Source organism: Photobacterium sp. DA100 (assembly GCF_029223585.1).
Lineage (GTDB): Bacteria > Pseudomonadota > Gammaproteobacteria > Enterobacterales > Vibrionaceae > Photobacterium.
In genome coordinates this window covers 3,512,228-3,569,898 of the sequence record NZ_CP119423.1, presented here as the reverse complement: position 1 = coordinate 3,569,898, position 57,671 = coordinate 3,512,228, and the positions used below count along the sequence as shown (strand labels likewise).

Here is a 57,671-nt window from a genome sequence, read left to right as displayed (position 1 = left end):
CAAGACTTCGGTCTTGCCTTTTTTATTGGGTATAATCGGGCTACCAAAGCGAGGAGACGACAATGAGTAAGGCAGTATGGATGGCATTGGGGCTAGTGCTTGTCTTTGAAGGACTTGGCCCCTTGCTGGCCCCGAGAGGCTGGCGCGAGATGGTGAGCCAGTTGAGCCAGCAGGATGACAATGCCCTGCGCCGTATCGGTGGGTGCTTGGTGGTTGCTGGCAGTGTCATCGCTTATATGATGTACACTAGTATGTAAATTCCGCTAGCACGTTTGCGTGACAGGCTTCCTGCCGTTTTGCTGCTTATGGTCAAAAAATGACTGCAAGCCAACGTTGAAGGTGCTAGAATCCCTTTTTAACTACTGATAGACGAAGAAAGATGGCAAATAATGTAGTCGTTCTTGGCACCCAATGGGGTGACGAAGGTAAAGGTAAGATCGTTGATCTATTGACCGAAGATGCAAAATACGTAGTGCGCTACCAAGGTGGCCACAACGCTGGTCACACCCTAGTCATTGACGGTGAAAAAACTGTCCTTCACCTGATCCCATCAGGTATCCTACGTGACAACGTTAAATGTATCATCGGTAACGGTGTTGTACTTTCTCCAGACGCACTGATGAAAGAAATGGGTCCACTTGAAGAGCGTGGTATCCCTGTTCGTGAACGTCTGTTCCTGTCAGAAGCTTGTCCGCTAATCCTTCCTTACCACATTGCCCTTGACCAAGCGCGTGAAATCGCTCGCGGTAAGAAGGCAATCGGTACAACTGGCCGTGGTATCGGCCCAGCTTACGAAGACAAAGTTGCTCGCCGTGGTCTGCGTGTCGGCGACCTGTTCGACAAAGAAGCATTTGCCGAGAAGCTTAAAGAAGTTATGGCTTACCACAACTTCCAGCTTGAGCATTACTACAATGCTGAGCCGGTAAGCTACGAAGAAGTACTTGAAAACATCATGGCGCAGGCCGATATCCTGACGTCAATGGTTATCGACGTAACTAAAGAGCTTGATGATGCACGTCTACGCGGCGACAAGATCATGTTCGAAGGTGCGCAGGGTACCCTACTTGATATCGACCACGGTACATACCCGTACGTAACCTCTTCTAACACCACCGCTGGTGGTGTGGCGGCAGGTTCTGGCTTCGGCCCACGCCACCTTGGCTACATCCTAGGTATCGCGAAAGCATACTGTACCCGTGTTGGTGCAGGTCCGTTCCCGACCGAGCTATATGACGGTCAAGACAAGCAAGACCCAGTGGGTAAGCATCTTGGTACCGTCGGCAACGAGTTCGGCGCTACAACAGGCCGTCTACGCCGCACTGGTTGGTTCGATGCCGTTGCTATGCGTCGCGCTATTCAGATCAATTCAATCTCAGGCTTCTGCCTAACCAAGCTTGACGTATTGGACGGCCTGGAAGAGATCAAGATCTGTACTGGCTACAAGACCAAAGATGGCGAAATCCTAGAAGTCTCTCCAATGGCGGCTGACGCTTACGAGAACATCGAGCCAATCTACGAAACGGTACCTGGCTGGTCTGAAACAACATTCGGTGCCAAGTCTCTGGATGCACTTCCACAGGCGGCTCTAGATTACATCGCACGTATTGAAGAGCTAACGGGTGTGCCAATCGACATCATCTCTACCGGTCCTGACCGTAACGAGACAATCATCAAGGTTCACCCGTACGGTGAGTAATTGCTGATGCAGTGATTGATGCAAAAGCCAGCCCTTGTCGGGCTGGCTTTTTTTATGGCTGTCCGGCGGTGGTACCAAAGCGGGGGTTGGTTCCAAATTAGGGGGCGGAAGGTTGCGTCAAAAACTTAATTGGATTAAGTCATTGGGGCGACGGAAAATTGCCGCTTAGGTGGTTTTTTCCCTAAAGTCTCTCGGCTTGCCGCCGATAACGTTAGCACGTCTGGAAAGAGATCTATCCATGAGCCTACGCCCGTTAATGTTTGCTATCGCCCTGTGCTGCGCAATTCCCGCTTCCGCTCTGGAAGAGGTTGGGGATGCTGTGCCGGTGTATAGCGAAAACGAGCTCAACCGGATGTTTGTGTCCAACAGCCACTTACAGCAGGTTCAGGCCGACGATTGTCAGCTGGTGCAGGATATTGAGGCCTGGGCAATCAGGGTCGAGTCCCCTTCTTACCAGTTCCTGTATGGCGATATGCTGGCCTGGGGCGTGTGTGTCGAGCGAGATGTCGAACTGGGTATCCACTACATGCAGTCGGCTGCCCAGCAAGGGTCTCCGGCAGCATTGGAGCAGCTCGGGCGCTATTACGCCCGCGGTACCTTGGTTCAGCAAGACCGCGAGCGGGCGATCCCCTATCTGCGCGAAGCCGCCGCGATGGGGAATGTTGATGCCCGGATTCAGCTGGCTGAGTTGCTGTTGAGTAATTACGGCAGTCCGCTCGACTTTGAGGATGCCTACCGATGGCTGTACAACACGGTGACAGCGAGCCAAAGCACCCACAACAAGATCGCCAGTCTGCGCCGCGGTCTGGAAAGCCGGATGCCGGACAATGTGATTGCCAGAGCCAAGCGACGGGATAGTTTCTGGTAAGCAAAGCAAGCTGAAAGTTGGGGCTGGCTAGCGCCCAGTCCAGAAGATAGATAAAGAAAGAGAGGCCGGGGCCTCTCTTTTTTATTGCGATTAAATCACCTTGTGTGGGCCGAAGCATTCGTAGTGAAGCTGCTCTTCGGCAACGCCCATCGCAAGTAGCTGCTTGGCGATATGCTGCATGAAACCGACCGGGCCGCAGAAGTAGTAATGCATACCCGGTGTCGTCACCAGATCTTTGACCTTGCCAAGATCCATCATACCGTCAAACTGGAAGTCTTCGGCCTGGCTGTCAGAGGACAGCGGCTCACGGTACCAGGTATGGCTGGTGAAATGGTCGTATTTGGCAACCATGCGTGCGACGGTGTGCTTGAAAGCGTGGTGGTTGCCGTTTTCGGCGGCGTGTAGCCAGTGCACGTTGGCCTGGTGGTCGGTTAAGGCTTCTAGCATCGAAAGGGTTGGCGTCAGTCCGACACCGGCAGAAATCAGTGCTACCGGAGTCGTTGCTTCAGCATCCAGGAAGAAGTCGCCGGCTGGCGGGGCAAGTTGCACCTTGTCACTTACTTGCAGGGTATCGTGCAAGTAGCTTGATACCTTGCCCCCCTCTTCGCGCTTGATCGAAATACGGTATTGATCGGCTTGTGGCGCAGAAGACAGGCTGTATTGGCGGATTTCCCGGAATTCGAAGCCTTCTGGCTGGAGGTAGATCCCCAGATATTGGCCTGGCTGGTAGTCTGCGACAGGGCCTCCGTCGGTGGGCTTGAAGACAAAGCTGGTGATCACCTCGCTCTCTTGGGTTTTCTCGGTCAAGATAAACTCACGGGTACCGCGCCAGCCCCCCGACTTGCCTTCGTTCTCTTGGTAGATTTCCTCTTCACGTTTGATAAAGATGTCAGCGAGTAGGCCGTAGGCTTCAGCCCACGCATCCAAGACGTCTTGGCCTGGCGAGAGAAGATCGTCAATGGTGCCCAGCAGGTGGCCGCCGACAATGGCGTATTGTTCGGCGGTGATCATAAAACTGGTATGTTTGTGGGCAATTTTCTCAACCGCAGGCAGCAGGGCCGGCAGGTTTTCGATATTGTTGGCATAGGCGCAGATAGCATTGAACAGCGCTTCGCGTTGGTCACCGTTACGCTGGTTGCTCATGTTGAAAATATCTTTCAGTTCAGGATTGTGGCTGAACATACGCTCGTAGAAATGAGCGGTTAGGGCCGGACCGGTTTGGGCAATAATCGGAGCGGTTGCTTTCACGATCTCGATAGTTTTGGTGTTGAGCATGACGTTACCTTTAATGGTGTATTTATAATATATGTTTTAAGTTCTATCGTATCTGTATCTTTTAGTCAATAACCAGATTAAAATGTCGTCAGGAGGAGTTATTGTGCAACTGACGAGTTTTACCGATTACGGCCTGCGTGCCCTAATATACCTAGCAACCCTGCCGCAGGGTGAGCTGGCGAGCATAACCAAAGTGACCGAGGTCTACGGCGTGTCGCGTAACCACATGGTGAAAATCATCAATAAGCTGGGTCAGCTGGGTTATGTCGAAACAGTGCGCGGTAAAAATGGCGGGATCCGCTTAGGCATGCCTGCCGATAAAATCGTGCTTGGCGACGTCGTGCGGGCGATCGAGCCTTTGCAAATCGTTAATTGCAGTGAGGACTTTTGCCATATTACTCCAGCCTGCCGGCTGAAAGGCATTCTATTCAGTGCGCGCCAGGCTTTCCTGGATGAGCTGGACAATCATACCTTGTCAGAAATGATCGAGGACAACCCGCCTCTGCGTGTCCTGTTGGATCAGCCTGCTCAGTGACAGCAAATCAATAACTTCAAAATCTCTCTGGGGAGCTAATTTTTCGACTTGGCTCCCGTCTGTTCACCTAGGGCGCAGATATACTTGAAGTATCTCTTCGCCAACTTGGATCTAATTATGTCAAAAGGTACTACCGATATACCGGTCGATCCTTTTCGCGATCGCGAAGCTTCAAACTACGAAAACCCTATTCCCAGCCGTGAAATGCTGCTGGATGTAATTCGCAGTTACTCGACGCCCGTCAGCCGCGATCAGCTGTTTGAAGAGCTGAAACTTGAGGGCGATGAACAATACGAGGGCCTGCGTCGACGCTTGCGCGCCATGGAGCGTGACGGTCAGCTGATCTTCACTCGCCGTCAGTGCTATGCCCTGCCGGAGCGTCTCGATTTGATCAAGGGACATGTGATCGGTCATCGGGACGGGTTTGGCTTCCTGCGCCCGGAAGGCACACATAGCAAGGAAGAAGACTTGCTGCTTCCCCATCATCAGATGCGTGGGGTGATCCACGGTGATTACATCCTGGCCCAGGTTGCCGGCACGGATAAGCGCGGCCGTCGCGAAGGGCGCGTGGTGCGTGTACTGCAGCAATACGAAGGTCAGATTGTCGGCCGCTTCTTTATCGAAGACGGTATGGGCTATGTGGTGCCGGATGATTCCCGTATTGCCCAAGATATCGTGATCCCGAACGACCAGCGGATGGGCGCGCGAATGGGCAACGTGGTGGTGGTCGAGATCAGCCAGCGCGCGACTCGCCAGTACAATGCCGTCGGCAAGGTGGTCGAGGTCCTGGGCGAGAACATGGCACCGGGGATGGAAATCGAAATCGCCCTGCGAACCCATGATATTCCGCACGAGTGGCCACCGGAAGTCGAGAAGCAAATTCAGGGACTGGGCGAAGAAGTACCTGAAGAGGCCAAGCAGGGTCGTGTCGATCTGCGCGAGCTGCCGTTGGTGACCATTGATGGTGAAGATGCCCGCGACTTCGATGATGCGGTGTACTGCGAGCGCAAGAAATCGGGAGGGTGGCGCCTGTGGGTGGCTATTGCCGATGTGTCCTATTACGTTCGCCCGGATTCGGCACTGGACAAAGAAGCGGTTCGCCGCGGTAACTCGGTGTATTTCCCGTCTCAGGTTATCCCGATGCTGCCGGAAGTGCTGTCGAACGGCCTGTGTTCGCTTAACCCGCAGGTGGACCGCCTGTGTATGGTGTGTGAGATGACCATCTCGGCATCAGGCAAGCTGTCTGGCTACAAGCACTACGAAGCGGTGATGAACTCGCATGCGCGCTTGACCTACACCAAAGTCAGCAAGATGCTTGAGGGGGATGAAGAGCTGCGCGAGCGCTATGCACCGCTGGTGCCTCACCTCGAAGAGCTGTACAGCATGTACAAGGTCCTCAAGACGGCGCGTGAAGAACGCGGGGCGATTGAGTTTGAAACGGTTGAAACCCAGTTTATCTTCAATGCCGATCGTAAGATTGACCGCATTGTGCCGGCAGAGCGTAACGATGCCCACAAAATCATTGAAGAATGTATGATTATGGCCAATATTGCGTCGGCTTCCTTGGTGGAAAAAGCCAAAGAGCCAGCGCTTTACCGGGTGCACGATACCCCAGGCGAAGAGCGCCTGACAGGCTTCAGGGATTTCCTTGGCGAGTTGGGGCTGCAGTTGTCTGGCGGCTTGGAGCCGGCACCGAAGGATTACGCGGCACTGGCCGCGATGATCCAGAGCCGTCCGGATCATGAACTGATCCAGACTATGCTGCTGCGCTCGATGAAGCAGGCGGTTTACCAGGCGGACAATATCGGCCACTTTGGCCTGGCTCTGAACCGTTATGCCCACTTCACATCGCCGATCCGCCGTTATCCTGACCTGACGCTGCACCGTGCGATCAAGTACCTGGTGGCCAAGCAGGAAGGGACTAACAAAGATCGCTGGACGCCGACCGGGGGGTACCATTATTCGTTTGATGATATGGATACCCTGGGTGAGCAGTGCTCGATGACCGAGCGCCGTGCCGACGATGCGACCCGTGACGTGGCCGACTGGCTGAAATGTGAATACATGCAAGACCATGTGGGCGATGAGTTTGACGGGGTGATTGCCAATGTCACCGGTTTCGGTTTCTTTGTCCGTCTCAACGAGCTTAATATCGATGGCCTTGTGCATATTTCCAACCTGGCCAATGATTACTACCAGTACGATCCGATCGGCCAGCGCTTGATTGGCGACAGTTCGGGACAGGTTTATCGCCTTGGCGATACGGTCAAGGTCAAAGTGGCCTCGATCAACCTCAACGACCGCCAGATTGACTTCGATATCGTCGGTAGCACCCGCAAGCCGCGCGGGGCTGGTAAAACGGCCAAGAACCGTGATAAAAAGCAGCGCATGCGTAAGGCTGAGGGCATGCAGCGCCAGAGCCTGAAGGTTTACCGGGTCGCGGATGGCGAAGCCCAGCAGGAGCAGCGCTCGAAGTCGAAGAAAGAGCGCAGCTCGGTGCGCCAGAAGCTAAAAGCCGGTGCTATCCCCAAGCTCGAGGAAGACAAGGTGCCGGAAGGGAAAGCCGGGAAGAAGGACGGCAAGGGTAAGCCGACCGCGAAGAAGAAATCGACCAAGGCCCGTAAGAAGAAACAGCGTGCCGGTAAGAAAGAACGAGCAGCAAAGAAGATTTAATCCATGAGTAATGACATGATTTTCGGCATTCATGCCGTGAAAGCCGTTTTGGCATCAGATCCTTCCCGTTTCATCGAGGTCTTTGTCCTTAAAGGCCGTGAGGATGACCGCTTGCTGCCGCTGCTCAATGAGTTGCAGATGCTTGGGATCACTATCCAGCAGGCTGGTCGCAAGGCGCTGGATGATAAAGCCAAAGGGGCATCACACCAGGGCATTATTGCCCGCGTGCGCCCGGGCAAGCAGTACAACGAAAACGATCTTGACGAGATTCTGGCTGGCAAAGACAACCCGCTGCTGTTGGTGTTGGATGGTGTAACCGATCCGCACAACCTGGGGGCGTGCCTGCGTAATGCCGATGCTGCCGGTGCGGTGGCGGTGGTTGTACCGAAAGATCGCTCTGCCCAGCTGAATGCGACCGCCAGCAAGGTGGCTTGTGGCGCGGCGGAAGTGGTGCCGTTGGTACGTGTGACTAACTTGGCCCGCACCCTGCGAGCCCTGCAGGAAAAAGGCGTATGGGTCGTGGGCACTGCCGGTGAGGCAACCCATGATATCTACCAGAGCAAGTTGACCGGCCCGCTGGCGATTGTGATGGGCGCGGAAGGCGAGGGCATGCGTCGCCTGACTCGCGAGACCTGCGATGATTTGATCAAAATCCCGATGGCCGGCTCGGTATCGAGTCTGAACGTTTCTGTTGCAACCGGCATCTGCCTGTTCGAAGCGGTACGCCAAAGGCAGTAAGCTAAACGTTCCTGTGGTGCTATGGTACTGTGGGGCTATGGTAAAGGAGCGGGGAGGTCTTTGCCCGCTTCCTTAACACTAAACCCTGTGATTTAGTGAGTAAGTGAAGGTGCTTGCTTGTCTAGCTCATGGGGTTTGTTATTTTTCTAACCACAGAACCACAGAACCACAGAACCACAGAACCACAGAACCACCTTTCATCACAAATTTCTCTTGCGTCGATTGCCCATTCTCTGTACTATTCTGCCTCCAAATTCTCGGTTATTTACTTTAGTTCCTTGCTTCTCTTGGTTAACCGAGCCAATCCGAGAAGCTGATTAATCCGTAAGGAGCAACCCATGCGTCATTACGAAATCGTATTCATGGTGCACCCAGATCAGAGCGAGCAGGTTGCTGGCATGATCGAGCGTTACACTGGTGCAATCAAAGATTCTGGTGGTCAGATTCACCGTCTAGAAGATTGGGGCCGTCGTCAACTGGCTTACCCAATCAACAAACTGCACAAAGCACACTACGTTCTAATGAACGTTGAAGCTGAGCAGTCTGTAATCGACGAGCTAGAGTCTAACTTCCGCTTCAACGACGCTGTGATCCGTAACATGATCATGCGCACTAAAGGCGCTATCACTGAGCCATCTCCAATGATGAAGGCTAAAGAAGAGCGTGCCCCACGTCGTGAAGAGCGTGCAGAACCTGCACAATCTGAAGGCGAAGCTGCAGCTGAGTAATTGTTCAATGACCATCGTCTGGATCCACTAGGCCTCGGCCTGGTCCTTTAGACGAAGCCGGTCGCCAGCGGGTGTTTCATCTACTGGCAATACGCTGAGCTACCACGGCAAATGTCTCGTTACAGCGGCGTGGTAGTGAGCAGGCAAGGTCAACAAGTTCTCACTCAAGATTTAGCTATCGGCAACGCCATCAAGGTAGGGGATTCCTTACCGTACCGGACCGAATAGTCTTGGTAAGTTGATGTTGTATGCTGATCACATTGAAAAAATTTAGTTCAGGAGATAAGCCCATGGCACGTTTCTTCCGTCGTCGTAAGTTCTGCCGTTTCACTGCAGAAGGCGTACAAGAGATTGACTACAAAGACGTAGCAACTCTTAAAAACTACATCACTGAAGCTGGTAAAATCGTACCAAGCCGTATCACTGGTACTCGCGCTAAATACCAGCGTCAGCTAGCTCGCGCTATCAAGCGTTCTCGTTACCTAGCACTTCTACCATACACTGACAAGCATCAGTAATCGGTAGCGGTTTAATTAAGTTTAAGAGGACAAGATAATGCAAGTTATTCTACTTGATAAAATCGGTAACCTAGGTGGCCTTGGCGATCAGGTTAACGTTAAAGCGGGTTTTGCTCGTAACTTCCTTATCCCACAGGGCAAGGCAGTAATGGCTACTAAAGCTAACGTTGAAATGTTCGAAGCTCGTCGTGCTGAGCTAGAAGCTAAAGTTGCTGAGCAACTTACTGCTGCTGAAGCACGCGCTGAGAAAGTTAACGCGCTTGAAGCTGTAGTTATCGCATCTAAAGCTGGTGACGAAGGTAAACTATTCGGTTCTATCGGTACTCGTGACATCGCTGAAGCAATCACTGCTGCTGGCGTTGAAGTAGCGAAGAGCGAAGTTCGCCTACCTGAAGGTGCACTACGTACGACTGGCGAATTCGAGATCAGCATCCAGCTGCACTCTGACGTATTCGCAACTGTTAACCTAAACGTTGTTGCTGAAGACTAATAGCGTTTTGTGTTGATAGCTTAAAACCAGCCTCCGGGCTGGTTTTTTTATGCCTGAAAAACAGTGGAGTAAGTGTTGGAGAGGCGAAAGTCGTTAGCTTGGGCGGGGTTTACATCTTGAACAGCAGGTTAATCGTCATGGCTGAGTCGCGCTTCTTTAAGCCATCGGGTACCCAGCTGTTGAGCTTTTGGTTGTTGCTGATTTTGATGGCGACAAAGTCACTGATGTCTGTCGTCAGGTTGAATTCAGCTTCCATGGTGCTGTTACTGTTGCCGGCGATACCAGTCAGGCGGACACCGAGTTCGACCGTTTTTGATGGTTTCCAGGTCATTTTGGCATTGCCACGAAGGATCAGCTCATCCACCGTCTCTGGCAGGATGATGTCGTCGTCATCGATCTCATCGAGGTTGGGCTCTTGATGGCGGTAACCTGGACCAGCTTCCACCTCCATCTGGAAGGTTTCCCTACGGACTAACTGGTAACCCAGACCGGTTGCCAGGGTGAAATCGGTAAAATAGGGCCCGTAGCGGTCATCGACGTAGTTGATGTTGCCCAGCACATAGGTCCTTTCATTGACTTTCATGTCGCTCTGCAGCTCGACCTGGCCTTTGCGCTTGTCTTCCTTCCCGTCTTTTTCGGCCAGCAGGAACCGGAATTCACCGGTATGACGGTACTGGTTCTTGACGTACGTCCCCCCGAGGCGGGTGTTGAGGGTTTGCGAGTCCGAGTTACCCCCGAGAGATTGATAACCGAGTTCCAGTTCGGTACTCAATGGCGGCGGGATCCGGGTTGGACGCTCATCACTGGTGGCGGCATTGGCTTGGGTGCTGGCAAGCAGTAATAAAGCTAACAGGGTTCTTGCCAAGCGGCCTCCTCGTTGGTTGAAACAGTCAATTACCAAACCCCGCAGTGTAACCGATTTATGTCATATTTGGGTCAGGAATTGCGAACAGAATGTACCGAATTGCTCGTAAGACACTAATATGGCATTTCAGAAGGGAAAATCGTTATCGGCGCTATATTGATAGATGGACTCCTTCCGAATTAAGGTATAATGCACGGCTTAGTTTCCGGCAATCATTTCAATTTCTATGGCAGAGAATAGCAAACCGAACCAACCTAAAGACTCCAAGATGGACGCGATTAAGATGGCGCCGCACTCGATAGAGGCTGAGCAGTCGGTTCTCGGCGGCTTGATGCTGGATAACGAAAAATGGGATGTTGTTGCCGAGAAAGTGGTAGCCAAAGACTTCTACAGTCGGCCCCACCGGATTATATTCGAAGGGGCGGCCGCGTTGCTGGAAGGCGGTGACCCGCTGGATTTGATCACCTTGTCCGAGCACCTTGAAAACGCTGACCAACTTGAGGATGTCGGTGGTTTTGCCTACTTGGCGGAGTTGGCGAAGAATACCCCGTCAGCGGCGAATATCCTGGCTTATGCCGAGATTGTCCGTGAGCGGGCGCTGATCCGTGACATGATCAGCGTGGCCAATGAAATTGCCGATGCCGGCTATGATCCCCAGGGGCGGGACAGCGAAGAGCTGCTGGATATGGCGGAAAGCAAGGTGTTTGCCATTGCCGAGCAGCGTACCTCGGAAAATGAAGGCCCGCAGAATGTAGAGGGCATTCTCGAGAAGACCCTAGAGCGTATCGAGATCCTCTATCAGACCCCGCAGGACGGGGTGACCGGGGTGACGACTGGGTTTACCGATCTGAACAAGAAGACCGCCGGCCTGCAGGGTTCGGATTTGATTATCGTCGCCGCCCGTCCGTCGATGGGTAAGACCACCTTTGCCATGAACCTGTGTGAGAACGCGGCGATGGCCGAGGAAAAGCCGGTGTTGATTTTCTCGCTGGAGATGCCATCGGAGCAGATCATGATGCGTATGCTGGCCTCGTTGGCGCGGGTGGACCAGACCAAGATTCGTACCGGCCAGCTCGATGATGAGGATTGGGCGCGTGTTTCTTCTGCCATGGGCAAAATGATGGAAAAGAAGAACATGTATATCGACGATAGCTCGGGCCTAACGCCAACGGAAGTACGCTCGCGGGCCCGGCGTATTGCCCGTGACCACGGCGGCCTGAGCATGATCATGATCGACTACCTTCAGTTGATGCGGGTACCGAGCCTGCAGGACAACCGTACTCTGGAAATCGCGGAGATCTCCCGCTCGCTCAAGGCGCTGGCCAAAGAGCTCAATGTGCCAGTGGTGGCGCTGTCGCAGCTGAACCGCTCGTTGGAACAACGGGCCGATAAACGCCCGGTGAACTCGGACTTGCGTGAATCGGGTGCCATCGAGCAGGATGCCGACTTGATCATGTTTATCTACCGTGATGAGGTATACCACGAAGACAGTGCGCTCAAAGGCATTGCTGAAATCATTATCGGTAAGCAGCGTAATGGTCCGATCGGCACAGTGCGATTGACATTCCAAGGTCAGTTCTCCCGGTTTGATAATTACGCCGGCCCGGCCTTTGATGATGAATAAGGCTGATATAGCCATAGATGTAGTACCGGTTTGCCGGGGCAGTAATAAGTAGGAACAGAGATGAAAGCGGCAACAGCGTATATCAATACCGAGGCATTGACTCACAACCTGCAGCAAATCCGCGGCCAGGCGCCGAACAGCAAGATCCTGGCGGTGGTGAAGGCCAATGGCTACGGCCATGGGCTGGAGCATGTGGCCAAGAGCCTGCCCGATGTCGATGGCTTCGGGGTTGCCCGGATCGAGGAAGCACTGACCTTGCGGGCTGGCGGTGTCGTCAAGCCAGTGCTGTTGCTGGAAGGTTTCTATGCGCCATCAGATTTGCCGGTGCTGGTAACCAACAATATTCACACTGTCGTTCATTCCATCGAGCAGCTTGAGGCCCTGGAGCAGGCCGAGCTGGACGCTCCGGTGGTCGTGTGGCTGAAAATTGATACCGGTATGCATCGCCTCGGGGTCCGCCCTGAACAATACACCGAGTTTGTCGATCGTCTCCATGCTTGCTCGAATGTCGCCAAGCCGCTGCGTTATATGAGCCATTTTGGCTGTGCCGATGAGCTGTCCAGCGATGTCACGCCACGCCAGATAGAATCCTTCATGGCCCTGACCGACGGCTGCAGCGGCGAGCGCTCGCTGGCCGCTTCTGCCGGGATCTTGGCCTGGCCCGATAGCCACCTCGAGTGGATCCGTCCCGGCATTATTATGTACGGCGTGTCGCCGTTTGCTGAGATTGAGCGGGCGGCGGAGTCATACAATATGAAGCCAGTCATGACGTTGACCTCTAGCCTGATCGCGGTGCGTGAGGTGAAAAAGGGCGAGTCGGTGGGTTACGGTGGGATTTGGACCAGCGAGCGTGATACTAAGGTGGGCGTGATTGCGATTGGCTACGGTGATGGCTATCCGCGTACCGCACCAAACGGTACCCCGGTGTTGGTCAACGGGCGCGTGGTGCCGATGGCCGGCAGGGTATCGATGGACATGCTGACGGTCGATCTCGGACCGGACTCGATCGACAAGGTCGGCGATGAGGCCATCTTGTGGGGCGATGGCTTGCCAGCCGAGATTGTTGCAGCCCATATCGGAACTATTGCCTATGAGCTGGTGACTAAACTAACATCAAGAGTCGCCATGGCTTATCTCTAACTGACAAGCGAATAACCCCATAATAATGACAAGAATTTTCAAAGCCGCAGCAATGATTGCGGCTTTTTCATGCTCAACCACCAGCTGGGCCGATAGCTGGCCTTCATGGACGCCCGAAACGGCCTTTGTCCCCTTTGCCTTCTCGACCGATGCCATGGGTATTTCGGTCGGTATGGCCGGTTTGCTCAAAGGCGCGGGTCAGCCCCAAGCCGCCCTGCTGGGGGCAGGGGTGTACAGCCAAAAAGGTACCTGGCTGACCTATCTCGGTGCCAGCAACTATATTCTCAGCCAGGACAGCCGCTGGCTCTTTGGCGCCGAGCTGTTCGATGCCAGTTATCAGCAGTTCGACTATTACCTCGGTGAAGCTTCTAGCAATGACTCCACGGTTGACGACAAGGTTGTAGCCGATGCCAAGGAGTTCCAATACCGCTTATCCATGCGTTATGTGCTGCCATTGGGGGCTGGGGAAACTCAGGGACTCAGGGCGGCGTTGATGCCGGTTCGCCGTCTGACTGGCCATACTCCGTGGCAGAGTGGCGTCAGCTCATTGGAGTTAAGGCCGTTTTACCAGAGGCGGGAATTCGACGAGCTACCGACCTCGCACATTGAGCCGGGCGGCTTCAGCGAGGCCGAAGAAGTATGGGGGCTGGAGACCCGCTTTGACTGGGATAACCGCAACAACACCCGCAATCCGACCGAAGGGAGCCAAAGTCAGTTCTCGGTGATGGTCGATCCCGGCAGCAGTGATCGTGCCAGCTGGTGGAAGTGGGCGTTTGAGCAGAGTTGGTTCTGGTCGTTCGGTAACCTGGGCGATTTGTTCGACCAGCAGGTACTGGCATTGAACATGTATACGGCGGATATTCCCAGCTGGAACAGCACAGAGCAGGTCAATGGCAGTGACGTGTTCCGTCGTCCACCGGCCTATGCGGGCAACCGCCTGGGCGGCTTGTATCGGCTGCGTAGCTTTTCCGGTGGCCGCTTTGTCGATCGGGCGGCCTTGAGCTACAGCATGGAATACCGGGTGATGCCTGACTGGCAGCCGCTGGAAGATTGGCCGGTATTTGAATGGTACGATGTGCCATGGTGGCAGTGGGTGGCTTTTGTTGATGTCGGCCGGGTGGCCGATGAGTACGATTTGGCCGAATTGCACCGTGATATGAAATGGAGCGTCGGTGGTGCCGTGCGTTTCCAGGTCGAAGGGATCGTGGTACGAACCGAAATGGCCTGGGGCAGTGAGGACAGCTTGTTCCGGGTTATGATCAACCAGCCATTCTAGGGCGGCCGCGCGATCTGCGGGCCCACCCGGTCAAGAAATAAACTGCGCTATACTTGTTCGTACCACTGCCGGTGTTTGTTACAATATCGTCTTCTGTCTCGCCGTTATCCATAATTTTTCTGGTATAGATACTCATGTCATCGAAATTTCTCGAAAAGGCCTGGAGCCACAAAACCGTTAACCTGGAAGATAAGCTGCTGCTGGTGGCCCTCGCTGAGCTATCGGACCGAGATGGTGCCTTCATTACCAGCATGGCGCAGCTCAAAGAGATGATGTGTGCCTCTGAGAGCATGATCGATAATCTGATTGCCAAGCTTTCGATGGAGCAGGTGATCATTGGGGTGAACAAGGCTTCCGCGAGTTACCGTACTAGCGGCAAGATCAATGGCCGTCTGAACTTTGATACCTATGTTGATCAGAGCGCACCTGCTGGCAATACGGGGTATACCCAGCCCCATGGCCAGCAGGATGTTTATAGCAATGCCAAGCGGGTGTCGAGCTTCCATCGCTCTCAAGTTACCCCGGTGAATAAGACGATTTCTGGCAAAGCTATCAATATTCTCGAGCTCTCCCCAAATGTTATCGAGCCCTGGGCCGAAGCGGTGATGTTCAAGAGCGGCTACGGCAGCCAAACCCAGGTATGGGCATCGTTTGTCGAGCGTCTCCGGGAAACTCCGACCAAACAGCTATACTCCCTCGATGAGCTCAGGAGCCGCCTGCATTCCCACCTTCATAGCGAGAAAAGCTACAAGCAGGGATACAGCCGTCCGGCCGCGAGACCCCAGTCGGTGAAGCGGGGCGCGATTGATATCTTGGAAGAAAAGATTGCTAACTTTAACTTTAAGAGTGATGACGAAGGGGATGACCTACTATGAGTTCGCCAAAGAATATCAGTGAAACTCATGCCGAGTACTGGAACCGAGTGAAGAACGAGCTGAAAGCCCATCAACAGTCCGAAAAAAGTGCCTCTACGGCCTCCTCTGCCCCGGCTCAGCCTTCTGCCCCGGCAGTAAGGAGTAGCGCTCCCGCCCCGGCCCCGCAACCCGACGACGCCGGTGCTGTTGGCTTTGTATCTGACAGCCAGGGGACATCGGGCTTCTCCCCGAAGACCCAAGTGATGCTGGATAAGTACACCGGCACCGAGCAAAAGAAAATCATGCAGTTTTGGTATGATATGAACATGAACTTCGGGCAGAGCAAGGTGCGCCAGGAGTTCGGTGATGAGCCGGGCGAAAGGCTGATGCAGTTTGCTGCCTCGTTGGATCGCAACAGTTACCGCCGTCTCAAAGATAACCTGGACGAGCGCTTGAAGAAAGGTCAAGAGTGGCCACCTTCTTTTGCGGTCTTCAAGGCGTTGAAAGATACCCCGACAGATCGCGAAATCCTCGAGGCCCGGACCAATATCCTGACCCTGAAAAAACCGGTTAGCCGGGTTGAAATCTATATCAGCAAGCGCAAATCGGCCAAGCTCAGAACGCTGTCAGAAAAATACATCGCGGAAGAGTTTCGTACGCTCTACCTCGAGGCGTTTGAGGAAGTGGAGATTTATGACCGCGATATCAAGCTGGACGAGCGGGAATCGGCGATCAGCGAGGTCACCAACAACATCCCGAAGTCAGAGATGGATAAGGATATTGATGACATGGTGGCACATGGTTACAAGCTGCCGGGCAAGCTCGGGGAAACTTTCGACAGGATCCAAGCCCTGAGGGCAAATAACAGCCATGTAGTCATCGACGAGATTGACTAGCCTGATGCTCCATTCGCAAGATACTGCTGTTTTGTTATGCTGAGGTTATTGAGGTAGATGCAAGAATTTACTGTGCTAGAGCGCAAGGAATCCTATTTCCTGTGCACCAAAGGGTCTGGCCACTGCCGAATCATTATTGATGACAATAGCCAAACGTTGCCGCTGGGCACCTTTATGCTCCATGTCGAAGAGATCTCCGACCGCTATGCCCACCATGCCAACGATGCGGTGTTCAGGCTGCTGATGCCCTTCGAGGAGCAGGGCAATATCGATATCTGCACCCTGGCTACCGGGCGCAAGAACCGCTTTGTGTACAAGCGCTGTTTGCAGTTAGGCGGCAAGTGGGAACCGGTGCTCAACGAGTGGGTTTTCTCCGCGGCCATCAAACACGAAGTTGACAAGTTAGCCGAGCAGATAAACTCCGAGCTGGTCTATATCGAGGCCACCTTTAACGAGACAATCAAGCTCACCACCGAGCCCCTGAGCTTGTTTGGCTATCCGCTGGTCAAATCCGTCGGTAAGAACGGCAAAGTGAGCTTGAATTACGGGATGAAGCTCTCAGCCGGTGAAATCGTGTGTATGCCGCTGGACACGTTGCAAACGATTATTCTGGCAGATTCGAAAGTCCGGTTGTATGTACCCAAGGCCCTCTTGGAGCTGCCGCAGTTTCACGAAGACTACCTGTGTGTGGTGGAGGTCGAAAAAAAGCGTAAGCCTCGCCAGAAAACGTCCTTTCCTTGGTAGCCCGTAGCTAATTCCTTTCAAGCCGCCCGGCAGGCATTACACCCCCTGCAGGGTGATCACCACTCGACGGTTGCCACCGTGGTCACGGTGCTCGCCAAGGTAAATTCCCTGCCAGGTGCCCAGAGCCAGCCGCCCCTTGCTGATTGGTATACTGACACTGTTTCCCAGCATTGATGCCTTGATATGGGCCGGCATATCGTCATCGCCCTCATAGGTATGCTGGTAGTAGGGCGCGCGCTCTGGTGCGACGTGGTTGAAGTGGGCCTCCATATCACTGCGCACTGTCGGATCGGCATTTTCGTTGAGGGTCAGGCTGGCCGAGGTATGCTGGATAAAGAGGTGGGCGAGACCGATATTGAGCTGGGCTAACTCTGGAATTTGTTGTTCAATTTCATCGGTGATCAGGTGAAAGCCTCGGGCGCGTGAGCGAAGCTGGATTGTTTTTTGGTACCACATCGTTATTATCCTTCTTAAAGTAGGCGCTAGAAACGCGACGCCTAGTGAATATTTGACGGTTTCCTTGGCTTGCAACTTACTCTCGAATTTCGTGACCTGACGCAATGAAGGTAGGTATGCCTTCACGTCATAATTATTCATAAGTTGTAAAATTACAAAAATTTAGCTGACCAAGTAAGTTGAGCTACACTAGGGTCAACGCTACGAACAAGATTTACTAAGATCGGGGATCCATTACTTGGGTTTTGCTGACAAGACTAATGGATTAACAATTAAAAATCAGGAATTTCATCATGTTGAAAAACATCAATCCAACCCAAACTGAGGCGTGGAAAGCGCTAACGGCACACTTTGAAAATGCACAGGACCTTCAGCTAAGCGAGCTTTTTGCCAGCGACAGCGAGCGTTTCAATAAGTTTTCGGCCAACTTCGGCGATGACATCCTACTGGATTTCTCCAAGAACCTGATCACTGAAGAAACCATGGGTAAGCTGTTCGCTTTGGCTGAGCAGACAGAAGTCAAAGCGGCGATTGCCGATCTGTTCAGCGGCGAGAAAATCAATAAGACTGAAAACCGCGCGGTGCTGCACTCGGCACTTCGTAACCGCAGTAATACGCCAATCATGGTTGACGGCGAAGATGTGATGCCAAACGTCAATGCGGTACTGGAAAAGATGAAAGCTTTCACTGCGCGTATTGTTGACGGTGAGTGGAAAGGTTACACCGGCAAAGAAATCACCGATGTTGTGAACATCGGTATCGGCGGCTCGGATCTTGGCCCATACATGGTGACAGAAGCTCTGGTGCCATACAAAACTCGCCTGAACATGCACTTCGTATCGAACGTTGACGGCACCCACATTGCCGAGACCCTTAAAGGTCTTAACCCTGAAACGACCTTGTTCCTGATTGCGTCTAAGACCTTCACCACGCAAGAAACTATGACCAACGCCCATTCGGCACGTGATTGGTTCCTGGCTGCTGCGGGCGAGCAGGGCCATGTTGCCAAGCACTTCGCAGCATTGTCGACCAACGCCCAGTCTGTGGCGGACTTCGGCATCGACACCGATAACATGTTCGAGTTCTGGGACTGGGTTGGTGGTCGTTACTCTCTATGTTCGGCCATCGGCCTGTCTATCAGCCTAGCAATCGGCTTCGATAACTTCGTTGAGCTGCTTGACGGTGCCCATGCGATGGACAAGCACTTTGCTGAAGCGCCGCTTGAGCAGAACCTGCCAGTGATCCTTGCCTTGATCGGTATTTGGTACAACAACTTCCATGGCGCCGAGTCTGAGGCTATCCTGCCTTATGATCAGTACCTGCACCGCTTTGCGGCTTACTTCCAGCAGGGCAACATGGAATCAAACGGTAAGTGCGTTGACCGTGGTGGTAACCCGATCGATTACCAAACTGGCCCAATTATCTGGGGCGAACCTGGTACCAATGGCCAGCACGCCTTCTACCAGTTGATCCACCAGGGAACCAAGCTGATCCCATGTGACTTCATTGCACCGGCCATCAGCCACAACCCACTTAGCGACCACCATCCAAAACTGATGGCCAACTTCTTTGCCCAGACTGAAGCATTGGCCTTCGGCAAAACCAAAGAGCAGGTTGAAGCGGAATTCCTAGCGGCAGGAAAAACGCTGGAAGAGGTCGCTGAACTGGTACCATTCAAGGTCTTTGACGGTAACCGCCCGACTAACTCCATTTTGGTCAAGCAGGTTACGCCATCGGTATTGGGTTCTCTGATCGCGCTGTATGAGCACAAAATCTTTACTCAAGGTGTGATTTGGAATATCTACAGTTTTGATCAGTGGGGTGTTGAGCTGGGTAAACAGCTAGCGAACAAGATCCTACCTGAGCTTGGTGGTGATGAGGCTATCGCGAGCCACGATAGCTCGACTAACGGTCTGATCAACGCATTCAAACAGTGGCGCCAGTAATTGCCGGCTGTGTCGAGATAATAAAAAACGCCGCTTAGCGGCGTTTTTTTTATGAGAGTTTTCGGCGGCATTAAGACAGCGCAACAACTTCGCTAGCTTGTGGACCTTTCTGACCATCTGTCACGATAAACTCAACACTTTGACCTTCATGTAGGGTGCGACGGCCCTGAGCCTGAATAGCACTGAAGTGGACGAATACATCTTTGCCATCAGCACCAGAGATAAAGCCAAAGCCCTTTTCATCGTTGAACCATTTTACGGTTCCAGTCAGTTTGTTCATGTTACGATCTTTCCTTTGAATGAGGGTATTTCCTTGCTTAGCCCCTACGGGGAAGCAAAATGACGCGCAGGGGGACATCAAACGAATAAGTGACTTGATGCCTATCCAGCATATCGAGTCTAGATCGAATATATGGCAGTTGGTAGTCTTTTATCTGAGATTTGTGGCAACTTCACATAAAAATCAAAGTGATAAGTTTGATGGTAACGGCGGGAATAGCTTCCAGCCAGCCAAGCTAGCTGAAAGCAAAAGGGCAGGAGGTTGGCTAGCCGTCAAAGCATATTTCGATAAAGGCTTTACCGTATTCAGAGTCGAACGGCATGATAATGATAGCGCCGTCGCACTTGTGAGTAATGGTATGGCCGCGGCCGGAAACGACGGCAGGGGTTGCCATATCGAATTCATAGCCTTTCTCGGCCAAGATGCGCTTGGCACCTCCGGTCACCATATTGGTGATTTCACCCACCATATCAGTGACTTCCTCATTAATACTATGCGGGCGCTCGCCCAGCATTCTCTGCATTATTTCCAGCGCGAGCCCCTCATCGAAAGTGATTGACATCGATCCCCTGGTTTTCGGGCCTACCATACCTATTAAGCCGGAAACATCGCCTCTGGCGACCTCATCTTTTTTAAGACGGGGTTTCTGTGGAGCCAGCTCCATTGACGCCATGGTTTTGAGAACATTCAAAAGTGACGCCAAGAAAGGGTTTACGAATTCTGCGCGCATAATCTAATAACGACTGTCTCTGTCTGAATAAAATAACTTACTTGTTTTTACAATGCTGGCAAACACCATGGCTTTCTACGACATGGTTAGTGACCTCAAAGCCTCGTTGCTCGGCACGCTGGCGAAGGAGTTTGGCTAGTTCCTCGTCATGGCACTCTTCGACGTTACCGCACTGGCTGCAAATGAGAAGCTGGGAACAGTGATCTGCATGGCCCAGTAAGCAACAGGCAATATAGCTGTTGGTCGACTCGACTTTATGCACAAAGCCTTGGGCAAGGAGAAAGTCCAGCGCTCGGTAGACCGTCGGAGGTTTGGCTTGTGGTTCGCTTTCTCGCAGCAAATCCAATAGCTCATAGGCACTGATGGAGCTGTGGTGCTCAATGATCAGAGCCAGAACTTTCAGTCTTTGAGGCGTCAGTCTTACTCCTCGTTGCTCACAGAGCTGCTGGGCGGTTGCCAGCAACTGACCTTTATTTGCCATATAACCTCAAAATACAAGCGATAAGTGCTCCATCTTACCATACTCGTGCCTAAAGTGATGTTAGTTATGGTGATTCCGTTATGTCTGCCAGAAAACACCGGAGGTTGATCCCGCTTAGATCCGGCTTAGGGTGTGCGACTCCTAGTTCTGCTATGGTTTTTCTGATTTTGCCAGCTTAAAGCTGTACAGGGTTGGGCTTCGGATTTTTGTTGTATTTAAGTTTATGAATTTATTTGGTTTTTATGATTGTGCAGCTCTTTGAGGTATTTTGCGGGTTCGCTATTTTAGTAATTTGCCTATGGGTGTTAAATTGATTTTTATTTAAATATCAACGCCTTAAGTGTTTAACCGAAAGTGCGCGTCTCATATTAGTCTATGGTGTTCTTTTTGCTTTAAGTATTTGTCTCATGGTGATCCTTTTTCGGGGGGCTGCAGGCTTGCCATGATCTTATTGCAAGTGGTGTGATCCTCACTTTTGTTGTACAGCAAACGCGGCTGTTTTCACCATTAAGCTGGTAGTGGTTTTTGTTTGGCTTTTATTGTTGGTTTTTTCTGTTTCTTATCAGTAATTTAGGTTGGGTGTTCAGCTTTTGTGGCTTTTTTCTTGGTGTGCTGTTGTCTTAAATCCAAGGAGCCTGCCACGTCTAATTCGGGGGGGGGCTTTGTCGGACTTTTACAGTACCGAGCATCTGATCTTTTGGGCTAAATACGATGTGATTTGGGATAGAGGCCGTAATAGGGTAGAATCCGCCTCCTTGCAGCGTTGTGAGATCCTTGGTGTTGGCTCTTGTCCCAGCATCAGGAACGATAGATTTAGCGGTCGATAATGAGGTTTCCGATGACAGATACTGCTGTTGTAATGAACGAACAGTCCAACAATGAGCAAACACAGCTGGGCCAGTACCCGGACTGTCGTTTATCTATTGCCCCTATGCTCGATTGGACCGACCGTCATTGCCGTTATTTCCATCGCCTGATCAGTGAGCGTACCCAGCTTTATACCGAAATGGTGACGACCGGTGCCATTATCCACGGTAAGGGCGATTACTTGGCTTACAACGAAGAAGAGCACCCACTGGTACTGCAGTTGGGTGGCTCAAACCCGGCCGATCTCGCGCAGTGCGCGAAGCTGGCGGCAGAGCGTGGCTATGATGAGATCAACCTCAATGTGGGGTGTCCGTCTGATCGTGTCCAAAATGGTCGCTTCGGTGCTTGCCTGATGGGGGAGGCCGACTTGGTGGCGCAGTGCGTTTCGGCGATGCGCGAAGTGGTGGATATCCCGGTATCGGTGAAAACGCGTATTGGTATTGATGACCAGGACTCGTATGAGTTCTTGACCGACTTCATTCGCATTGTTAGCGAAAAAGGCGGCTGTGAGGACTTTACTATCCACGCACGCAAGGCGTGGTTGAGTGGTTTGAGTCCGAAAGAAAACCGTGAGATCCCCCCTCTGGATTACCCGCGTGTATACCAGCTGAAACAAGATTTTCCGCACCTGACGATGGGGATCAATGGTGGGGTGAAAACCATGGCGGAAATCGAGGCGCACCTGCAGTATATGGACGGCGTTATGGTTGGCCGCGAGGCTTACCAAAATCCTTACTTGCTGGCTGACGTTGATCAGCGCCTGTATGGCTCAGACAAACCGGTGAAAAAGCGCCGCGAGATTGTTGAGGCCATGTTCCCGTATATCGAACGTGAACTGGCCAAAGGTACTTACCTGAACCATATCAGCCGCCATATGCTGGGTTTGTTCCAGAATATGCCAGGGGCACGTCAGTGGCGCCGTCATATCAGTGAAAATGCCCATAAGCCAGGCTCGGGGATCGAGGTATTGGAGCAGGCTATGGCGAAGATCCCAGCCCATCTTGATGTTTAAGCCCGCCGGCTAACAATGGTGAAAAAAGCCAAACAGTTGGCGAAATAGACCAAGCCAAAGAATGTAGAGGCATACCGTTTTGCGGTATGCCTTTTTTAATTTCCTGATATTTAAAGATAAATATTGTTTCAATAACTTGGTCTGCTTTGTGCAATACCTAAGTCATACAAGGTAATGATATTGCCAATGGTGCTTACTGGATATCGAAGGAGAGAGCGATGATCGAGTTTTTATTTTTGCTGGTGTTTGCCGTGGTATTGGTCTGTACTGGCGTGAGTATTTTGGGGATGGCGTTGGCGGTTGCCGCTGGGTTTGTGGTGATGGCAGTCGCAGGCATGATTGGGGTGATGTTCAAATTGCTGCCTTGGCTGTTGCTGATTGCGGTCGTGGTATGGCTCTACCGCGAGCACAAGGCCGAGCAAGCCCACAGAAAACGTCACTACCGCTGATCATGCTTGGCCATTGGCCAAAAGTAGAATGTAAAAATTTGAAAAGAAAGTAGATGATTGGCATTGTCGGTGCAGTTTTCTTAACCGGCATCTGCTATAGTCTGGCCGTTTTTTATCTTAAAACTAATAAAGAGCGGAGACTCATAATGAAAAAATTAGCGCTTTCTGCGGTAGCCGCTGCTGTCGCACTGTCTGCGGTAGCACCTGCCCAGGCTGCAACGCTTTTTGGGGTAAAAGTCGGTGCTGATGCTTGGTTCAACGACGCCAAGGTTAACGATAGCCGTAGCGAGTCAGACAGCAATACGTCGGGCTCTTACTATGTGGCATTTGAGCACTTCGTTCCTTTGGTGCCGAACTTCCGCCTTCGTTACACCGATGTCGATAATGGCATTGTGTCGTTCGGCCAAACGGAATACACCGCCTATTACGAAATCCTGGATAACGATGCCGTTGCGTTCGATCTTGGTGTGACCATGACCAAGTTCAACTCGGGCAAGTTCGGTGATGAGAACTTCAGCGAGTGGCAGCCAAACCTCTACGGTAATGTTGAGCTGGGCATTCCTATGACGCCGCTATCTCTGTTCGGTGATCTGAATTTCGGCAACTACGACAGCACCAGCACGGTAGACGGTCAGGCGGGCGTGAAGTGGAGTATCCCGCTAGTTGCCGCAGATCTGAACCTGCGTGCGGGCTACCGTGTGATGGACTATGACTTCGACTTTATCAAAGGCGACGCTGAGTTCTTCGCCGATGGCTGGTTTATCGGTGCCGAAATCGATATCTAAGCGATTCATTTTCTATTTCGATTCCAAAGCCACGAGAAATCGTGGCTTTTTTGTTGCCTGTTTTCTCGGTTTTGTACCATTTTTATAAAAGGTGAAACGGGAAGGGGCTCGGGCTTATGACGTTAACAGAATTGCAGAACCTCTATGCCAACAGCGAGATCGTGGAAGCAGTGATTGAACCCTCCATCCAGGCGAATGGATGGATTGTCGAATTCCGCCATCGACGGGGTGGTTTTGTCCCCCTAACGGATGGGGCAGGTAGCGAAAAATGTTATCGCGATATTGATACGGCCACTGAGAGGGCATTCGAAGTCGGTTTTCACCAGGTGAGGATAGCCGATACCTTTTGAATTACTGAGAAAAACTGCAGCTGAGTCTGCAGTTTTTTTGCTCATTACCCTTACAAAACGTTATAAAACATTCTTATCTATTCTTTCTTGTTATTTCTCTGAGTAGCTAATCTAACCCATACGCAATGTATAGGGATCGTCGTGTCATGTTACTTAAGGAACTTTCAGCTCTGGCCAGCCCGCTTAATGATCAGCAAATAGGTCAACTTCAGCAGGCTGCCGCCGAGTTATCGCCACAACAGCTGGCGTGGATCAGTGGTTATTTTTGGGGGCTTAGCCAAACGCAGGGGGCCGGACAAGTTCAGCCGGCTCAGGCGCCGGCATTGGCAACTCGCAGTCAGCCTGCTGGTAAGCTAACGATTATTTATGCCTCCCAGACCGGCAATGCCAAGGGGGTTGCCGAGCAGCTGAAACAAGAGGCCGATGCCAAGGGGATTGAGGCGGAGCTTTATGCCGCAGGGGATTACAAGGGGAAAAACCTCGCCAAGGAAACCCATGTCATTATTGTGGCCTCCACCCATGGTGAGGGGGAAGCACCCGATGACGCTGTCGAGCTGCATGAATTCCTGCAATCGAAAAAGGCGCCTAAGCTGCCTGACCTTCAATACGCCGTGGTGGGCTTGGGCGACTCCAGTTATGAGTTCTTCTGCCAGACAGCCAAAGATTTTGATGCCTTTCTCAGCAAGCAAGGCGCGACCGCGTTTCTCCCCCGTCTAGACTGCGATGTGGATTACGAGTCGGCAGCGACCGCGTGGCTTGACGAAGCGCTGGGCAAAGTCGAGAAAGCCTTGAAATCGGATCACGGCTCCGGTGAAGCGGATGTAGTTCAGTTGCCGCTGGGCCAGGCTGCGCCGGCGGTATCGGTTTACAACAAGAAGAACCCGTTCCCGGCCGCGCTGCTGACCAGCCAGAAAATTACCGGCCGGCAGTCGGGGAAGGATGTCCGCCATGTAGAAATTGATCTTGAAGGGTCGGGGCTGACCTATCAGCCTGGCGACGCTCTGGGGGTGTGGTATGACAATGATCCCGCCCTTGCCGAGGCGATTTTGGCCAAAGTTGGTCTCGCCGCTGATGAGCAGGTTGAGGTCGATGGTGAGTCGGTGGCGCTGCGCGAGGCCCTGATCAAACACTATGAGATCACGCTGTCTAATCCACAGCTGGTGGCCAAATATGCTGAACACTCTGGCAGTAAAAAGTTGGCCAAGCTGGTCGAGGACAAAGACAAGCTACGGGAGTATGCCGGTAATACCCAAATTATCGATGTGCTGGGTGAGAAAAAAGCAGCTCTGAGTGCCCAGCAACTGCTTGGCTTGCTGCGTCGTTTGACCCCACGCCTGTACTCGATTGCTTCGAGCCAGGAGGAAGTCGGAGAGGAAGTCCACCTGACCGTTGGGCTGGTGGAGTACCAAAAAGGGGAGGAAACCCGTCAGGGCGGGGCCTCCAGCTATCTGGCCCAGCGCCTGGAAGAAGGTGACGGTGTCAGGGTATTTGTTGAACCTAACAACCATTTCAAGCTGCCGGAAGATGATGCGACACCGGTGATCATGGTCGGTCCGGGAACAGGTATCGCGCCGTTTCGAGCCTTTGTCCAGGAGCGCGATAACCGCGGCGCAGAAGGCAAGAACTGGCTGTTCTTTGGCGACCGTACCTTCACCGAAGATTTCCTTTATCAGGTGGAATGGCAGAAGTACCTAAAGTCCGGTGTAGTTAACCGGATTGACGTGGCATTTAGTCGCGATCAGGCCGAGAAGGTTTACGTCCAGCACCGCCTGCTAGAACATGCGGCCGAGGTGTGGCAGTGGCTGCAGGATGGTGCCCATATTTATGTCTGTGGGGACGCCACCCGAATGGCTAAAGATGTCCACGACGCGCTGATCACCATTGTCGAACAGCAGGGTAAACAGAGCCGCGAGCAGGCCGAGCAATATTTGAGTGAACTACGCAAGAGCAAGCGTTATCAGAAGGATGTGTACTAATGAGCGAGCAAAAACTGTCGGATAACGAACGCCTCAAGCGTGAAAGTAACTTCTTGCGTGGCACCATTGTTAAAGATTTGAATGATCGGATCACCGGTGGTTTCACCGCGGATAATTTCCAGCTGATCCGTTTTCACGGGATGTACCAGCAAGACGATCGCGATATCCGCGCCGAGCGCGCCAAGCAGAAACTGGAGCCGCTGCACAATGTGATGCTGCGGGCCCGGATGCCGGGGGGGGTGATCACCCCCAAGCAGTGGCTGGCGATTGATAAGTTTGCCGAGGAGCATTCGCTGTATGGCAGTATCCGTTTGACCACCCGCCAGACGTTCCAGTTCCATGGCGTGCTAAAGCCAAATATCAAGCTGATGCACCAGACCCTGAACAAGATCGGGATTGATTCAATCGCGACGGCGGGGGATGTGAACCGCAATGTGCTGTGTACTACCAACCCGGTGGAGTCCGAACTTCACCAGCAGGCGTATGAGTGGGCGAAAAAAATCAGTGAGCACCTGCTGCCGAAAACTCGCGCCTATGCCGAGATTTGGCTGGATGGTGAAAGGCTGGAGAGTACGGACGAAGAGCCTATTTTGGGTAGCACGTATCTGCCGAGGAAGTTCAAGACCACCGTGGTGATCCCGCCGCAAAACGATGTCGATGTCCATGCCAATGATCTGAACTTTGTCGCGATTGCCGAACAGGGGCAGTTGGTTGGCTTCAATGTGTTGGTGGGCGGCGGGCTGGCCATGACCCACGGCGACAAGGCAACCTATCCACGCAAGGCCGATGACTTTGGCTTTGTGCCGCTGGAGAAAACTCTGGATGTGGCGGCGGCGGTGGTGACGACCCAGCGAGATTGGGGTAACCGCTCTAACCGTAAGAACGCCAAGACCAAATACACTCTGGATCGGGTCGGTGTCGATGTGTTCAAGGCCGAGGTCGAGAAACGGGCCGGGATTGTTTTTGCCCCAAGCCGCCCTTATGAGTTTACCGAACGCGGTGATCGTATTGGCTGGGTGGAAGGGATTGATGGCAAGCATCACCTGACGTTGTTTATTGAAAATGGCCGTTTGCTGGATTTTCCGGGTAAGCCTTTGAAAACAGGAGTGGCGGAGATCGCGAAAGTCCATAAAGGTGATTTTCGTATGACCGCTAATCAGAATTTGATTGTTGCCGGCGTGCCGGCTGGTGAGAAAGGTAGGATCGAAAAGATCGCTCGCGATCACGGGCTGATCGATGATGGTGTGTCCGAGCAGCGGAAAAATGCCATGGCGTGTGTTTCGCTGCCAACTTGTCCATTAGCGATGGCCGAAGCTGAACGCTTCCTGCCGGAGTTTGTCACTGACATTGAACAGCTGCTGGAAAAGTACGGCCTGCCGAAGGATGACAATATCATCTTGCGTGTCACCGGTTGCCCGAATGGTTGTGGCCGGGCCATGTTGGCCGAAGTGGGATTGGTCGGTAAGGCTCCAGGTCGCTACAACTTGCACCTTGGCGGCAATCGAAATGGTACCCGCATCCCGAAAATGTATCGTGAAAATATTACGGTCGAGCAAATTCTTTCCGAGCTGGACAGTCTGGTTGGCCGTTGGGCCAAGGAGCGAGAAGCCGGGGAAGATTTTGGTGACTTCACCATCCGTGCCGGAATTATTGAGCCGGTACTTGTTTCAAAGAGGGATTTCTATGCCTGATAGCCAATATGCCGCGTTGCTGCAGGCCAGCAAGGTAGAGCAGATACTGAAATTGGCCGAGGTCAATGCCATGCTTGAAGCGATGTCTGCGCAGCAACGTATCCGGTGGGCCTTGGACAACTTGCCGGGACAATTGGGGTTGGCATCGAGTTTTGGTATCCAGTCGGCTGTGATGCTGCATATGGTGACTCGGATCAAGCCGGATATCCCTGTGATATTGACAGACACAGGCTACCTTTTTCCGGAAACCTACCAGTTTGTCGATGAGTTGACCGAGCGGTTGCACCTGAATCTGCATGTCTACCGTGCAGAGCTGAGCCCGAACTGGCAGGAGGCACGGTTTGGAAAATTATGGGAGCAGGGGCTTGACGGGATCAAGCAGTACAACCGCCTCAATAAGGTAGAGCCGATGCGCCGTGCCTTGGATGAGCTTGGAATATCAGCTTGGTTTGCCGGTCTGCGCCGCGAGCAATCGCAGAGCCGTGCAACTTTGCCGGTGCTGGCGGTGCAAAACGGTCTGTTCAAGTTCCTGCCGCTGATCGACTGGAGTGATCGTGATATTGAGCAGTATTTGGCAGTACACCAGCTGCCATATCACCCGCTCAAAGATGAGGGGTATCTGTCGGTTGGTGATACCCACACCAGCCAAAAATGGCAACCGGGAATGAAGGAAGAAGATACCCGCTTCTTTGGCCTCAAGCGCGAGTGTGGCCTGCATGAGGATGATGACGAAGCTGATGGCTCTGGTATCTAGTTGATACAGAGTAATAGGCCGCGGGTGATAAAAGCCTTATCCATTGCTGGGTAAGGCTTTTTTACATCATGCTGACAGAAGGTTGTGACATGCACGGTATCTTTGCGCGCGTTTTTAGGGGCTTGTCAGCCCGCGGTCTGCCAGATACTGCCGAGACTATCGAGCAGGCCCGCACTGGCTCCTTGATCGCCAAGGAACTGCATCACCACCGGAATGAATTGGCTCACCATGCTGGCATCCATGCCGAGGGCGCTGAATACCTGGTTGATGGTATCCATATTGCCAAGCAGTGCACTGGTGCCTGGAGGTAGGCTGGCGGTCAGGGCGTCGAGCCCGGGGATCATTTTTGTCAGTTCAGTGGCCTGTTCGCCGCCAAGTTGGCTGGCAGCGATCGACAGCAGGGCACCAGCCCCTCCTGCGGCTTGCTCGTTAGAAATATTGAGCTGACTGCTAATGAGATCGGTCAATGGGTTGCTAACTGTTGATGCCGTTTCGTCATCTCCGCCACCGAATAAGTCAGAAAGGCTAAAGCCGTGGCTGGCAGTAGGTAACAGCAAGCTGCCAATGAGCAGCAGTAGCCAGGTTTTGGCGCGGGTTCGGGTCAATAGATGCATTTTTCGCAATCCTCCATGCAGGCGTCGACGTTGTTAATCCCAATTAAGATTAGTCAGGAATGCGGGTGAGGTACCAAATTCTATGGCAAAAAATGGATTAAGGAACAAAAAAAGACAATTTTTGGGTAGGATGGTCGTTAGAAAAAGGGATGACCAGAAACAAAAAACGGTGCCTGAAGCACCGTTTTTGTCATGAATCGTCGGGCGATTACAGGATGTCTAGTAGTTCTACTTCGAACACTAGCGCTGCATATGGCGGGATCGCTGCACCTGCGCCGCGCTCGCCGTATGCCAGGTTCTGTGGGATGTATAGTTTCCACTTAGAACCAACAGGCATTAGCTGAAGGGCTTCAACCCAACCAGCGATTACGCCCGTTACTGGGAATTCTGCAGGCTGACCGCGAGAAACAGAGCTGTCGAAAACAGTTCCGTCTGTTAGCTCGCCGTGGTAGTGAACGCGTACTTGCTTGTCAGAAGTAGGGATTTCGCCGTTACCTTCAACCAGAATTTCGTACTGTAGACCAGACTCAGTCACTGTAACTTCTGGGCGTAGTGCGTTATCTTTTAGGAACGCTTCGCCATCAGCCGCAGCAGCTTTAGCTTGCTCCTGACGAACAGCCTCGGCACGAGTGTGTAGTTCACGTAGTGCGTTGTTGATTTCGTCAACTTCGATTTCTGGCATCTCGCCAGTTAGAGAAGTCGCGATACCTTTGGCGATAGCAGCAACATTCAGGCCCTCTAGACCACTTTGTGCTAGCTGCTGGCCCATTTGAAGACCGATACCGTAGCTTGCTTTAGTTTCAACTGTATCTAGTTTAACGTCAGACATGGTGTCATCTCTTTAGTAGAGTGAATAAAGCAGGCAGGATAACAGTTTCTCCCCCTAGGGGTAAACCATTGTAACAAGCTGTCGATGGATAGCGTGAATCAGATAGCGCTGGAGTGTTGTATATGGGACAGGCCAAACGCCGTTCGAATAAAAAGAGAGAGTTTTCGTGGCCGCGCATTACCTTCGATAAGGCGGCGTTGAAACAAGGAGCCGCGGCTATCCGTGGCAAGCTTGCTCCGTTGGAAAGCAAGTGGCACCAACTGCCTAAACTGCACCGCCGTGCTTTGATGGTGCTCGTGCCGGTGGTCGGCGTGTTGCTGTTACTGCCTGGTGGAGAGCCGACTATACAGCCTGCTTCTTCTGAGCCGGTTCGCCGAGAATTGTCCCTGAACCTGGAGAGCCAGCAGCCGCAACGCATAACTGTCGGTGAGCGGGAAGAGCCGGTATCACCAGCTCGTCCTTCGCGTATTACCCCGTTGGAGCCGGTAGAAAGTCAGACGGTAGCGGCTAGGCCTGCCGCTAAACCGTCTGAAAAAACGGGCTCCTCATCGCAGTCGGCCAGTGCCGACTGGCAGCGCTACCAGGTCAAAAGCGGCGAGACCTTGGCCAATATTTTCCGTCAGCACAACCTGCCGCTTAATGATCTGTATGCGGTCGCCGCCATTGAAGGGGACGACAAGCCCCTGAGCCGGATCAAGGCCGGTCAGTGGCTGCGTTACCGACAAACCGCACAAGGCGGGTTGGATGCGTTGCAAATCGAAGGGCGCAACGGCGAGCCGATCTTGTTTTTCCGTCGCTCGGACGGCAGCTTTGTACGCCGTACCCAGTAATCAGTCGGTAGAGATGAGATAACAAAAAAGCCACTTCGGTGGCTTTTTTGCTGTCTGGTTGTTGTTACTGGTGTAGCGGTAGCTATTTGGTGAGACGCATATCAATATGTGGGATACCGTCTTCTAGGTATTCTTCTGAAAAAGCCTCGAAACCATAGCGCCGGTAATAATGCTGCAAGTGCGACTGGGCACCGATTTCGATGGTTTTACCTGGCCACAGCTGCTCGGCGAAAGCCAGGCCTTGTTCGAGCAGCTGGTTGCCAATGCCTTTACCGCGTGCGTTGGGTGCGGTCACGACCCGGCCAATGCTGACACCGTCATAGGTGGTACCGGCAGGTAACAGACGGAGGTAGGCGACTAGCATCTTGTCTTGGTAGCCCAGTAAGTGGTGGGTGCCTGCGTGCCTGTCATGATCATCCAGCTCCGGGTAGGCACATTCTTGTTCGACGACAAAGACATTGCAGCGCAGTTTTAGCAAGTCATAGAGCTGGTGGGTTGTCAGTTGGTCAAAGCTGAGGCACTGCCATTGCATATCTTTCTCCTGATGGTATTTATTATTCATACTTGCCTGAGGATAAATTAACTCAAAGGCGTTGGCATTAACTTAAGGCAAGTTGGCCTTTGCCGGGCTACTTTTCATTGAGCCTGGCGCGGATACGGCTCAGACTGGTGGCAGTAATACCAAGGTAAGAGGCAATCTGGTAGTCGGCTAGTTGCGCTTCTAACTCGGGGAAGTGTTCGCCAAAGAGGGTATAGCGCTCTTCGGGAGTATGGATGAGCATGAAGCGTTCTTTGTGCTCCTTGAACAGAAGCTGTCTTTCAAGCAGGGCCATATAGAGTCGGGGACAGGTCTCCTTCCATTGCTCGACGAGGGTCAGGGGCAAGGCGAGTATCTGGCTGGCCGATAGGGTTTCTAGCAAATATTCGGAAGGACCAGCGGTCAGCAGGCTTTCAAAGCCAAGGATCAGCTCTTGCTCCCAGTAAAACTCTTTGCTGAACTGGCGGCCCCCAGAGGTTAGGTAGCAAGCATGGCAGACCCCTTCGACAAGAAAGAAGGCCTGGCTCGGTTGCTCGCCTTGGTTGAGCAATATATGGCGGGTTGGTAGCTCCATCGGCTCGGCTAGCGCCAGAGCTTGTTCGACGGCCTGTTTATCGGCGCCATGGTCTTGGAGGTATTGGGTTAGGGCTGTTGTCATTGCATGCTCGCTGGGTTGGGTAACGCATTTGCCGTGGTTTCATCATATCAAAAAAATACCGCAGCCGAGGCTGCGGTATGTTCTAGGGCGACTGGGTTACAGGCTTACTTTTGTAGATCGATACGGTAAACCGCAAAGCCGATTTCGTCAGTACCGGTTTTCTCCATTGGGTATTGCGCTTTCTCCTTGATGAAGCTTGCGGCTTTGTCACCCGGTGAGGTTTCGAAAGTAATGTTTAGCTCTTTCTCACTCTTGAGCGGGGCAAAGCGCCAGTTGTTGTCAGCGCTAGGTGTCACTTCACCCTGCTCTTTGCTGACGCGAGTGATGTAGTCCGCCACAATGGTGCGGTTTTCATCAGGGGAAGCGAAGGCAATGTACTCTTCACCGGTACCGGCAAATTTTCCGCTATAGGCGCGGTAGTTGTTGGTTGCGATGATAAATGGCTGCGCTGGATCCACAGGCTTGCCATTGAAGGTCAGGCCCTGGATACGCTCGGCCTTGTCGTTGATTAACTTGCAGTCGCCGTCGTAGCGGGCAGGCTGGGATACATCGATGCTGTAGTGCACACCGTCGATAACATCGAAGTTATAGGTACGGAAGCCGTCCCAGTTGATCAGGCCCTGCTGTTTGTCGCTGTTAAGATCGATTTGGTTGAATTGGCCGGCAGAGCATTCCAGCCACTCTTTTACTTCTTTACCGGTGACCTTCATTGCCACTAGGGTATTTGGATACAGGTAAAGGTCTGCCGCGTTACGGAAGGTCAGTTGGCCGGATTCTACCTCGGTAAAGTTTGTTGGATCGTTACCGCGGCCGCCGGCTTTGAATGGTGCGGCAGCAGACAGCACAGGAATACCATCTAGATCCGGATCACCTTGGATAAAGCGCTCGACATAATCTTGCTGGGCAAGGCTGACGATTTGCACTGTTGGATCATCCTGTACCAGCGCTAGGAAGCTGTACATCACATCGTTGGCTTTTCCGATTGGCTGATTGACGAACTCACGGGTACCGTCGTGCTCGGCCTTCACCGCCTCAACCATTTTTTCGTCAGCTTCTACGATTGCTTCGCCTTTTATTTTATCGAAAATCGGACGAGCTTCTGTTTGCGCACTGGTCACTGTCCAGCTCTCGCCTTTTTGCTTTAGCACCAAGTCAATCACACCCAGGTGATCCCCCCAGCGACCCGGCATAACCGCAGGGATACCGTTGATGGTGCCTTTTTCCACATCGGTGTTTGGCAGGTTGGCAAAGGCCTTACTAGGGAAGACGGCATGTGAGTGACCGAAGGTGATGGCATCGATACCTTCAACTTCTGTGAGGTAGTAGACCGAGTTCTCGGCCATTACCTTGTAAGGATCTGCTGAGACACCCGAGTGCGGGATGGCAACGATGATGTCAGCACCTTCCGCTTTCATTTGCGGGACAAACTTCTCGGCGGTTTGCTTGATATCTTCAGCCTTGACCTTGCCTTCTAGGTTGCGTTTGTCCCATACCATGATTTGCGGCGGTACAAAGCCGATGTAACCGATTTTAACTTCGTGCTCGGCACCATCGGTGTCCTTGAAGGTGTGGGTTTTGATCACATAAGGGGTAAAGAGGTTCTTGCCGGTCTTCAAATCGTAGACGTTGGCGTTGATGTAAGGGAAGTTTGCCCCTGAGATAGCTTTGTCGAGGAAGTCCAATCCGTAGTTGAACTCGTGGTTACCGATGTTGCCCACTTCGTAGTTCAGCTGGTTCATCGCTTTGTAAACGGGGTGCACGTCACCTGCGCCAAGCCCCTTGGCGGCCATGTAGTCACCCATTGGACTACCTTGGATCAAATCACCGTTATCAACCAAAACACTGTTGGTTACTTCAGACTGGGCTTGCTTTACCAATGTTGCTGTGCGGACCAGGCCGGTTTTCTTGGTCGGCTTGTCTTTGTAGTAGTCATAGTCCATGACATTGGTATGGATATCCGTAGTTTCCAGGATGCGAAGCTTGATGGTGTCTGCTGTAGCCGGACCTGCCATAGCCAGCATGCCGCCCAAAATCGCAATCGATAAGGGTTTGGCTGATAACTTCATAATTTTCTCCATGAGTGTCGGTATAGGAAAGCGTGCATAAGGTAACAAAAACACGTTCAGAATTGCGTATCAGAATAGCGGATATGTGTCATTAATCGCTTTTTTATGCGTATTTTTTTGTCTTATGAAAAACGATTGCGTCATAAAACAACATTTCGGTTACGCCTAAGTCTAGGTCAAAAAGCTATTACTTATTAGTTGTTTGAATCCATCACGGGGGTGAATGGTTTCTTTTCTTATAAAAGTCGACATTTTGCTAATTGGACGAACTTATCTATGTTTTAAAAAGGGAGAAAAGAGAAAAATGTCGAGATAAACATTTTGGAATAAAAAATGAAATTTAAGAATTTCAGGTAATAAAACATCACAACTATAGTGATCCTATCTATGGATTCTTAGGGACATTCTCATATGGACTATCTGCCAATTTTTGCTGACCTCAAGCGCCGGCCATGCTTGGTTGTTGGTGGTAATGATGTTGCTTGGCGCAAGGCGAAGATGCTGCTTAAGGCAGGAGCCGATGTAAAAGTTATCAGTCCGGAGCTGTCGCCTCTTTTCCAACAAGCTGTTACCAGCGGCCAGATTACCTATTTGGGTGAAGATTTTTCACCTGAACATCTTGATGGCATGTTCCTCGCTATCGCGGCTACTGAGCGTAAGGCTTTGAATGCACTGGTATACCAGTCTGCCAACCAGCGGCAGGTCTTGGTCAATGTCGTGGATGACACTCAACGCTGTAGCTTCATTGTTCCGTCCGTTATCGATCGCTCTCCGATCATCGTTGCCGTTTCTTCATCGGGGCAAGCGCCGGTACTGGCAAGGTTGATCCGTGAAAAACTTGAGGCGTTACTGCCACAGCACCTAGGCAAGATGGCAACGATTGCGGGTCGATTCCGTTCTCGCTTAGCTCAAACCGTGACTTCTTTCTCTGCCCGACGCCAGTTCTGGGAGCAAGCCTTCAATGGACGCTTTGCCTCACTAGTCGCTGCAGGTCAGCTTGAGTTGGCCGGGCAGGAGCTGGAGCAGCTTAGCCAAGGTCAAGCCAATCGTGGTGAAGTGGCCTTGATCGGTGCCGGACCGGGTGATGCAGGTTTGCTGACCCTCAGAGCGTTGCAGTTATTGCAACAAGCCGATGTGGTGCTGTTTGATTATTTAGTTTCGGAAGAGGTGATGGACCTAATTCGCCGCGATGCCGAGCGGGTATGTGTGGGTAAGAAGGCTGGATTTCACAGTGTACCTCAGGCCGAGACTAACCGCCTGCTGGTGGAATATGCCTCGCAGGGTAAGCGTGTGGTGCGACTTAAGGGCGGGGATCCTTTTGTCTTCGGTCGCGGTGGTGAGGAGCTGGAAGTGTTGTTCGATCACAATATTCCGTTTGAGGTAGTGCCGGGGATCACTGCGGCGGCTGGTGCGACTGCCTATGCCGGCATTCCTCTAACTCACAGGGATCATGCTCAGACCGCGATGTTCGTCACCGGGCATCTCAAAGCTGGTAGTGACCAACTGGACTGGCAAACCTTGGCGCGGGGTAACCAGACTCTGGTGATTTATATGGGGCTAATGAATGCCTCTGACATCATGCAGCAGCTTATCGAGCACGGCCGCGCAGCCACGACCCCGGTCGCCATTATTGAACGCGGCACTCAGCCAACCCAAAAGATTTACAAAGGCCAGCTCCAAGAGCTGGACGAGTTAGCTCAGCAGGCGGCTTCCCCGGCACTGATTGTGGTCGGGGAAGTGGTCAATCTATCAGAAAAATTACATTGGTTCGGAAAGCAACCACAACCGGCTCATCCCGATATGGATCAGCAAGGTGCCGTGGTGAAACTGGCTTAGCATGGAGAGAGTAATGGACCCGAAACGATTTACCCATTTAAAGCAACTGGAAGCGGAGAGTATTCATATTATCCGTGAAGTTGCTGCCGAGTTTGATAACCCTGTCATGATGTACTCCATCGGTAAGGACTCCTCGGTCATGCTGCACCTTGCGCGCAAGGCTTTCTATCCGGGGAAGATCCCCTTTCCGTTGCTGCATGTCGACACGGATTGGAAGTTCCGGGAAATGATTGAGTTCCGTGACCGGACCGCCAAGAAGTATGGCTTTGAACTATTGGTACATAAAAACCCGGAAGGGTTGGCGATGGGGGTTAATCCTTTTACTCATGGCTCATCCAAGCATACCGATATCATGAAAACCCAAGCCCTCAAGCAGGCGCTGAACAAATACGGTTTTGATGCCGCCTTTGGTGGCGCGCGCCGGGATGAAGAAAAGTCGCGTGCCAAAGAGCGGGTTTACTCCTTCCGTGACCAGAACCACACCTGGGATCCGAAGAACCAGCGTCCAGAGTTATGGAAAACCTATAACGGCCAAATCAACAAGGGGGAAAGTATTCGGGTGTTCCCGCTGTCCAACTGGACGGAATTGGATATCTGGCAATACATCTATCTTGAAGGCATAGAGATTGTGCCCTTGTACCTATCGGCAGTGCGTCCTGTTGTTGAGCGTGACGGCATGCTGATCATGGTCGATGACGACCGGATGAAACTTCAGCCGGGGGAAAAGGTAGAACAAAAGAGTGTACGGTTCAGAACCTTGGGTTGCTATCCACTGACCGGGGCTATTGAGTCGGAGGCTGACACGCTGCCTGGCATTATTGAAGAAATGCTGGTCGCCACTTCCAGTGAGCGTCAAGGGCGGGCAATCGATCATGATCAGTCCGGCTCGATGGAGCTCAAGAAACGCCAGGGATACTTCTAAGGAGAGAATAATGAACAGTGCAATAGAACAACAAGTGGCTGAGCTGGGGATTGAGGCCTATCTCGATCAGCACCAAAACAAATCCTTACTGCGTTTTTTGACCTGTGGCTCGGTGGATGATGGCAAGAGTACCTTGATCGGTCGCCTGCTCCATGACTCCCAGCAGATTTATGAAGATCAGCTTGCCGCGATCCATGCCGACAGTCAGAAAGTGGGCACTACGGGCGATAAGCCGGATTTGGCTCTGTTGGTGGATGGCCTGCAGGCCGAGCGTGAGCAGGGGATCACCATCGATGTGGCTTACCGCTATTTCTCGACCAAGAAGCGCAAGTTCATTATTGCTGATACGCCGGGGCATGAGCAGTACACCCGAAATATGGCAACAGGTGCTTCGACCTGTGATGTGGCGGTGATCTTGATCGATGCCCGTAAGGGTGTGCTAGATCAGACTCGCCGCCATTCCTATATCGCCAGCTTGCTCGGGATCCGGCATTTCATTGTGGCCATCAATAAAATGGATCTAGTGGGCTTTGAACAGGCGCGGTTTGAATCCATCCGTGATGAGTACCTTGCGTTTGCAGAGCAACTCAATCCGCAGCTGGATATTAAGCTGGTGCCGCTATCTGCGCTGGAAGGGGACAATGTGGTTGATCTCAGTGACCAAACGCCATGGTACGACGGCGAATCGCTACTAACCCTGCTCGAATCGGTGGATATTAATGTAGACCGTCAATCGGGTGACTTCCGCTTACCCGTCCAATATGTCAACCGGCCTAATCTGGACTTCCGTGGCTTTGCCGGTACAGTTGCTTCGGGCACGATCAAAGTGGGTGATGCCATCAAAGTATTGCCATCGGGTAAGTATTCTCATGTTGAGCGTATCGTCACCTTCGACGGTGACTTGTCTGAAGCTTTTTCTGGACAGGCCATCACGTTGACGCTGGCGGATGAGATTGATATTAGCCGGGGCGATACCTTAGTCGCTGCAGATAGCGAGGTCTCTTTGGGCAAACACCTTCTGGCCGATATTGTCTGGATGGCAGAAGCGCCGCTTGAAGTGGGGCGGCAATACGACATTAAAGTAGCCGGTAAAAAAACGGTGGGGAGTATTTCTGCTATCCGCCACCAAGTGGACATCAATAACCTTGGCAAGTTTGAGACCGACAGTCTGCCGCTAAATGGTATTGGCTTGTGTGAAGTCATGCTGACAGAATCAATTGCGGTTGACCCTTACCTTCACAGTCCGGATACCGGCGGTTTCATTGTTATTGATCGCCTGACCAATGTCACCGTAGGGGCGGGTATGGTGCGTGAGGCACTTACTGCTGGTTCAGACATCGCATCTGCCTCGGTATCTGCATTTGAAGTTGAACTCAATGCCCTGATCCGCAAGCACTTTCCTCACTGGCAGGCGAAGGACATCGGTAAGTTGCTGGGGTAATTGATGATGCAATGGGAACAAGGAATGGTTCTTGCCATGTTAATGGTGATAGTAACCTGCCTGCTAACAACAAGGATCAAGCCAGCATACCTGTTTGCCGGGGCTGCCTTTATCGGTTTTCAGGCTGGGATGATTGACTTGCCAACCTTGGCTGGCAATTTTACTAATTCCTCTCTATTAACCTTGGTGTTGCTTATCCTTGTTTCTATTGGATTGGAGAAAACCCGTTTGATCAGCTGGGTTGGTAAGCAAATATCGAGTGGGGGACAATCGACGGTTGTTGCTAAACTGGGGTTATCGACCGCCTTTCTTTCCTCCTTTACTAACAACACTGCAGTCGTAGTCTCTTTGATCGGAGCGATCAAGCGAAATCAGCGCCACGCCCCATCGCGTTTGCTGATCCCTCTGTCCTATACCGCCATTCTCGGTGGGACGCTGACGCTAATTGGCACCTCGACAAACTTGATCATTAACAGCTTTGTCGAAGATGCCGGTCTGCCCAGTTTGAGTTTCTTTGCACCCACGACCATAGGTCTGGCGGTGCTGGCGATCGGCCTGTTGATTTTGATCCCGCTAAGTTACCTCCTTCCGATATATGACGAGAATTCGCAAGACGACCTGCCCTATTTTTTGGAGGCCAAAGTTGTCGGTGGCTCTCCTTTGGTAGGAAAAACAGTGGCCGAAAACGGGTTGAGGGCACTGCGTCGGTTGTTCTTGGCGGAAATAATCCGTGATGGGGTGACATTGGCACCTGTTTGCCCGGATACACAGCTCAAAGCGGGGGATACTTTGCTATTTTGCGGTGATGTGGAAAGTGTAACGACCCTGCAGGAAATTAATGGCCTTCAGCTTTTTGGCCAGCATCACCTCAATGGACAGTCCATGCTGGAAGTCATTGTCAGCCACTCAGCCGGGATCCGTGGCAAAACCTTAAAGAGCGTTCAGTTCCGTGAGCGTTTTGATGCGGTGGTGGTGGCAATTCGCCGTGGCCATGAAAGGCTTGCTGGTGGGCTCGGAAACATAGAGCTTCATGCGGGTGATACCTTGGTCGTGGTGCCGGGAAAAACCTTTAATAGTAAAAAGCAGCAACTTAATCGCGAATTTGTCCTGGTAAATGGTTTGGACTCCAGTGCTAGGCTCGATAGCCAAAAGAGCCTCACCGTGCTTTTGGGTTTCATGGTGGTGATTGCTGCAGCGCTGTTGAATGTACTCCCAATTATCAAGGGGCTGGCGGCGTATTTGTTATTGCTGATTGCTTCAGGCGTTGTAACTTTTGCGGAACTGAGGCGCCGCTTCCCCATTGATATTGTCGTGATTGTTGGCTCGGCGCTGTCTCTGGCGCAGTTGATGCTTTCTAGCGGACTCTCGGAACGGATGGGGGAGATGCTGATGATCGGATTTGCCGACTGGGGAATGTATGGTGCGTTGGTTGCTGTTTACCTGCTGACTTTGGTTTTGACGGAGTTAGTAACGAACAATGCGGCGGCAGCATTGGCTTTTCCCGTTGCTTATAGCCTTTCGGTCAGCTATGGCGTTGACCCTATGCCGTTCATCATGGCGATTTTGTTTGGTGCCAGCGCCAGTTTTATTTCTCCCTATGGCTACCAAACTAACTTGCTGGTTTATAGCGTGGGAAATTATCAGCTGAAAGATTATTTGCGTGTCGGACTCCCTATTTCATTGGTGTATTCGGCAGTTGTTCTGGTTTTGATACCACGACTTTTTCCTTTTTGATGATAAATGTAAATGGAGTTAGCTATGACGTCGGCTATTCGTTCGACAAGTAATGACAATATCGTTTGGCATACTCACCAGATAGATAAAGCCCACAGGGCGAAACAAAAGAATCAGCAACCGTGTGTATTATGGTTTACAGGGTTAAGCGGAGCGGGGAAATCGACAATTGCTGGGGCATTGGAGCATCGTTTAGCTGAGATGGGGTACCACACCTATTTACTCGATGGCGATAATGTTCGTCATGGCTTATGTCAGGACCTCGGGTTTTCCACTGAAGATCGCCGGGAAAATATCCGCCGTATTGGTGAAGTGGCTAAGCTCATGGCCGATGCGGGTTTGATAGTGCTGAGTGCGTTCATTTCTCCGCATCGTCATGAACGCCGATTGGTACGTGATATGTTGCCATCGGGAGAGTTTTTGGAAGTCTTTGTGGATACACCGCTGGATGAGTGTGAAAGGCGTGATCCCAAAGGGCTCTATAAAAAAGCCCGAGCAGGAGAGATTAAGCAGTTTACGGGTATTGATTCTGAATATGAGCAGCCATTGAATGCAGAAATTCATTTAGCTGCGGGTAATCAAGATGTCCAAAAGCTCGTAGACCTCTGTGTGGATGCCCTCACAGCACGAAAGATTATTGAATAATGGAAGGAGTGAGGTTTGGGAAATCAGCTTGAGTCGTTGCACCACATTGCCCTTGAGGCTGGTAAGGCCATTATGGCGCTTTACCATACACATGTAGAAGTGACTGAAAAAGCCGATCGTAGCCCGGTGACTGCAGCTGATCTGGCCGCTAATGCGATCATTATGAAAAAGCTGGCATTGTTAACGCCCGATATTCCGATTGTGTCTGAAGAGTCAGCACATACCCCATGGTCAGAGAGAAAAAACTGGCAGACATTCTGGCTGGTGGATCCGCTGGATGGAACCAAAGAATATTTACGAAAGAATGGCGAGTTCACCGTGAACATTGCGCTGATTGAACATGGCCGTCCTGTGTTGGCGGTTGTTCATGCGCCAGTTTTGGAAAAAAGCTGGTTGGGTGACGGTAGTCGGGCATGGAGTGTTATTAATAATGAATGGTCTCTGATCAAGACAAAAGCAACACTACCGCCTGTTATCGTCGGTAGTCGCTCACATCCAAGTCCCGCCTTGGCAGATTTCCTGGCTCAGTTTTCTCAATATCAGATGATGGAAGCGGGGTCATCATTAAAGTTCTGCCTTGTCGCAGAGGGACAAGCGCAGTACTACCCTCGACTAGGGCCTACCATGATGTGGGACACGGCGGCTGGGCAATGTGTTGCTGAAAGTGCCGGGGGACAGGTTAAAACTCTGGAGGGTTTGCCTTTGTCATATCATCGTGAAGATCTGCTTAACCCATTCTTTGTCGTCAGCCACTCATAATAGGCCAACAGTTATTTTCTTAAGGTTGTACCACTCTTCTCTTATTTATTGTCTACGCTTAACGTTGCGTTCCAAAAGTGAAGAGTGGATTTGTTTTTTGGCTATTTTTTGATTTTTTTTAGTGTTTAAGTTCTTTTTGTCATCAACTGGCAAAAAAAGTAAAAAAAACCATTGCCATTAGTTTTCCTCTCCCTATAATGCCGCCTCACCAACGCAGTTACGGCTTCTTAGTAAGCTATTCATAATATGTGGATAACTTGTTGGTGATGAGATCGGTAAGTTTACTTGACAGTTTTGGGCTTGACCTCAGGCTGTAAATATTTAAAATTGCCGGCCTTGCTTGGTGAGGTGTGTTGAGTTCTTCAAAAAAAGAACAATTCCTTCAGTAAGCGTTGTCGATAAAGGGTTTCGAAAAAATTAATTTGAAATTAGTTGTTGACAGCAAGGTTTGCGGTGGTAAGATACGCAGCCTCGACCGGCACGAAGTGTTGAGTCAACGCTCTTTAACAATTTGACCATGCAATCTGTGTGGGCACTCGTGAAATGATAGTCAACAAAAGAATTATCAATGAAACTGAGTGACCAAATCGAATCGCAAGATTCGGCACAGTCAATTCTTACTTAGAAATAAGTAATAACAGTATTCATTGAGCCAAAACTTTAATTGAAGAGTTTGATCATGGCTCAGATTGAACGCTGGCGGCAGGCCTAACACATGCAAGTCGAGCGGCAGCGACATGACTGAACCTTCGGGGGATGTTATGGGCGGCGAGCGGCGGACGGGTGAGTAATGCCTGGGAATATGCCCTGATGTGGGGGATAACCATTGGAAACGATGGCTAATACCGCATAATCTCTTCGGAGCAAAGAGGGGGACCTTCGGGCCTCTCGCGTCAGGATTAGCCCAGGTGAGATTAGCTAGTTGGTGAGGTAAGAGCTCACCAAGGCGACGATCTCTAGCTGGTCTGAGAGGATGATCAGCCACACTGGAACTGAGACACGGTCCAGACTCCTACGGGAGGCAGCAGTGGGGAATATTGCACAATGGGGGAAACCCTGATGCAGCCATGCCGCGTGTGTGAAGAAGGCCTTCGGGTTGTAAAGCACTTTCAGTTGTGAGGAAGGCATTGTCGTTAATAGCGGCAGTGTTTGACGTTAGCAACAGAAGAAGCACCGGCTAACTCCGTGCCAGCAGCCGCGGTAATACGGAGGGTGCGAGCGTTAATCGGAATTACTGGGCGTAAAGCGCATGCAGGCGGCTTGTTAAGCCAGATGTGAAAGCCCGGGGCTCAACCTCGGAATAGCATTTGGAACTGTCAGGCTAGAGTCTTGTAGAGGGGGGTAGAATTTCAGGTGTAGCGGTGAAATGCGTAGAGATCTGAAGGAATACCGGTGGCGAAGGCGGCCCCCTGGACAAAGACTGACGCTCAGATGCGAAAGCGTGGGGAGCAAACAGGATTAGATACCCTGGTAGTCCACGCCGTAAACGATGTCTACTTGGAGGTTGGTGTCTTGAACACTGGCTTTCGGAGCTAACGCGTTAAGTAGACCGCCTGGGGAGTACGGTCGCAAGATTAAAACTCAAATGAATTGACGGGGGCCCGCACAAGCGGTGGAGCATGTGGTTTAATTCGATGCAACGCGAAGAACCTTACCTACTCTTGACATCCAGAGAACTTTCCAGAGATGGATTGGTGCCTTCGGGAACTCTGAGACAGGTGCTGCATGGCTGTCGTCAGCTCGTGTTGTGAAATGTTGGGTTAAGTCCCGCAACGAGCGCAACCCTTATCCTTGTTTGCCAGCACTTCGGGTGGGAACTCCAGGGAGACTGCCGGTGATAAACCGGAGGAAGGTGGGGACGACGTCAAGTCATCATGGCCCTTACGAGTAGGGCTACACACGTGCTACAATGGCGTATACAGAGGGCTGCCAACTTGCGAGAGTGAGCGAATCCCAGAAAGTACGTCGTAGTCCGGATTGGAGTCTGCAACTCGACTCCATGAAGTCGGAATCGCTAGTAATCGTGGATCAGAATGCCACGGTGAATACGTTCCCGGGCCTTGTACACACCGCCCGTCACACCATGGGAGTGGGCTGCACCAGAAGTAGATAGCTTAACCTTCGGGAGGGCGTTTACCACGGTGTGGTTCATGACTGGGGTGAAGTCGTAACAAGGTAGCCCTAGGGGAACCTGGGGCTGGATCACCTCCTTAACGATAGACTGCGTTTGCGCAGTGTCCACACAGATTGCTTGGTGAAATGGTTTTAGAATGAGCAAAAGTGCTAATGAATAACGTCAGTTATTGATTAACGCTTTTGCGTTATGCTCTTTAACAATCTGGAAAGCTGACTAGTAAATTCAATCGATAGATTGATTTATTTTGTTCTTCTTTATGAAGAACGAGTTCTCAAGCAACACACATTCAAGTGTCTTGTGTAAGAGTCCGGCGAAACACAGTTCATCATACTCAGATGAACAACCTTGGTTGTTGAGCCATACGAACAGACCCCTTGGGGTTGTATGGTTAAGTGACTAAGCGTACACGGTGGATGCCTGGGCAGTCAGAGGCGATGAAGGACGTGCTAACCTGCGATAAGCCAAGAGAAGATGGTAAGAATCACTATACTCTTGGATTTCCGAATGGGGAAACCCAGCTGCATAAGCAGTTATCGTAACGTGAATACATAGCGTTGCGAGGCGAACCGGGGGAACTGAAACATCTAAGTACCCCGAGGAAGAGAAATCAACCGAGATTCCGGCAGTAGCGGCGAGCGAACCCGGATTAGCCCTTAAGCTAGTTTTGCGTCAGGTGAATGTGCTGGAAAGCACAGCGATACAGGGTGATAGCCCCGTAACCGGTAGCGCATTATCAGTGAAAACGAGTAGGACGGGACACGTGTTATCTTGTCTGAAGATGGGGGGACCATCCTCCAAGGCTAAATACTCCTGACTGACCGATAGTGAACCAGTACCGTGAGGGAAAGGCGAAAAGAACCCCTGTGAGGGGAGTGAAATAGAACCTGAAACCGTGTACGTACAAGCAGTAGGAGCCCTTCGGGGTGACTGCGTACCTTTTGTATAATGGGTCAGCGACTTAATTTTAGTAGCAAGGTTAACCGATTAGGGGAGCCGTAGGGAAACCGAGTCTTAACTGGGCGTACAGTTGCTAGGATTAGACCCGAAACCAGGTGATCTAGCCATGGGCAGGTTGAAGGTGAGGTAACACTTACTGGAGGACCGAACCGACTAATGTTGAAAAATTAGCGGATGACTTGTGGCTAGGGGTGAAAGGCCAATCAAACCTGGAGATAGCTGGTTCTCCCCGAAAGCTATTTAGGTAGCGCCTCGGACGAATACTACTGGGGGTAGAGCACTGTTAAGGCTAGGGGGTCATCCCGACTTACCAACCCTTTGCAAACTCCGAATACCAGTAAGTACTATCCGGGAGACACACGGCGGGTGCTAACGTCCGTCGTGGAGAGGGAAACAACCCAGACCGCCAGCTAAGGTCCCAAAGTTATAGCTAAGTGGGAAACGATGTGGGAAGGCTCAGACAGCCAGGATGTTGGCTTAGAAGCAGCCATCATTTAAAGAAAGCGTAATAGCTCACTGGTCGAGTCGGCCTGCGCGGAAGATTTAACGGGGCTAAGCTATACACCGAAGCTGCGGCAATGCATTTTATGTATTGGGTAGGGGAGCGTTCTGTAAGCGGTTGAAGGTGCATCGTAAGGTGTGCTGGACGTATCAGAAGTGCGAATGCTGACATGAGTAACGATAAAGGGAGTGAAAAACTCCCTCGCCGGAAGACCAAGGGTTCCTGTCCAACGTTAATCGGGGCAGGGTGAGTCGACCCCTAAGGCGAGGCCGAAAGGCGTAGTCGATGGGAAACGGGTTAATATTCCCGTACTTCTTACTATTGCGATGGGGGGACGGAGAAGGCTAGGTGGGCCTGGCGACGGTTGTCCAGGTTCAAGGGTGTAGGCTGTAATCTTAGGCAAATCCGGGATTACTTAAGGCTGAGACCCGATGTCGAGGCACTACGGTGCTGAAGTCATTGATGCCATGCTTCCGGGAAAAGCCTCTAAGCTTCAGATAGTAAGGAATCGTACCCCAAACCGACACAGGTGGTCGGGTAGAGAATACCAAGGCGCTTGAGAGAACTCGGGTGAAGGAACTAGGCAAAATGGTACCGTAACTTCGGGAGAAGGTACGCTGCCGGCGGTGAAGAGACTTGCTCTTGGAGCTGCTGGCAGTCGCAGATACCAGGTGGCTGCAACTGTTTATTAAAAACACAGCACTGTGCAAAATCGAAAGATGACGTATACGGTGTGACGCCTGCCCGGTGCCGGAAGGTTAATTGATGGGGTTAGACTTCGGTCGAAGCTCTTGATCGAAGCCCCGGTAAACGGCGGCCGTAACTATAACGGTCCTAAGGTAGCGAAATTCCTTGTCGGGTAAGTTCCGACCTGCACGAATGGCGTAATGATGGCCACGCTGTCTCCACCCGAGACTCAGTGAAATTGAAATCGCAGTGAAGATGCTGCGTACCCGCGGCTAGACGGAAAGACCCCGTGAACCTTTACTACAGCTTGGCACTGAACATTGACCCTACATGTGTAGGATAGGTGGGAGGCTTTGAAACCAGCACGCCAGTGTTGGTGGAGCCGTCCTTGAAATACCACCCTTGTAGTGTTGATGTTCTAACGTCGCCCCGTTATCCGGGGTGCGGACAGTGCCTGGTGGGTAGTTTGACTGGGGCGGTCTCCTCCCAAAGCGTAACGGAGGAGCACGAAGGTGGGCTAATCACGGTCGGACATCGTGAGGTTAGTGCAATGGCATAAGCCCGCTTGACTGCGAGAATGACGGTTCGAGCAGGTGCGAAAGCAGGTCATAGTGATCCGGTGGTTCTGTATGGAAGGGCCATCGCTCAACGGATAAAAGGTACTCCGGGGATAACAGGCTGATACCGCCCAAGAGTTCATATCGACGGCGGTGTTTGGCACCTCGATGTCGGCTCATCACATCCTGGGGCTGAAGTCGGTCCCAAGGGTATGGCTGTTCGCCATTTAAAGTGGTACGCGAGCTGGGTTTAGAACGTCGTGAGACAGTTCGGTCCCTATCTGCCGTGGGCGTTGGATGATTGAGAGGGGCTGCTCCTAGTACGAGAGGACCGGAGTGGACGAACCTCTGGTGTTCGGGTTGTGTCGCCAGACGCATTGCCCGGTAGCTAAGTTCGGAATCGATAACCGCTGAAAGCATCTAAGCGGGAAGCGAGCCTCAAGATGAGTCATCCCTGAACCTATAAGGTTCCTGAAGGGTTGTTGGAGACTACGACGTAGATAGGCAGGGTGTGTAAGCGTTGTGAGGCGTTGAGCTAACCTGTACTAATTGCCCGTGAGGCTTAACCATACAACACCCAAGGGGTTTTAACGGACTCCATGAGCACTTGAATGTAGTGCGAGAACATCAGCTTTCGAGATTGTAAGAATTTTGCTTGGCGACCATAGCATTATGGACCCACCTGATCCCATGCCGAACTCAGCAGTGAAACGTAATAGCGCCGATGGTAGTGTGGGGCCTCCCCATGTGAGAGTAGGACATCGCCAGGCTTCCAATTTATTTTCACTTTTAAAAAGTGAAGACAAATAGGGCACTTGCTTACAACGTAAGCAAGTCACCATAGAGCTTTAAGTTTTCTTAGAGTTTTATGTTGACTTTCAAAGTGAGTAGCGTATTATACGCGTCCTGCTTAAGTGCTAAGGCACTGAAAGGCAATATGTTCTTTAACAATTTGACCATGCAATCTGTGTGGGCACTCGTGAAATGATAGTCAAAAAGAATTATCAATGAAACTGAGTGACCAAATCGAATCGCAAGATTCGGCACAGTCAATTCATTCATTACTTCGGTAATGGATTAACAGTATTCATTGAGCCAAAACTTTAATTGAAGAGTTTGATCATGGCTCAGATTGAACGCTGGCGGCAGGCCTAACACATGCAAGTCGAGCGGCAGCGACATGACTGAACCTTCGGGGGACGTTATGGGCGGCGAGCGGCGGACGGGTGAGTAATGCCTGGGAATATGCCCTGATGTGGGGGATAACCATTGGAAACGATGGCTAATACCGCATAATCTCTTCGGAGCAAAGAGGGGGACCTTCGGGCCTCTCGCGTCAGGATTAGCCCAGGTGAGATTAGCTAGTTGGTGAGGTAAGAGCTCACCAAGGCGACGATCTCTAGCTGGTCTGAGAGGATGATCAGCCACACTGGAACTGAGACACGGTCCAGACTCCTACGGGAGGCAGCAGTGGGGAATATTGCACAATGGGGGAAACCCTGATGCAGCCATGCCGCGTGTGTGAAGAAGGCCTTCGGGTTGTAAAGCACTTTCAGTTGTGAGGAAGGCGTTGTCGTTAATAGCGGCAGTGTTTGACGTTAGCAACAGAAGAAGCACCGGCTAACTCCGTGCCAGCAGCCGCGGTAATACGGAGGGTGCGAGCGTTAATCGGAATTACTGGGCGTAAAGCGCATGCAGGCGGCTTGTTAAGCCAGATGTGAAAGCCCGGGGCTCAACCTCGGAATAGCATTTGGAACTGTCAGGCTAGAGTCTTGTAGAGGGGGGTAGAATTTCAGGTGTAGCGGTGAAATGCGTAGAGATCTGAAGGAATACCGGTGGCGAAGGCGGCCCCCTGGACAAAGACTGACGCTCAGATGCGAAAGCGTGGGGAGCAAACAGGATTAGATACCCTGGTAGTCCACGCCGTAAACGATGTCTACTTGGAGGTTGGTGTCTTGAACACTGGCTTTCGGAGCTAACGCGTTAAGTAGACCGCCTGGGGAGTACGGTCGCAAGATTAAAACTCAAATGAATTGACGGGGGCCCGCACAAGCGGTGGAGCATGTGGTTTAATTCGATGCAACGCGAAGAACCTTACCTACTCTTGACATCCAGAGAACTTTCCAGAGATGGATTGGTGCCTTCGGGAACTCTGAGACAGGTGCTGCATGGCTGTCGTCAGCTCGTGTTGTGAAATGTTGGGTTAAGTCCCGCAACGAGCGCAACCCTTATCCTTGTTTGCCAGCACTTCGGGTGGGAACTCCAGGGAGACTGCCGGTGATAAACCGGAGGAAGGTGGGGACGACGTCAAGTCATCATGGCCCTTACGAGTAGGGCTACACACGTGCTACAATGGCGTATACAGAGGGCTGCCAACTTGCGAGAGTGAGCGAATCCCAGAAAGTACGTCGTAGTCCGGATTGGAGTCTGCAACTCGACTCCATGAAGTCGGAATCGCTAGTAATCGTGGATCAGAATGCCACGGTGAATACGTTCCCGGGCCTTGTACACACCGCCCGTCACACCATGGGAGTGGGCTGCACCAGAAGTAGATAGCTTAACCTTCGGGAGGGCGTTTACCACGGTGTGGTTCATGACTGGGGTGAAGTCGTAACAAGGTAGCCCTAGGGGAACCTGGGGCTGGATCACCTCCTTAACGATAGACTGCGTTTGCGCAGTGTCCACACAGATTGCTTGGTGAAATGGTTTTAGAATGAGCAAAAGTGCTAATGAATAACGTCAGTTATTGATTAACGCTTTTGCGTTATGCTCTTTAACAATCTGGAAAGCTGACTAGTAAATTCAATCGATAGATTGATTTATTTTGTTCTTCTTTATGAAGAACGAGTTCTCAAGCAACACACATTCAAGTGTCTTGTGTAAGAGTCCGGCGAAACACAGTTCATCATACTCAGATGAACAACCTTGGTTGTTGAGCCATACGAACAGACCCCTTGGGGTTGTATGGTTAAGTGACTAAGCGTACACGGTGGATGCCTGGGCAGTCAGAGGCGATGAAGGACGTGCTAACCTGCGATAAGCCAAGAGAAGATGGTAAGAATCACTATACTCTTGGATTTCCGAATGGGGAAACCCAGCTGCATAAGCAGTTATCGTAACGTGAATACATAGCGTTGCGAGGCGAACCGGGGGAACTGAAACATCTAAGTACCCCGAGGAAGAGAAATCAACCGAGATTCCGGCAGTAGCGGCGAGCGAACCCGGATTAGCCCTTAAGCTAGTTTTGCGTCAGGTGAATGTGCTGGAAAGCACAGCGATACAGGGTGATAGCCCCGTAACCGGTAGCGCATTATCAGTGAAAACGAGTAGGACGGGACACGTGTTATCTTGTCTGAAGATGGGGGGACCATCCTCCAAGGCTAAATACTCCTGACTGACCGATAGTGAACCAGTACCGTGAGGGAAAGGCGAAAAGAACCCCTGTGAGGGGAGTGAAATAGAACCTGAAACCGTGTACGTACAAGCAGTAGGAGCCCTTCGGGGTGACTGCGTACCTTTTGTATAATGGGTCAGCGACTTAATTTTAGTAGCAAGGTTAACCGATTAGGGGAGCCGTAGGGAAACCGAGTCTTAACTGGGCGTACAGTTGCTAGGATTAGACCCGAAACCAGGTGATCTAGCCATGGGCAGGTTGAAGGTGAGGTAACACTTACTGGAGGACCGAACCGACTAATGTTGAAAAATTAGCGGATGACTTGTGGCTAGGGGTGAAAGGCCAATCAAACCTGGAGATAGCTGGTTCTCCCCGAAAGCTATTTAGGTAGCGCCTCGGACGAATACTACTGGGGGTAGAGCACTGTTAAGGCTAGGGGGTCATCCCGACTTACCAACCCTTTGCAAACTCCGAATACCAGTAAGTACTATCCGGGAGACACACGGCGGGTGCTAACGTCCGTCGTGGAGAGGGAAACAACCCAGACCGCCAGCTAAGGTCCCAAAGTTATAGCTAAGTGGGAAACGATGTGGGAAGGCTCAGACAGCCAGGATGTTGGCTTAGAAGCAGCCATCATTTAAAGAAAGCGTAATAGCTCACTGGTCGAGTCGGCCTGCGCGGAAGATTTAACGGGGCTAAGCTATACACCGAAGCTGCGGCAATGCATTTTATGTATTGGGTAGGGGAGCGTTCTGTAAGCGGTTGAAGGTGCATCGTAAGGTGTGCTGGACGTATCAGAAGTGCGAATGCTGACATGAGTAACGATAAAGGGAGTGAAAAACTCCCTCGCCGGAAGACCAAGGGTTCCTGTCCAACGTTAATCGGGGCAGGGTGAGTCGACCCCTAAGGCGAGGCCGAAAGGCGTAGTCGATGGGAAACGGGTTAATATTCCCGTACTTCTTACTATTGCGATGGGGGGACGGAGAAGGCTAGGTGGGCCTGGCGACGGTTGTCCAGGTTCAAGGGTGTAGGCTGTAATCTTAGGCAAATCCGGGATTACTTAAGGCTGAGACCCGATGTCGAGGCACTACGGTGCTGAAGTCATTGATGCCATGCTTCCGGGAAAAGCCTCTAAGCTTCAGATAGTAAGGAATCGTACCCCAAACCGACACAGGTGGTCGGGTAGAGAATACCAAGGCGCTTGAGAGAACTCGGGTGAAGGAACTAGGCAAAATGGTACCGTAACTTCGGGAGAAGGTACGCTGCCGGCGGTGAAGAGACTTGCTCTTGGAGCTGCTGGCAGTCGCAGATACCAGGTGGCTGCAACTGTTTATTAAAAACACAGCACTGTGCAAAATCGAAAGATGACGTATACGGTGTGACGCCTGCCCGGTGCCGGAAGGTTAATTGATGGGGTTAGACTTCGGTCGAAGCTCTTGATCGAAGCCCCGGTAAACGGCGGCCGTAACTATAACGGTCCTAAGGTAGCGAAATTCCTTGTCGGGTAAGTTCCGACCTGCACGAATGGCGTAATGATGGCCACGCTGTCTCCACCCGAGACTCAGTGAAATTGAAATCGCAGTGAAGATGCTGCGTACCCGCGGCTAGACGGAAAGACCCCGTGAACCTTTACTACAGCTTGGCACTGAACATTGACCCTACATGTGTAGGATAGGTGGGAGGCTTTGAAACCAGCACGCCAGTGTTGGTGGAGCCGTCCTTGAAATACCACCCTTGTAGTGTTGATGTTCTAACGTCGCCCCGTTATCCGGGGTGCGGACAGTGCCTGGTGGGTAGTTTGACTGGGGCGGTCTCCTCCCAAAGCGTAACGGAGGAGCACGAAGGTGGGCTAATCACGGTCGGACATCGTGAGGTTAGTGCAATGGCATAAGCCCGCTTGACTGCGAGAATGACGGTTCGAGCAGGTGCGAAAGCAGGTCATAGTGATCCGGTGGTTCTGTATGGAAGGGCCATCGCTCAACGGATAAAAGGTACTCCGGGGATAACAGGCTGATACCGCCCAAGAGTTCATATCGACGGCGGTGTTTGGCACCTCGATGTCGGCTCATCACATCCTGGGGCTGAAGTCGGTCCCAAGGGTATGGCTGTTCGCCATTTAAAGTGGTACGCGAGCTGGGTTTAGAACGTCGTGAGACAGTTCGGTCCCTATCTGCCGTGGGCGTTGGATGATTGAGAGGGGCTGCTCCTAGTACGAGAGGACCGGAGTGGACGAACCTCTGGTGTTCGGGTTGTGTCGCCAGACGCATTGCCCGGTAGCTAAGTTCGGAATCGATAACCGCTGAAAGCATCTAAGCGGGAAGCGAGCCTCAAGATGAGTCATCCCTGAACCTATAAGGTTCCTGAAGGGTTGTTGGAGACTACGACGTAGATAGGCAGGGTGTGTAAGCGTTGTGAGGCGTTGAGCTAACCTGTACTAATTGCCCGTGAGGCTTAACCATACAACACCCAAGGGGTTTTAACGGACTCCATGAGCACTTGAATGTAGTGCGAGAACATCAGCTTTCGAGATTGTAAGAATTTTGCTTGGCGACCATAGCATTATGGACCCACCTGATCCCATGCCGAACTCAGCAGTGAAACGTAATAGCGCCGATGGTAGTGTGGGGCCTCCCCATGTGAGAGTAGGACATCGCCAGGCTTGAATTACGGATAAGCCCGCTGGGTTCAGCGGGCTTTTCTTTCGCTCCGACTGATTGCAATGTGAGCGACGTCAACAGAAGGTTTTTACTTTTTCGCCAACTGCGAAAAAAGATGAAAATTTTGTCTTGACTGGATATCAGAAACGCGTATTATACGCCTCCTGACTTGCTGAGACGCGAAGTGCCAAGGCATTGAAAGTCAACGTTCTTTAACAATTTGACCATGCAATCTGTGTGGGCACTCGTGAAATGATAGTCAAAAAGAATTATCAATGAAACTGAGTGACCAAATCGAATCGCAAGATTCGGCACAGTCAATTCATTCATTACTTCGGTAATGGATTAACAGTATTCATTGAGCCAAAACTTTAATTGAAGAGTTTGATCATGGCTCAGATTGAACGCTGGCGGCAGGCCTAACACATGCAAGTCGAGCGGCAGCGACATGACTGAACCTTCGGGGGACGTTATGGGCGGCGAGCGGCGGACGGGTGAGTAATGCCTGGGAATATGCCCTGATGTGGGGGATAACCATTGGAAACGATGGCTAATACCGCATAATCTCTTCGGAGCAAAGAGGGGGACCTTCGGGCCTCTCGCGTCAGGATTAGCCCAGGTGAGATTAGCTAGTTGGTGAGGTAAGAGCTCACCAAGGCGACGATCTCTAGCTGGTCTGAGAGGATGATCAGCCACACTGGAACTGAGACACGGTCCAGACTCCTACGGGAGGCAGCAGTGGGGAATATTGCACAATGGGGGAAACCCTGATGCAGCCATGCCGCGTGTGTGAAGAAGGCCTTCGGGTTGTAAAGCACTTTCAGTTGTGAGGAAGGCATTGTCGTTAATAGCGGCAGTGTTTGACGTTAGCAACAGAAGAAGCACCGGCTAACTCCGTGCCAGCAGCCGCGGTAATACGGAGGGTGCGAGCGTTAATCGGAATTACTGGGCGTAAAGCGCATGCAGGCGGCTTGTTAAGCCAGATGTGAAAGCCCGGGGCTCAACCTCGGAATAGCATTTGGAACTGTCAGGCTAGAGTCTTGTAGAGGGGGGTAGAATTTCAGGTGTAGCGGTGAAATGCGTAGAGATCTGAAGGAATACCGGTGGCGAAGGCGGCCCCCTGGACAAAGACTGACGCTCAGATGCGAAAGCGTGGGGAGCAAACAGGATTAGATACCCTGGTAGTCCACGCCGTAAACGATGTCTACTTGGAGGTTGGTGCCTTGAGCACTGGCTTTCGGAGCTAACGCGTTAAGTAGACCGCCTGGGGAGTACGGTCGCAAGATTAAAACTCAAATGAATTGACGGGGGCCCGCACAAGCGGTGGAGCATGTGGTTTAATTCGATGCAACGCGAAGAACCTTACCTACTCTTGACATCCAGAGAACTTTCCAGAGATGGATTGGTGCCTTCGGGAACTCTGAGACAGGTGCTGCATGGCTGTCGTCAGCTCGTGTTGTGAAATGTTGGGTTAAGTCCCGCAACGAGCGCAACCCTTATCCTTGTTTGCCAGCACTTCGGGTGGGAACTCCAGGGAGACTGCCGGTGATAAACCGGAGGAAGGTGGGGACGACGTCAAGTCATCATGGCCCTTACGAGTAGGGCTACACACGTGCTACAATGGCGTATACAGAGGGCTGCCAACTTGCGAGAGTGAGCGAATCCCAGAAAGTACGTCGTAGTCCGGATTGGAGTCTGCAACTCGACTCCATGAAGTCGGAATCGCTAGTAATCGTGGATCAGAATGCCACGGTGAATACGTTCCCGGGCCTTGTACACACCGCCCGTCACACCATGGGAGTGGGCTGCACCAGAAGTAGATAGCTTAACCTTCGGGAGGGCGTTTACCACGGTGTGGTTCATGACTGGGGTGAAGTCGTAACAAGGTAGCCCTAGGGGAACCTGGGGCTGGATCACCTCCTTAACGATATGACTGCGTTTTATGCAGTGTCCACACAGATTGCTTGGTTAATAGTAAAAGACATACGGTATCGGGTCTGTAGCTCAGGTGGTTAGAGCGCACCCCTGATAAGGGTGAGGTCGGTGGTTCAAGTCCACTCAGACCCACCACTTCTTCTCCCAGAGGATGTGGTGACGGTATCGGTATTTCGATGGGGCTATAGCTCAGCTGGGAGAGCGCCTGCCTTGCACGCAGGAGGTCAGCAGTTCGATCCTGCTTAGCTCCACCACTCTCTAAAAACATTCTTGTGAGTGTGTTTAGAAAGTGGATGTCGAAAGACAAACACATGCTCTTTAACAATCTGGAAAGCTGACTAGTAAATTCAATCGATAGATTGATTTATTTTGTTCTTCTTTATGAAGAACGAGTTCTCAAGCAACACACATTCAAGTGTCTTGTGTAAGAGTCCGGCGAAACACAGTTCATCATACTCAGATGAACAACCTTGGTTGTTGAGCCATACGAAAGACCTCTTGGGGTTGTATGGTTAAGTGACTAAGCGTACACGGTGGATGCCTGGGCAGTCAGAGGCGATGAAGGACGTGCTAACCTGCGATAAGCCAAGAGAAGATGGTAAGAATCACTATACTCTTGGATTTCCGAATGGGGAAACCCAGCTGCATAAGCAGTTATCGTAACGTGAATACATAGCGTTGCGAGGCGAACCGGGGGAACTGAAACATCTAAGTACCCCGAGGAAGAGAAATCAACCGAGATTCCGGCAGTAGCGGCGAGCGAACCCGGATTAGCCCTTAAGCTAGTTTTGCGTCAGGTGAATGTGCTGGAAAGCACAGCGATACAGGGTGATAGCCCCGTAACCGGTAGCGCATTATCAGTGAAAACGAGTAGGACGGGACACGTGTTATCTTGTCTGAAGATGGGGGGACCATCCTCCAAGGCTAAATACTCCTGACTGACCGATAGTGAACCAGTACCGTGAGGGAAAGGCGAAAAGAACCCCTGTGAGGGGAGTGAAATAGAACCTGAAACCGTGTACGTACAAGCAGTAGGAGCCCTTCGGGGTGACTGCGTACCTTTTGTATAATGGGTCAGCGACTTAATTTTAGTAGCAAGGTTAACCGATTAGGGGAGCCGTAGGGAAACCGAGTCTTAACTGGGCGTACAGTTGCTAGGATTAGACCCGAAACCAGGTGATCTAGCCATGGGCAGGTTGAAGGTGAGGTAACACTTACTGGAGGACCGAACCGACTAATGTTGAAAAATTAGCGGATGACTTGTGGCTAGGGGTGAAAGGCCAATCAAACCTGGAGATAGCTGGTTCTCCCCGAAAGCTATTTAGGTAGCGCCTCGGACGAATACTACTGGGGGTAGAGCACTGTTAAGGCTAGGGGGTCATCCCGACTTACCAACCCTTTGCAAACTCCGAATACCAGTAAGTACTATCCGGGAGACACACGGCGGGTGCTAACGTCCGTCGTGGAGAGGGAAACAACCCAGACCGCCAGCTAAGGTCCCAAAGTTATAGCTAAGTGGGAAACGATGTGGGAAGGCTCAGACAGCCAGGATGTTGGCTTAGAAGCAGCCATCATTTAAAGAAAGCGTAATAGCTCACTGGTCGAGTCGGCCTGCGCGGAAGATTTAACGGGGCTAAGCTATACACCGAAGCTGCGGCAATGCATTTTATGTATTGGGTAGGGGAGCGTTCTGTAAGCGGTTGAAGGTGCATCGTAAGGTGTGCTGGACGTATCAGAAGTGCGAATGCTGACATGAGTAACGATAAAGGGAGTGAAAAACTCCCTCGCCGGAAGACCAAGGGTTCCTGTCCAACGTTAATCGGGGCAGGGTGAGTCGACCCCTAAGGCGAGGCCGAAAGGCGTAGTCGATGGGAAACGGGTTAATATTCCCGTACTTCTTACTATTGCGATGGGGGGACGGAGAAGGCTAGGTGGGCCTGGCGACGGTTGTCCAGGTTCAAGGGTGTAGGCTGTAATCTTAGGCAAATCCGGGATTACTTAAGGCTGAGACCCGATGTCGAGGCACTACGGTGCTGAAGTCATTGATGCCATGCTTCCGGGAAAAGCCTCTAAGCTTCAGATAGTAAGGAATCGTACCCCAAACCGACACAGGTGGTCGGGTAGAGAATACCAAGGCGCTTGAGAGAACTCGGGTGAAGGAACTAGGCAAAATGGTACCGTAACTTCGGGAGAAGGTACGCTGCCGGCGGTGAAGAGACTTGCTCTTGGAGCTGCTGGCAGTCGCAGATACCAGGTGGCTGCAACTGTTTATTAAAAACACAGCACTGTGCAAAATCGAAAGATGACGTATACGGTGTGACGCCTGCCCGGTGCCGGAAGGTTAATTGATGGGGTTAGACTTCGGTCGAAGCTCTTGATCGAAGCCCCGGTAAACGGCGGCCGTAACTATAACGGTCCTAAGGTAGCGAAATTCCTTGTCGGGTAAGTTCCGACCTGCACGAATGGCGTAATGATGGCCACGCTGTCTCCACCCGAGACTCAGTGAAATTGAAATCGCAGTGAAGATGCTGCGTACCCGCGGCTAGACGGAAAGACCCCGTGAACCTTTACTACAGCTTGGCACTGAACATTGACCCTACATGTGTAGGATAGGTGGGAGGCTTTGAAACCAGCACGCCAGTGTTGGTGGAGCCGTCCTTGAAATACCACCCTTGTAGTGTTGATGTTCTAACGTCGCCCCGTTATCCGGGGTGCGGACAGTGCCTGGTGGGTAGTTTGACTGGGGCGGTCTCCTCCCAAAGCGTAACGGAGGAGCACGAAGGTGGGCTAATCACGGTCGGACATCGTGAGGTTAGTGCAATGGCATAAGCCCGCTTGACTGCGAGAATGACGGTTCGAGCAGGTGCGAAAGCAGGTCATAGTGATCCGGTGGTTCTGTATGGAAGGGCCATCGCTCAACGGATAAAAGGTACTCCGGGGATAACAGGCTGATACCGCCCAAGAGTTCATATCGACGGCGGTGTTTGGCACCTCGATGTCGGCTCATCACATCCTGGGGCTGAAGTCGGTCCCAAGGGTATGGCTGTTCGCCATTTAAAGTGGTACGCGAGCTGGGTTTAGAACGTCGTGAGACAGTTCGGTCCCTATCTGCCGTGGGCGTTGGATGATTGAGAGGGGCTGCTCCTAGTACGAGAGGACCGGAGTGGACGAACCTCTGGTGTTCGGGTTGTGTCGCCAGACGCATTGCCCGGTAGCTAAGTTCGGAATCGATAACCGCTGAAAGCATCTAAGCGGGAAGCGAGCCTCAAGATGAGT

The 57,671-nt window shown here is 51.8% G+C and carries 41 protein-coding genes, 2 tRNA genes and 8 rRNA genes (1 of these 51 cut by a window edge); 40 read left to right on the top strand and 11 right to left on the bottom strand.

All coding sequences use genetic code 11. The annotated features are described in order from the left end of the window. The first annotated feature begins 62 nt into the window (after positions 1-62). From PTW35_RS16225 to PTW35_RS16215, 3 genes are all read left to right on the top strand, one after another. Complete coding sequence (locus PTW35_RS16225) at positions 63-257, top strand: DUF2065 domain-containing protein (RefSeq protein WP_281025852.1); 195 nt, start codon at positions 63-65, stop codon at positions 255-257. Positions 258-379: 122 nt separating this feature from the next. Then, entirely contained in the window at positions 380-1,696 is a 1,317-nt protein-coding gene (locus PTW35_RS16220) for an adenylosuccinate synthase (protein ID WP_281025851.1), read from the top strand. A gap of 238 nt (positions 1,697-1,934) precedes the next feature. Next, entirely contained in the window at positions 1,935-2,564 is a 630-nt protein-coding gene (locus PTW35_RS16215; protein WP_281025850.1) for a tetratricopeptide repeat protein, read from the top strand. A 90-nt stretch (positions 2,565-2,654) separates the two neighbouring features. Here the strand turns inward: PTW35_RS16215 and hmpA are convergent, their stop codons facing one another. Beyond that, positions 2,655-3,839: an NO-inducible flavohemoprotein gene (hmpA, locus tag PTW35_RS16210; RefSeq protein WP_281025849.1), complete on the bottom strand. Its 1,185-nt coding sequence runs from the start codon at positions 3,837-3,839 to the stop codon at positions 2,655-2,657. Positions 3,840-3,942: 103 nt separating this feature from the next. On the opposite strand from hmpA, the gene nsrR reads away from it, so the two are divergent. The 6 genes from nsrR (at position 3,943) to rplI (ending at position 9,521) form a co-directional block, all read left to right on the top strand. Next, a complete protein-coding gene (gene nsrR / locus PTW35_RS16205; RefSeq protein WP_281025848.1) occupies positions 3,943-4,374 on the top strand; it encodes a nitric oxide-sensing transcriptional repressor NsrR in 432 nt (143 codons plus the stop codon). Between the two features lie 117 nt (positions 4,375-4,491). Beyond that, positions 4,492-7,047: a ribonuclease R gene (rnr, locus tag PTW35_RS16200; protein ID WP_281025847.1), complete on the top strand. Its 2,556-nt coding sequence runs from the start codon at positions 4,492-4,494 to the stop codon at positions 7,045-7,047. A 3-nt stretch (positions 7,048-7,050) separates the two neighbouring features. Continuing rightward, positions 7,051-7,785: a 23S rRNA (guanosine(2251)-2'-O)-methyltransferase RlmB gene (gene rlmB / locus PTW35_RS16195; RefSeq protein ID WP_281025846.1), complete on the top strand. Its 735-nt coding sequence runs from the start codon at positions 7,051-7,053 to the stop codon at positions 7,783-7,785. 338 nt (positions 7,786-8,123) lie between these two features. Next, entirely contained in the window at positions 8,124-8,513 is a 390-nt protein-coding gene (gene rpsF / locus PTW35_RS16190; protein ID WP_281025845.1) for a 30S ribosomal protein S6, read from the top strand. 290 nt (positions 8,514-8,803) lie between these two features. Then, positions 8,804-9,031 (top strand): 30S ribosomal protein S18, encoded by a 228-nt coding sequence (gene rpsR / locus PTW35_RS16185; protein ID WP_002539422.1) that lies wholly within the window; start codon positions 8,804-8,806, stop codon positions 9,029-9,031. 37 nt (positions 9,032-9,068) lie between these two features. Then, complete coding sequence (rplI, locus tag PTW35_RS16180; protein WP_281025843.1) at positions 9,069-9,521, top strand: 50S ribosomal protein L9; 453 nt, start codon at positions 9,069-9,071, stop codon at positions 9,519-9,521. Positions 9,522-9,630: 109 nt separating this feature from the next. On the opposite strand, the gene PTW35_RS16175 is transcribed toward rplI, so the two are convergent. Beyond that, positions 9,631-10,386: a DUF481 domain-containing protein gene (locus tag PTW35_RS16175; protein WP_281025842.1), complete on the bottom strand. Its 756-nt coding sequence runs from the start codon at positions 10,384-10,386 to the stop codon at positions 9,631-9,633. Between the two features lie 226 nt (positions 10,387-10,612). Between PTW35_RS16175 and PTW35_RS16170 the strand changes: the two genes are divergently transcribed. The 6 genes from PTW35_RS16170 (at position 10,613) to PTW35_RS16145 (ending at position 16,920) form a co-directional block, all read left to right on the top strand. Next, positions 10,613-12,010 (top strand): replicative DNA helicase, encoded by a 1,398-nt coding sequence (locus PTW35_RS16170; protein ID WP_281025841.1) that lies wholly within the window; start codon positions 10,613-10,615, stop codon positions 12,008-12,010. A 60-nt stretch (positions 12,011-12,070) separates the two neighbouring features. Further along, a complete protein-coding gene (gene alr, locus PTW35_RS16165; protein WP_281025840.1) occupies positions 12,071-13,150 on the top strand; it encodes an alanine racemase in 1,080 nt (359 codons plus the stop codon). 25 nt (positions 13,151-13,175) lie between these two features. Beyond that, complete coding sequence (locus tag PTW35_RS16160; protein ID WP_281025839.1) at positions 13,176-14,426, top strand: BamA/TamA family outer membrane protein; 1,251 nt, start codon at positions 13,176-13,178, stop codon at positions 14,424-14,426. A gap of 134 nt (positions 14,427-14,560) precedes the next feature. Beyond that, complete coding sequence (locus PTW35_RS16155; RefSeq protein WP_281025838.1) at positions 14,561-15,301, top strand: hypothetical protein; 741 nt, start codon at positions 14,561-14,563, stop codon at positions 15,299-15,301. Continuing rightward, the gene (locus tag PTW35_RS16150) at positions 15,298-16,176 is read left to right on the top strand and encodes a hypothetical protein (protein WP_281025837.1); all 879 of its coding nucleotides are present in this window, start codon (positions 15,298-15,300) and stop codon (positions 16,174-16,176) included. The genes PTW35_RS16155 and PTW35_RS16150 overlap by 4 nt, the downstream gene beginning before the upstream one ends. Positions 16,177-16,233: 57 nt before the next feature. Next, the gene (locus PTW35_RS16145; RefSeq protein ID WP_281025836.1) at positions 16,234-16,920 is read left to right on the top strand and encodes a hypothetical protein; all 687 of its coding nucleotides are present in this window, start codon (positions 16,234-16,236) and stop codon (positions 16,918-16,920) included. A gap of 36 nt (positions 16,921-16,956) precedes the next feature. Here PTW35_RS16145 and PTW35_RS16140 read toward each other — a convergent pair whose 3' ends face one another. Beyond that, on the bottom strand, positions 16,957-17,376 hold the full coding sequence (locus PTW35_RS16140) for a secondary thiamine-phosphate synthase enzyme YjbQ (protein ID WP_281025835.1): 420 nt from the start codon (positions 17,374-17,376) through the stop codon (positions 16,957-16,959). Positions 17,377-17,669: 293 nt separating this feature from the next. Between PTW35_RS16140 and pgi the strand changes: the two genes are divergently transcribed. After that, entirely contained in the window at positions 17,670-19,322 is a 1,653-nt protein-coding gene (gene pgi / locus PTW35_RS16135) for a glucose-6-phosphate isomerase (protein ID WP_281025834.1), read from the top strand. A 70-nt stretch (positions 19,323-19,392) separates the two neighbouring features. Here pgi and PTW35_RS16130 read toward each other — a convergent pair whose 3' ends face one another. The 3 genes from PTW35_RS16130 to zur form a co-directional block, all read right to left on the bottom strand. Next, positions 19,393-19,602, bottom strand: coding sequence for a cold-shock protein (locus PTW35_RS16130; RefSeq protein WP_039466466.1), 210 nt, complete (start codon positions 19,600-19,602; stop codon positions 19,393-19,395). 265 nt (positions 19,603-19,867) lie between these two features. Beyond that, positions 19,868-20,332: a chemotaxis protein CheX gene (locus tag PTW35_RS16125; RefSeq protein ID WP_039466469.1), complete on the bottom strand. Its 465-nt coding sequence runs from the start codon at positions 20,330-20,332 to the stop codon at positions 19,868-19,870. 37 nt (positions 20,333-20,369) lie between these two features. Continuing rightward, entirely contained in the window at positions 20,370-20,813 is a 444-nt protein-coding gene (gene zur, locus PTW35_RS16120) for a zinc uptake transcriptional repressor Zur (protein ID WP_039466471.1), read from the bottom strand. 859 nt (positions 20,814-21,672) lie between these two features. Here zur and dusA point away from each other — a divergent pair. The 7 genes from dusA (at position 21,673) to PTW35_RS16085 (ending at position 28,697) form a co-directional block, all read left to right on the top strand. Next, positions 21,673-22,692: a tRNA dihydrouridine(20/20a) synthase DusA gene (gene dusA, locus PTW35_RS16115; RefSeq protein ID WP_281027536.1), complete on the top strand. Its 1,020-nt coding sequence runs from the start codon at positions 21,673-21,675 to the stop codon at positions 22,690-22,692. Positions 22,693-22,910: 218 nt separating this feature from the next. Next, entirely contained in the window at positions 22,911-23,141 is a 231-nt protein-coding gene (gene pspG, locus PTW35_RS16110; protein ID WP_281025833.1) for an envelope stress response protein PspG, read from the top strand. Positions 23,142-23,287: 146 nt separating this feature from the next. Further along, the gene (locus tag PTW35_RS16105) at positions 23,288-23,926 is read left to right on the top strand and encodes a TIGR04219 family outer membrane beta-barrel protein (protein WP_281025832.1); all 639 of its coding nucleotides are present in this window, start codon (positions 23,288-23,290) and stop codon (positions 23,924-23,926) included. Between the two features lie 116 nt (positions 23,927-24,042). Further along, positions 24,043-24,276: a hypothetical protein gene (locus PTW35_RS16100; protein ID WP_039466476.1), complete on the top strand. Its 234-nt coding sequence runs from the start codon at positions 24,043-24,045 to the stop codon at positions 24,274-24,276. 146 nt (positions 24,277-24,422) lie between these two features. Further along, positions 24,423-26,252: an assimilatory sulfite reductase (NADPH) flavoprotein subunit gene (locus PTW35_RS16095; RefSeq protein WP_281025831.1), complete on the top strand. Its 1,830-nt coding sequence runs from the start codon at positions 24,423-24,425 to the stop codon at positions 26,250-26,252. Beyond that, complete coding sequence (cysI, locus tag PTW35_RS16090) at positions 26,252-27,943, top strand: assimilatory sulfite reductase (NADPH) hemoprotein subunit (protein WP_281025830.1); 1,692 nt, start codon at positions 26,252-26,254, stop codon at positions 27,941-27,943. Before PTW35_RS16095 ends, cysI begins: the two co-directional genes overlap by 1 nt. Beyond that, a complete protein-coding gene (locus tag PTW35_RS16085) occupies positions 27,936-28,697 on the top strand; it encodes a phosphoadenylyl-sulfate reductase (RefSeq protein WP_281025829.1) in 762 nt (253 codons plus the stop codon). The genes cysI and PTW35_RS16085 overlap by 8 nt, the downstream gene beginning before the upstream one ends. A gap of 125 nt (positions 28,698-28,822) precedes the next feature. Here the strand turns inward: PTW35_RS16085 and PTW35_RS16080 are convergent, their stop codons facing one another. Continuing rightward, complete coding sequence (locus PTW35_RS16080) at positions 28,823-29,311, bottom strand: DUF2780 domain-containing protein (RefSeq protein ID WP_281025828.1); 489 nt, start codon at positions 29,309-29,311, stop codon at positions 28,823-28,825. 208 nt (positions 29,312-29,519) lie between these two features. Continuing rightward, entirely contained in the window at positions 29,520-30,140 is a 621-nt protein-coding gene (locus PTW35_RS16075; RefSeq protein WP_281025827.1) for an FKBP-type peptidyl-prolyl cis-trans isomerase, read from the bottom strand. A gap of 122 nt (positions 30,141-30,262) precedes the next feature. Here PTW35_RS16075 and PTW35_RS16070 point away from each other — a divergent pair, with 122 nt between their 5' ends. Continuing rightward, positions 30,263-30,970 carry a LysM-like peptidoglycan-binding domain-containing protein gene (locus tag PTW35_RS16070; RefSeq protein ID WP_281025826.1) on the top strand — a complete coding sequence of 236 codons (708 nt, stop codon included), beginning with the start codon at positions 30,263-30,265 and terminating at the stop codon, positions 30,968-30,970. A gap of 82 nt (positions 30,971-31,052) precedes the next feature. Here the strand turns inward: PTW35_RS16070 and PTW35_RS16065 are convergent, their stop codons facing one another. From PTW35_RS16065 to PTW35_RS16055, 3 genes are all read right to left on the bottom strand, one after another. After that, positions 31,053-31,502, bottom strand: a complete 450-nt coding sequence (locus tag PTW35_RS16065; RefSeq protein ID WP_281025825.1) for a GNAT family N-acetyltransferase — start codon at positions 31,500-31,502, stop codon at positions 31,053-31,055. A gap of 97 nt (positions 31,503-31,599) precedes the next feature. Further along, on the bottom strand, positions 31,600-32,166 hold the full coding sequence (locus tag PTW35_RS16060) for a Crp/Fnr family transcriptional regulator (protein WP_281025824.1): 567 nt from the start codon (positions 32,164-32,166) through the stop codon (positions 31,600-31,602). A gap of 104 nt (positions 32,167-32,270) precedes the next feature. Continuing rightward, entirely contained in the window at positions 32,271-34,232 is a 1,962-nt protein-coding gene (locus PTW35_RS16055; RefSeq protein ID WP_281025823.1) for a bifunctional 2',3'-cyclic-nucleotide 2'-phosphodiesterase/3'-nucleotidase, read from the bottom strand. A gap of 411 nt (positions 34,233-34,643) precedes the next feature. Here PTW35_RS16055 and cysG point away from each other — a divergent pair, with 411 nt between their 5' ends. The 16 genes from cysG to PTW35_RS15975 all read left to right on the top strand — a co-directional run. Continuing rightward, positions 34,644-36,068, top strand: coding sequence for a siroheme synthase CysG (gene cysG, locus PTW35_RS16050; RefSeq protein WP_281025822.1), 1,425 nt, complete (start codon positions 34,644-34,646; stop codon positions 36,066-36,068). 13 nt (positions 36,069-36,081) lie between these two features. Beyond that, a complete protein-coding gene (cysD, locus tag PTW35_RS16045) occupies positions 36,082-36,990 on the top strand; it encodes a sulfate adenylyltransferase subunit CysD (protein WP_281025821.1) in 909 nt (302 codons plus the stop codon). Positions 36,991-37,000: 10 nt separating this feature from the next. Further along, a complete protein-coding gene (cysN, locus tag PTW35_RS16040; RefSeq protein ID WP_281025820.1) occupies positions 37,001-38,431 on the top strand; it encodes a sulfate adenylyltransferase subunit CysN in 1,431 nt (476 codons plus the stop codon). A gap of 6 nt (positions 38,432-38,437) precedes the next feature. Then, positions 38,438-40,165: an SLC13 family permease gene (locus PTW35_RS16035; protein WP_281027535.1), complete on the top strand. Its 1,728-nt coding sequence runs from the start codon at positions 38,438-38,440 to the stop codon at positions 40,163-40,165. A gap of 24 nt (positions 40,166-40,189) precedes the next feature. Next, entirely contained in the window at positions 40,190-40,810 is a 621-nt protein-coding gene (gene cysC, locus PTW35_RS16030) for an adenylyl-sulfate kinase (RefSeq protein WP_281025819.1), read from the top strand. A gap of 15 nt (positions 40,811-40,825) precedes the next feature. Continuing rightward, positions 40,826-41,569 carry a 3'(2'),5'-bisphosphate nucleotidase CysQ gene (gene cysQ / locus PTW35_RS16025; RefSeq protein ID WP_281025818.1) on the top strand — a complete coding sequence of 248 codons (744 nt, stop codon included), beginning with the start codon at positions 40,826-40,828 and terminating at the stop codon, positions 41,567-41,569. A 661-nt stretch (positions 41,570-42,230) separates the two neighbouring features. Next, a 16S ribosomal RNA gene (locus tag PTW35_RS16020) occupies positions 42,231-43,782 on the top strand. 310 nt (positions 43,783-44,092) lie between these two features. Next, positions 44,093-46,979: ribosomal RNA gene (locus tag PTW35_RS16015) — 23S ribosomal RNA — on the top strand. An 84-nt stretch (positions 46,980-47,063) separates the two neighbouring features. Continuing rightward, positions 47,064-47,179: ribosomal RNA gene (rrf, locus tag PTW35_RS16010) — 5S ribosomal RNA — on the top strand. Between the two features lie 334 nt (positions 47,180-47,513). Continuing rightward, positions 47,514-49,065, top strand: a 16S ribosomal RNA gene (locus PTW35_RS16005). Between the two features lie 310 nt (positions 49,066-49,375). Further along, positions 49,376-52,262: ribosomal RNA gene (locus tag PTW35_RS16000) — 23S ribosomal RNA — on the top strand. A gap of 84 nt (positions 52,263-52,346) precedes the next feature. Further along, positions 52,347-52,462: ribosomal RNA gene (gene rrf, locus PTW35_RS15995) — 5S ribosomal RNA — on the top strand. Positions 52,463-52,832: 370 nt separating this feature from the next. Continuing rightward, a 16S ribosomal RNA gene (locus tag PTW35_RS15990) occupies positions 52,833-54,384 on the top strand. Positions 54,385-54,453: 69 nt separating this feature from the next. Continuing rightward, positions 54,454-54,530: transfer RNA gene (locus tag PTW35_RS15985), tRNA-Ile, on the top strand. Positions 54,531-54,573: 43 nt separating this feature from the next. Then, a tRNA-Ala gene (locus PTW35_RS15980) sits at positions 54,574-54,649 on the top strand. A 256-nt stretch (positions 54,650-54,905) separates the two neighbouring features. Then, positions 54,906-57,671: ribosomal RNA gene (locus tag PTW35_RS15975) — 23S ribosomal RNA — on the top strand (it continues 121 nt past the right edge of the window). Together the 16S, 23S and 5S rRNA genes with 2 tRNA genes alongside form the textbook arrangement of a ribosomal RNA operon.

Coding starts and splice junctions, on each gene's coding strand:
- PTW35_RS16075 (WP_281025827.1), bottom strand. CDS start 30,140: ATGTCTGACGTTAAACTAGATACAGTTGAAACTAAAGCAAGCTACGGT.
- rpsF (WP_281025845.1), top strand. CDS start 8,124: ATGCGTCATTACGAAATCGTATTCATGGTGCACCCAGATCAGAGCGAG.
- PTW35_RS16070 (WP_281025826.1), top strand. CDS start 30,263: ATGGGACAGGCCAAACGCCGTTCGAATAAAAAGAGAGAGTTTTCGTGG.
- zur (WP_039466471.1), bottom strand. CDS start 20,813: ATGGCAAATAAAGGTCAGTTGCTGGCAACCGCCCAGCAGCTCTGTGAG.
- rplI (WP_281025843.1), top strand. CDS start 9,069: ATGCAAGTTATTCTACTTGATAAAATCGGTAACCTAGGTGGCCTTGGC.
- alr (WP_281025840.1), top strand. CDS start 12,071: ATGAAAGCGGCAACAGCGTATATCAATACCGAGGCATTGACTCACAAC.
- pspG (WP_281025833.1), top strand. CDS start 22,911: ATGATCGAGTTTTTATTTTTGCTGGTGTTTGCCGTGGTATTGGTCTGT.
- PTW35_RS16100 (WP_039466476.1), top strand. CDS start 24,043: ATGACGTTAACAGAATTGCAGAACCTCTATGCCAACAGCGAGATCGTG.
- PTW35_RS16170 (WP_281025841.1), top strand. CDS start 10,613: ATGGCAGAGAATAGCAAACCGAACCAACCTAAAGACTCCAAGATGGAC.
- PTW35_RS16105 (WP_281025832.1), top strand. CDS start 23,288: ATGAAAAAATTAGCGCTTTCTGCGGTAGCCGCTGCTGTCGCACTGTCT.
- dusA (WP_281027536.1), top strand. CDS start 21,673: ATGAACGAACAGTCCAACAATGAGCAAACACAGCTGGGCCAGTACCCG.
- cysD (WP_281025821.1), top strand. CDS start 36,082: ATGGACCCGAAACGATTTACCCATTTAAAGCAACTGGAAGCGGAGAGT.
- PTW35_RS16080 (WP_281025828.1), bottom strand. CDS start 29,311: ATGCATCTATTGACCCGAACCCGCGCCAAAACCTGGCTACTGCTGCTC.
- rnr (WP_281025847.1), top strand. CDS start 4,492: ATGTCAAAAGGTACTACCGATATACCGGTCGATCCTTTTCGCGATCGC.
- pgi (WP_281025834.1), top strand. CDS start 17,670: ATGTTGAAAAACATCAATCCAACCCAAACTGAGGCGTGGAAAGCGCTA.
- PTW35_RS16215 (WP_281025850.1), top strand. CDS start 1,935: ATGAGCCTACGCCCGTTAATGTTTGCTATCGCCCTGTGCTGCGCAATT.
- rpsR (WP_002539422.1), top strand. CDS start 8,804: ATGGCACGTTTCTTCCGTCGTCGTAAGTTCTGCCGTTTCACTGCAGAA.
- PTW35_RS16145 (WP_281025836.1), top strand. CDS start 16,234: ATGCAAGAATTTACTGTGCTAGAGCGCAAGGAATCCTATTTCCTGTGC.
- hmpA (WP_281025849.1), bottom strand. CDS start 3,839: ATGCTCAACACCAAAACTATCGAGATCGTGAAAGCAACCGCTCCGATT.
- cysN (WP_281025820.1), top strand. CDS start 37,001: ATGAACAGTGCAATAGAACAACAAGTGGCTGAGCTGGGGATTGAGGCC.
- cysC (WP_281025819.1), top strand. CDS start 40,190: ATGACGTCGGCTATTCGTTCGACAAGTAATGACAATATCGTTTGGCAT.
- PTW35_RS16150 (WP_281025837.1), top strand. CDS start 15,298: ATGAGTTCGCCAAAGAATATCAGTGAAACTCATGCCGAGTACTGGAAC.
- PTW35_RS16220 (WP_281025851.1), top strand. CDS start 380: ATGGCAAATAATGTAGTCGTTCTTGGCACCCAATGGGGTGACGAAGGT.
- PTW35_RS16065 (WP_281025825.1), bottom strand. CDS start 31,502: ATGCAATGGCAGTGCCTCAGCTTTGACCAACTGACAACCCACCAGCTC.
- PTW35_RS16085 (WP_281025829.1), top strand. CDS start 27,936: ATGCCTGATAGCCAATATGCCGCGTTGCTGCAGGCCAGCAAGGTAGAG.
- PTW35_RS16140 (WP_281025835.1), bottom strand. CDS start 17,376: ATGTGGTACCAAAAAACAATCCAGCTTCGCTCACGCGCCCGAGGCTTT.
- rlmB (WP_281025846.1), top strand. CDS start 7,051: ATGAGTAATGACATGATTTTCGGCATTCATGCCGTGAAAGCCGTTTTG.
- cysI (WP_281025830.1), top strand. CDS start 26,252: ATGAGCGAGCAAAAACTGTCGGATAACGAACGCCTCAAGCGTGAAAGT.
- PTW35_RS16225 (WP_281025852.1), top strand. CDS start 63: ATGAGTAAGGCAGTATGGATGGCATTGGGGCTAGTGCTTGTCTTTGAA.
- PTW35_RS16035 (WP_281027535.1), top strand. CDS start 38,438: ATGCAATGGGAACAAGGAATGGTTCTTGCCATGTTAATGGTGATAGTA.
- PTW35_RS16055 (WP_281025823.1), bottom strand. CDS start 34,232: ATGAAGTTATCAGCCAAACCCTTATCGATTGCGATTTTGGGCGGCATG.
- PTW35_RS16155 (WP_281025838.1), top strand. CDS start 14,561: ATGTCATCGAAATTTCTCGAAAAGGCCTGGAGCCACAAAACCGTTAAC.
- PTW35_RS16130 (WP_039466466.1), bottom strand. CDS start 19,602: ATGAACAAACTGACTGGAACCGTAAAATGGTTCAACGATGAAAAGGGC.
- PTW35_RS16060 (WP_281025824.1), bottom strand. CDS start 32,166: ATGACAACAGCCCTAACCCAATACCTCCAAGACCATGGCGCCGATAAA.
- cysG (WP_281025822.1), top strand. CDS start 34,644: ATGGACTATCTGCCAATTTTTGCTGACCTCAAGCGCCGGCCATGCTTG.
- PTW35_RS16095 (WP_281025831.1), top strand. CDS start 24,423: ATGTTACTTAAGGAACTTTCAGCTCTGGCCAGCCCGCTTAATGATCAG.
- PTW35_RS16160 (WP_281025839.1), top strand. CDS start 13,176: ATGACAAGAATTTTCAAAGCCGCAGCAATGATTGCGGCTTTTTCATGC.
- PTW35_RS16125 (WP_039466469.1), bottom strand. CDS start 20,332: ATGCGCGCAGAATTCGTAAACCCTTTCTTGGCGTCACTTTTGAATGTT.